Raw genomic sequence first — 57,671 nt, 5'->3', positions numbered from 1 at the left:
AATTTCGTAGCCGCTGTAGATTCGGCCATTGACTAATGCGTACATCTTCTTCTCCCGGCTTACCTGCCGCTCGTGCATCTGACAGCAGGTGACGTAATAACGGTATTAAACGCCCTGCATATTTTCCGCTTCCATTTCACGGAAGTACTTCACCGTTTTAACTTTCAACTCCATGGTCGCGGGCTCGTCGCAGACCACCACGGATTTAGGATGGAGTTGCAGGCAACTGATTGTCCACATGTGGTTCACGTTTCCTTCCACGGCAGCCTGCAACGCCTGTGCTTTAACGTGACCAGTAACCAGAATCATCACTTCTTCAGCGTCCAGCAGCGTGCCCACGCCAACGGTCAGGGCATATTTCGGCACCTGATCAACATCACCGTTAAAAAAGCGTGAATTTGCCACACGTGTGTCGTGAGTCAGCGTTTTGATACGAGTGCGTGAAGATAATGACGACGCGGGTTCGTTAAAGGCGATATGGCCATCATTACCGACGCCGCCCATGAACAGGTGGATTTTGCCCAGAGACCGAATTTTATCTTCATAACGGCGACATTCTGCGTCAATATCGGGCGCATTACCATTCAGCAAATTGATGTTTTCAGGTTGAATATCAACGTGGTCAAAGAAATTACGATGCATAAAGCTGTAGTAGCTTTCCGGATGCTCTTTCGGCAGCCCGACATATTCATCCATGTTGAAGGTAATGACATGTCTGAAGCTAACCTGGCCCGCTTTATGCATATCGATCAGGTGCTTGTACGCTTCCAGAGGCGTACCGCCCGTAGGCAGTCCCAGAATAAAGGGCTTGTCAGCGCTGGGATTAAACGCATTAATACGGTTCACAATATGGCGCGCTGCCCATTTGCCGACCTGAGTGGGAGTAGATAAAGGAATCAGTCTCATGTTGCACCTCAAATGTGAGTGAAGGATTCGACGCGCAGCAAAGCCATGTTGCCGGTGAGGACAGGCGAACAGGAAGGAAACGCGCGTCTTGATATTTCGCATCATAAAATAAGTGGGCGTTCATAGCCAGTCATGTCGACGTTAAAAATCAATTTTTGGTGATTTTTGTCACAAATGGCTGCTATTAATTTGTAGAGCGAATTAATTTGTTATTACACTCCTCAGCACTGAGTGTAATGCCGTCAGAAGCGGGCTGCTGACATAACAACATTAAGCGGCAGCCATGCAATAAGTCAGTTTCAATGGGGGAAAAGGTCAATGTTAAGTTACTTACAACGTGTGGGGCGGGCCCTGATGGTGCCGGTCGCTACGCTGCCCGCAGCAGCAATTTTAATGGGAATAGGGTACTGGATCGATCCTGACAGCTGGGGTGCAGGCAATGCCTTTGCCGCGTTGTTAATTAAATCCGGTGGCGCGATCATCGAAAATATGTCGGTGCTGTTCGCCATTGGCGTTGCATACGGCATGTCAAAAGATAAAGACGGTGCGGCTGCACTGACCGGCTTTGTGGGCTTCCTGGTCGTCACTACGCTGTGTTCACCGGCTGCTGTAGCCATGATCCAGAAAATCCCGGTGGCGGACGTGCCGGCGGCGTTTGGAAAAATCAGCAACCAGTTTGTCGGTATTCTGGTAGGCGTGCTGTCAGCAGAAGTCTATAACCGTTTTAGCCATGTAGAACTGCCCAAAGCGTTCTCATTCTTTAGCGGGCGTCGGCTGGTGCCTATTCTGGTGTCCTTCCTGATGATTCTGGTGGCATTTATCCTGATGTACATTTGGCCTGTCATCTTTAATGGTCTGGTGAGCTTCGGTGAGCATATACAAAAACTGGGATCGGTTGGTGCGGGTGTTTACGCCTTCTTTAACCGTTTGCTTATTCCGGTTGGCTTACATCATGCGCTGAACTCCGTTTTCTGGTTCGACGTAGCAGGCATTAACGATATCCCTAAATTCCTCGGCGGTGCGCAGTCACTGGCAAATGGCACTGCTATCCCGGGCATCACTGGCCGCTATCAGGCGGGTTTCTTCCCAATTATGATGTTCGGTTTGCCGGGCGCGGCGCTGGCAATTTACCATTGCGCTCGCCCTGAAAACCGGGCAAAAGTGGGCGGTATCATGCTGGCGGCCGCTTTCGCAGCATTCTTTACCGGTATCACCGAACCGCTGGAATTCTCCTTTATGTTCGTGGCACCGGTACTGTATGTCATCCATGCTGTACTGACCGGCATCTCGGTCTTTATCGCTGCCAGCATGCACTGGATTGCCGGCTTTGGCTTCAGTGCGGGATTAGTGGATATGGTGCTCTCTACCCGTAATCCCCTGGCGACGCAATGGTACATGCTGATTCCGCAGGGCCTGGTGTTCTTCGTGATTTATTATCTGGTCTTCCGCTTTACCATCAAAAAATTCAACCTGATGACCCCAGGTCGTGAACTGGCGGTAGCGGGGGATGAAGCGGACGGTTATGACGTGAACGTTGATACCACTGATAATGGTGAAAGCGCCACGGAATCACTGGCACGCCGCTACATCGGCGCGGTGGGCGGTTCAGACAACCTTACCGCCATTGATGCCTGTATTACCCGTTTACGTCTGAACGTGAAAGATGCGGGCCAGGTTAACGAAGGTGTGGCAAAACGGCTGGGTGCGTCGGGTGTGATTCGCCTCAACAAGCAAAGTGTCCAGATTATCGTGGGTACCCAGGCGGAAAGTATCGCCACGGCCATGAAAAAAGTGCTGGTGAAAGGCCCGGTTGCTGGCGCAGCCAGCAGTGGCAGTGCGCCAGCCCCCGCTAACGAGGCCAAACCCCAGGCCGTCCTGAACAGTGAAAAACGCGTTATCGCAACGCTGGTGGCCCCGGTGAGCGGTGAGGTTATCGCACTGGATGCGGTGCCGGATGAGGCTTTCGCCAGTAAAGCCGTGGGTGATGGCGTGGCGATTAAGCCGAGCGACAAGCGCGTCGTTGCGCCTGTTGCCGGTACGGTGGTGAAAATTTTCAACACGAACCATGCTTTCTGTCTGGAAAGTGAAAACGGGGTAGAGATCGTCGTGCACATGGGGCTGGATACCGTGGCGCTGGACGGTCAGGGCTTTACCCGTTTAGTGGAAGAGGGTGCACAGGTCACAGCAGGCCAGCCGGTGCTGGAGATGGATCTGGACTATCTTAACGCCCATGCCCGCTCAATGATCAGTCCGGTGGTGGTGAGCAATATTGAAGACTTCGCCGGTTTAACGCTGCTGACGCAGGGCCAGGTCATCGCCGGTGAAACCCCGCTGTATGAAGTAAAAGGCTAATTCCCTGTATCCTCAACAAAAGGCAGGAAGCGATTCCTGCCTTTTTTATTTTAATCGCCCAACAAACGGTTGTTTCTCTGCAACGCTTTGTGGATCATACCCGGATATTACGTGGTATAAACCACCCATTCTATGCGTTGAGGATTTTGAGATGAGTGAGGCTGAAGCCCGCCCAACGAACTTTATTCGTCAGATTATTGACGAGGATTTGGCGAGCGGTAAGCACAGCAGTGTGCATACCCGTTTTCCGCCAGAGCCAAATGGTTATCTGCATATCGGCCATGCTAAATCAATCTGCCTGAATTTCGGTATTGCACAAGATTATCAGGGCGAGTGCAATCTGCGTTTTGACGATACCAATCCGGTCAAAGAAGATATGGAGTTCGTCGAATCCATTAAGCGTGACGTGCAGTGGCTGGGTTTTACCTGGAGCGGCGAGGTTCGTTATTCATCTGACTATTTCGACCAGCTTTATCACTATGCCGTTGAACTGATCAACAAAGGCCTGGCCTACGTTGATGAACTGACGCCAGACGAAATTCGTGAATACCGCGGTACCTTAACGGCACCGGGTAAAAACAGCCCTTACCGCGACCGCAGTGTGGAAGAGAACCTCGCGCTGTTTGAAAAAATGCGCAATGGCGAGTTCGCAGAGGGCAAAGCCTGTCTGCGCGCGAAAATCGACATGGCTTCCAGCTTTATCGTCATGCGCGATCCGGTGCTGTACCGCATCAAGTTTGCCGAGCATCATCAAACCGGCAATAAGTGGTGCATCTACCCGATGTACGATTTCACCCACTGCATTTCGGATGCGCTGGAAGGCATTACGCACTCCCTTTGCACGCTGGAATTCCAGGACAACCGCCGCCTGTATGACTGGGTGCTGGATAACATTACTATTCCTGTTCATCCGCGTCAGTATGAGTTTTCGCGCCTGAATCTGGAGTATGCGGTGATGTCAAAACGCAAACTGACGCAGCTGGTCAGCGAGAAGCATGTTGAAGGCTGGGACGATCCGCGCATGTTAACCGTGTCGGGTTTGCGTCGTCGTGGTTACACCGCGGCCTCCATTCGTGAGTTCTGCCGCCGCATTGGTATCACGAAGCAGGACAACATCGTTGAAATGGCTTCGCTGGAATCCTGTATCCGCGACGATCTCAACGAAAATGCGCCGCGGGCGATGGCGGTGCTGGATCCGGTGAAAATTGTGCTGGAAAACCTGCCTGCCGGGCACAATGAAGTGCTCAGCATGCCAAATCATCCTAACAAACCGGAAATGGGCACACGCGATGTTCCCTTTAGCCGCGAGATCTGGATCGATCGTGCCGACTTCCGCGAAGAGGCGAATAAGCACTATAAGCGCCTGGTGCTGGGTAAAGAAGTGCGTCTGCGTAATGCCTATGTCATCCGTGCGGAACGGACCGCGAAAGATGAAGAAGGCAATATCACCTGCATCTACTGCACCTGTGACGTCGATACGCTGAGCAAAGATCCTGCTGATGGCCGTAAAGTCAAAGGGGTTATCCACTGGGTCTCAGCTGAACATGCACTACCGGCAGAATTCCGTCTGTATGACCGTCTGTTCAGCGTTCCGAATCCGGGTGCGGCGGATGATTTTCTGACGACAATCAATCCGGATTCGCTGGCGATTAAACACGGCTTCGTTGAACCCGGTCTGCGTGACGCAGAAGCCAGTGCGCCTTATCAGTTCGAACGTGAAGGCTATTTCTGCGCTGACAGTGTGTATTCAACACCGTCGCAGTTAGTGTTTAACCGTACTGTTGGTCTGCGCGATACCTGGGCGAAAAACGGCGAATAATTTACGCCGCATGGTCATCAGATGATCGGTAAAGGGCGAGCAATCGCCCTTTTTTATTGGGTGGATTTTTTTTAGCGCCGACATTTGTCCTGAACCCGTTTAATTCGATTAATTTTACTTCTGTGGAATCGCTCTCAGTTTAATTTTTTTAATAACTTTCCCGGTGTGAATTATTTTTTTTCAGGTACGCTAACTCTCTGTAGTCTTTGTTTGCGGGTTAAAAAGGAAAAAAATGACAGTTTTCGCACAGGAAGCCAAACACAGCGTTGTCGTCTTACATCAACTCATTGAACATATTTTTAACCACAGCCGTGACAGTGGTGACAGCTTTCATCTGCTGCTTTCTCATTTTCATCCTGACTTCCAGATGGTCACGCCACAGGGCAAGATGCTGAACCTCAATGAGGTTGAAGAACTCTTTCGCCGCTTACAGGGCGCACGGGAAGGGATGCGCATCGCGACCAGCGAACATGTGATCCTGTCAGAGCACGCTAACGAGGTCACCATTCAGTATCGGGAAGTGCAGATGATGAATGGGGAAAATAAAAGCCGCATTTCCGTTGCGATTCTGGACTGCTCCACCTCGGTGCCCCGCTGGCGCTACCTGCAGGAAACGCTGGTGGCGTGACTGACAGGCACAAAAAAGCCGATGCAGGCATCGGCTTTTTCTTTACCGTCTGACAAACGTTACTTGTCGTGCAGTGTTTCGTCTTCGCGGCAATCGCCCAGGGCACAGTGACCATACAGGTACAGGCTGTGGTTGGTGAGCTTAATACCGTGACGGGTCGCGATATCACGCTGACGCGTTTCAATAGACTCATCACTAAATTCAATGACTTTACCGCAATCCAGACAGATCAGGTGATCGTGATGGTGCTGCTGCGTCAGCTCAAACACCGATTTACCGCCTTCAAAGTTGTGGCGGGTCACAATGCCGGCATCGTCGAACTGGTTCAGTACACGGTAAACCGTGGCCAGTCCAATCTCTTCGCCCATATCAATCAGGCGTTTATACAGATCTTCCGCGCTGACGTGATGGCATGCAGGTTCCTGAAGCACTTCCAGAATTTTGAGTCTGGGCAGGGTGACTTTCAGGCCAGCCTTCTTTAATGCGGTGTTGTTGTCAGTCATGCGGATATTGTCCTGTTACTTTGGTCACTCTTGTGGCATGTAGCCTGTATGTCGATCGACCGCCATTCTCATTTGCGTCTCATTATAGAACTGATGCGCTGAAATGAAAACCGATGCTGCCTGCGATGAAACCGTGGCGATGTTCGCGGTACAAAGCATGGAGGGCGGGCTGGCTACCATTTCGCGTTGTGTCATCTCAATTCCAGGGAAATAAGCAGATGATCGATGCGGGTATTCTACAGACTAAATGCGGAAAGTTACAAAAATGTAGCTATTATTTTTATAGGAAAAGCCATTGATGCAGTGCGGACCAGCGCCCACACTGCGCTCATGGCTATCAGGCTTCGATAATTTCTTTGAGTTGCAGTTCATCGAAGATCTGCTTAACCCACTTGTCGACGCGTTCGTTCGTCAGTTCTGGCTGGCGATCTTCATCAATCGCCAGGCCCAGGAAGTGGTTATCGTCTGCCAGACCTTTTGAGGCCTCGAAGTGGTAGCCCTCGGTTGGCCAGTGGCCCACGATAATGGCACCGTTAGGTTCGATGATGTCACGAATGGTGCCCATCGCGTCACAGAAGTACTCGGCGTAGTCTTCCTGATCGCCACAACCGAACAGCGCCACCAGCTTACCGTTGAAGTCGATCTCTTCCAGCGTCGGGAAAAAGTCATCCCAGTCGCACTGTGCTTCACCATAGTACCAGGTCGGAATACCCAGCAGCAGGATGTCAAAGGCTTCCAGATCTTCTTTAGTGCTTTTCGCGATGTCGTGAACCTCTGCAACGTCTTTGCCCAGTTGTTTCTGGATCATTTTTGCAATGTTTTCGGTGTTACCGGTATCGCTGCCAAAGAAGATGCCTACGATTGCCATGGGTAAAATAACCTCTTAAATCCTGATGATAGAATGAATGCCTGAGCATATTCAGCAAATGATAGCAGACCACGCAAAAGGGCGGAACTTGTAAAGCCGCGACATTTGTTTCTGTGTGCGGTTTACGTGCGTTAGTCCAGTTTGAGTTGCGCCAGCAGCATTTGTTCAATTAATTCACTGCGGCTGAGATTACGCTGTTCAGCCAGCGTATTAAGCGCTTCTACCGCCTGGCTGTTCATTTTGAGTTCGACACGGCGAAGCCCGCGCCCTTTGTCACGTTTCAGTTGATTGCGTTTATTGATACGCAGCTGTTCATCACGCGTAAGCGGACTGGTTTTAGGGCGACCAGGGCGACGCTCGTTAGCGAACAGATCGAGCGTCGTGCGGTCAGTGTTTTCTTTTGCCATGGCTTAGTACAACTGAATGGGCGCACACGGATCGTTCCGCTGCGCAGATTAAATTACTGGCTTTACCGTGGATACGCGCCCACGGCAAAAATTTAGCGCGCCATCATACTCCAGGCTAACCATGGACGCCAATCCTAAACTTTTACAGCCAGTTAAGCGGATTTATCGTGCAAAAAACCGGCGAATGCTGCGTAAAACAGCATCAGGTTTTTCGGCGTGGACCCAGTGACCTGCACCGCCAATCACGTGCGCCTGCGCGGCGGGAAACTGTTGCAGTATCGCATCACGGTACTGATTGTCCAGATAAGGGGAGTCACCACCGCGAATGAACAACGCCGGGTGCGGCCACGCGGGCACCGTTTCCCAACCCGTGATATACGCATAGTTGTCCCAGAGCGCTGGAACGTTAAAGCGCCATTCACCGCTACTGAACGATTTCAGGATGAACTGAATCACACCTTCTTCATTAAGATGCTGACGCATAATTTCGGCCGCCTCACTGCGCAGCGTCACGCCCGCGTCGGTGACGGCTCGGATCGCGGCAAAAATTTCGTCGTGGCGGCGCGTCTGATAGTCGACGGGCGCAATGTCGATCATCACCATCTGTTCTATCCGCTCAGGGGCCAGGGCGCTCATCGTCATGGCAATTTTACCGCCCATGGAGTGACCAATGACGGAAAGGCGCTCAATGCCCTGCGCATCAAGCGTGTCCAGCATATCCTGGGCCATAACCTGATAGGTCATCTCGTCAGCGCGCGGAGATAAGCCATGATTACGCACATCAACCTGGATAAGCGGATGGTCATCTTTCAGACCGCGCGCCAGAACGCCGAGGTTATCAAGACTGCCAAACAAACCGTGAATGAGCAGAACGGGTGTGGAATCAGCAGAAGATTGTTCAGTTTGCAGACGGGCATTCAAAATCATAGCAAAGTTCTTAAGTGTGAGACCTGCGCTTAGGTTATCATGGTTTCACCTTTTCAGGTGCGCTGCTTCCGGTGGCATTAGGACATATTCTGACTTTTGCCCCTAAACCGTTTGAATGCTATCAGCCTGTCTGAATTTAACTTTATAATCTTCATGTTAGAACCTGCACACGGCCTGAAACCCCGGTGTTTACCTCTGGATTTTCAGAAAATCGCGGGTTCTGTCGTGAGTCAAAACCGTACGGAATAAGATGAAAACGATCGAAGTTGACGAAGAGCTCTACCGTTATATTGCCAGCCACACGCAACATATTGGCGAAAGCGCATCCGATATTCTGCGCCGTATGCTGAAGTTTACTGCGGGTCAGACAGCCACCGCGACCGAAACACAGCCTGTTGCCGCCTCGCAGCCGTCTAAAACGGCACAGTCGGCAGGGAATGAGTCACGCCCTCAGGATCGTGTTCGTGCGGTGCGCGAGTTGCTGCTTTCTGATGAATATGCAGAGCAGAAGCGGGCGGTAAATCGCTTTATGCTAATCTTGTCAACGCTCTATCGTCTGGATACGGCCGCGTTTGCTGAGGCGACCACCTCCATGCAGGGCCGTACGCGCATCTATTTTGCAGGCGATGAGCACACGCTGCTGCAAAGCGGCACCCATACCAAGCCGAAGCATGTGCCCGGCACGCCGTACTGGGTCATTACGAATACCAATACCGGTCGTAAACGCAGCATGATCGAACACATTATGCTGTCGATGCAGTTCCCATCGGAACTGGCTGAGAAAGTTTGCGGCACCATTTAAACTGAAGCGTCAGGGAGAAGCGCCAATGGCCAATCACCCCCGTGCCGGGCAGCCTGCCCAGCAGAGCGATTTGATTAACGTTGCACAATTAACTTCACAATATTATGTCCTGCAGCCCGATGTGGCGAATCCAGAACATGCGGTGAAATTTGGCACATCAGGCCATCGCGGTAGCGCAGGACGTCACAGCTTTAACGAAAAGCACATTCTGGCGATTGCGCAGGCGATTGCGGAAGAGCGTAAAAAGAACGGTATTACCGGCCCGTGCTATGTGGGTAAAGATACGCACGCGCTGTCTGAGCCCGCGCTGCTGTCCGTGCTGTCCGTGCTGACCGCAAACGGGGTTGATGTGATCGTTCAGCAGGATAACGGTTATACGCCAACGCCTGCGATTTCGAACGCTATCCTTGTACACAACAAATCCGGCGGCCCACTGGCAGATGGCATTGTGATTACGCCGTCGCACAATCCCCCGGAAGATGGCGGCATTAAATACAATCCGCCAAACGGTGGTCCGGCAGATACCAACGTCACCAAAGTGGTGGAAGACCGCGCGAATCAGCTGTTGAAAGACGGCCTTAAAGACGTTAAACGTCTGTCACTGGATCAGGCCTGGGCCAGCGGCCACATCCATGAAAAAGATCTGATTCAGCCTTACGTGGAAGGTCTGTCACAGATCATCGACATTCCTGCGATTCAGAAAGCGGGTCTGAAGATTGGTGTCGATCCGCTTGGCGGTTCCGGGATCGCTTACTGGCAGCGTATCGCTGAGCACTACAAGCTGGATCTGACGCTGGTGAATGACGCTGTCGACCAGACTTTCCGCTTTATGCACCTGGATAAAGATGGTGTGGTGCGCATGGACTGTTCGTCCGAATGCGCCATGGCGGGGCTGCTGGCCTACAAAGACAAATTCGATCTGGCCTTCGGAAACGATCCGGATTATGACCGTCACGGCATTGTTACCCCTGCCGGGCTCATGAATCCAAACCATTATCTGGCCGTTGCGATCAACTATTTGTTCCAGCACCGTCCGCAGTGGGGTCAGGACGTTGCCGTGGGTAAAACCCTCGTGTCCAGTGCGATGATTGACCGGGTCGTGGACGATATTGGCCGCAAACTGGTAGAAGTCCCGGTGGGCTTTAAATGGTTCGTGGATGGCCTGTTTGATGGCAGCTTTGGTTTTGGCGGCGAAGAAAGTGCGGGCGCGTCATTCCTGCGCTTCGACGGCACACCCTGGTCAACCGATAAAGACGGGATCATCCTGTGTCTGCTGGCGGCAGAAATTACGGCCGTAACGGGCAAGAACCCGCAGCAGCACTATGACGAACTGGCTGCACGCTTCGGTGCGCCAAGCTACAACCGTCTGCAGGCACCGGCAACATCGGCGCAGAAAGCCGCATTGTCGAAGCTGTCACCTGAAATGGTCAGTGCAGATACGCTGGCGGGCGATCCGATTACCGCGCGCTTAACGGCCGCTCCCGGTAACGGCGCGTCTATCGGTGGACTGAAAGTCATGACGGAAAACGGCTGGTTCGCCGCGCGTCCATCGGGCACCGAAGACGCGTATAAGATCTACTGTGAAAGCTTCCTGGGCGCAGAGCACCGTGCGCAGATCGAGAAAGAAGCCGTCGAGATTGTCAGCGAAGTGCTGAAAAACGCCTGATAAATCTGTTAAATAAAAAAAGCGCCGCTGGCGCTTTTTTTATGGCATGAACCGGTAGCCGATACCGGTTTCCGTCAGCAGGTGAACGGGTTGTGTCGGATTGGCTTCAAGCTTTTGACGCAGATGGCCCATATAAATGCGCAGATAATGGCTGTGTTCGACAGCATTGGGTCCCCAGACCTGATTCAGCAGCTGACGCTGCGTCAGAACTTTCCCCGCGTTATTCAGTAATGTGGTCAGCAAACGAAACTCGATGGGCGTAAGGTGAACCTCTTCGCCCGCGCGCAGCACGCGGCGTGCGGCAATATCGACGACCACGTCGGCGAAGCTGACCTTCGGATCCGGGTGCTTCCCGGCATGACGCCGCAGGGCGACCCGAACACGCGCCAGCAGTTCACCAATCCCAAAAGGTTTAGTCAGGTAATCATCGGCACCAGCATCCAGTGCGTCAATTTTGTCCTGCTCGTCAGTACGGGCAGAGAGAACAATAACCGGCAGCGTGCTCCACTGGCGGAGTTCACCAATAAACGTCTTGCCGTCGCCATCAGGTAAACCCAGATCAAGGATGACTAAATCGGGCTTTCGCGTGGCGGCTTCGATCAGCCCACGTTGCAGCGTCTCAGCATCGAAAACCTTCAGGCCTTCACTTTCCAGCGCGAGGCGCACGAAGCGGCGAATTTCTTTCTCATCTTCAATGATTAAAACCGTGGTCACACCAATCCTGCCATTGCCTGAAAAGGGAAAACACACTGTATCAACTTTTCTGGCGTTCGTCCGTGTTGCCATGAAATCCGTTGAAGGATCACCTCTGTAACTCATAATTAACCTGGGTATAACGGCCAGGTAAACTTACCCGTGCAGAACAAAAAAGACGCAAATTTAGTGGTCAGATGAGTAGTAAAATCATCCAACCCGGCGTAATATTAGACACAGATCACATTTATGACGTTTTTTTACTCAGGAGGCTGCTATGTACCGCACCTATCCACTTCACAAAATTATTTTGCGCCGTACGCTGGTCATCCTGTCCGGTCTGCTCGCTCTGCCGGTTATGCTGTTTCGTCAGGATCGGGCGCGCTTTTACAGCTACCTGCATCGGATGTGGTGCAAAACCAGCGCCAAACCGGTCTGGCTGGCGCAGTCTGAAGCAGCGGCGGGTATTTTCTGGTAAGTCCCTGCTGTGCGCTTGATTTTACGCCGCACAGGTCTGGGGACACATCCCTACAGAGGGGATTGCCAGCGTTTTCAGACGTGCTTATCTGTTTTCACCTGCAGTGTGCTGTGGCCCGGTGTTAAGGTCGACACAGCGCCTCTTTTTTCCCTGTTCGTTCCGTCACGCAGCTTAGTTGCGCCTTAGCTTTGCGCCAGTGACGCAGGAAACCTTCCCAGTGTCCCGGCAAGCCGCCCCGTTCGTCAGTGCCCGTTCACGGGCAACCCTTCCTTATTATCTGACCGGCGGCCCCGACGGGCACCGCACTTTACGCGCTTCAGAACCCGCTGCAATATCGCCCACAGGCAGAAGCACTGACGACAGACCGCTAGCGTTTAGGCACCGGCGGGGCAAACTGCAGCGCGCCTGCGATACGGTTCCAGGCATTGATCGCGGCAACAGCCGAGGTAAGAAACGCGATTTCCTGTTTATCGAAGACGCGGCTGACCTCAGCGTACACCGCATCAGAAACCGGCTGCTGAGCCATCAAGGTCAGGGCCTCTGTCCAGGCCAGCGCCGCACATTCCCGCTCCGAATAGATACCGGCTTCGCGCCATACGGCGACCAGATCCATTTTTACCGGGCTCAAATCGGTCTTACGCGCCAGATTGAGATGGTACTGGAGGCAAAAAGCGCACGCATTCAGCTGTGAAGCGCGCAGTTTGATCAGCTCAGTGAGCGATTTTTCCAGCCCGGAATCGTCAACGGCTTTGCCCAGCATCGCTAAGGCTGCCACCACATCGGGTGCGGTATGTTCGAACGAAGACCAGTCGCTGCGAAGGTGATTAAGCGATGTCACGATATACCTCATCTGCTAATATAAGAGTTCGAATAACAATATACGAACTCTTATATTATGCGCAAGTCAGATCTGCAGAGCACCACCATCCCCGAACCCGGAGAAGGGAAACGCGGTGAGTCAGGCCATATTGGTTATCTGCTGCGGCAGGCCCATGCGGCTCATAAAATCAGAATGGAAAATGCGCTGAAGGATAAAGGCGTCACGTTGCCGCAATTTTCGGTGCTGACCATGCTTGCGGCCTATCCCGGCGCATCGGGTGCCGACCTTGCGCGTCTGTCGCTGCTGACGCCACAGACGATGAGCGTCATTGTGGCGAATCTGGAGCGGGCCGGAATGATTCGTCGTCGTCCGCACGCGGTGCACGGCAGAATTCAGGTGATTGAGATTGCTGACGCCGGGCGTGAGGTTCTCGCGCAGTGCAAAGTAGCGGTTCAGTCGGTTGAGGCCAGCCTGCTTTCGGGTGTCACGCCTGAGGATGAAAAGGTGATTCGGCGCTGGCTGGTCAGCGTGGCAGTGGGAGAATAAACCGTTAAAAAAGACCACGGGCTGGTCATCTGAAAGGCTTCGCGGCGTTCACTTTTGCTACACAGAATCTGTACCATCCCGGTCGTTTTACGCTACACTTAAACCTCTACAAGTTTTCGGAGGTTGTACAAGTATGAGCGAAAAAATTCCCGTTGGGATCAGCGCTTGCCTGCTTGGTGAGAGCGTCAGATTTGATGGCGGCCACAAGCGGCTCGCGTTCGCCACTGAGCAACTGACGCCTTTTGTTCGTTTCGAACCCGTTTGCCCTGAAATGGCGATTGGGCTGCCCACGCCGCGCCCGGCGCTGCGCTTAGTTAAGCAGAGCGACGACGATGAACTGCACCTTTGCTTCAGCAAAGAGGGCGGCGATGACATCACCGATAAGATGCGCGACTGGTCCGAAAAACGCGTGAAATCGCTGCATCACCTGTGCGGCTACATACTGTGTGCAAAATCACCCAGTTGCGGGATGGAGCGCGTGCGTATCTACGAGCCCGCTACCAATAATAACCGTAAAGCGGGAACCGGTATATTTACCCGTTTTCTGCAACGTGAAATGCCCTGGTTACCGCTCGAAGAAGATGGGCGTCTGAACGATCCGACATTACGTGAAAACTTTATCGGCCGGATTTGCGCGCTGCACGAGTTTCATGAAATGTGGAAAAAGGGGCTGACCCGTCATGGCCTGATTGCCTTCCACAGCCAGTATAAATTGTTACTGCTGGCGCATTCGCAAAAAAAATACCGTGAACTGGGCCCCTTTGTTGCCTCGATGAACCAGTGGGAGTCACTGGAGGCGTTTGCCTTCGAGTACCGCAACCGCCTTATGGATCTGATGTCACAACCGGCCTCGCGCACTAACCACACCAATGTGTTGATGCATGTTCAGGGTTATTTCCGCAGTCAACTGAGTTCGCCGCAACGTAGAGAACTGACGTCACTGATTGATTGTTACCGTCAGGGCACGCAACCGTTACTGGCGCCGATTACGATTCTTAAGCACTACATGGCTGAATATCCTCATCCGTGGCTGACGCAGCAGCGCTACTTCGATCCTTACCCGGAAGCGCTGCGCCTGCGCTACGGACAATGAGTCGGGAGCATGATGACGACCCATCTTGTCTGGTTCCGTAATGACCTGCGCATCAATGATAACCTTGCGCTGCATGCCGCCTGCAGCAAGTCAGATGCCCGTGTCATAGCACTGTTTATTGCCACGCCGGGACAGTGGCAGCAACACGATATGGCCCCCCGCCAGGCCGCGTTTATTCACCAGAATCTCTGCAGCCTGCAGGCATCACTGGCCGGAAAAGGCATCCCGCTGCATGTTCATCAGTGTGATGATTTCGCTGCCAGCGTGGATTTTCTCGTCACGTTTTGTGAACAGCAAGACGTTGATCAACTGTTTTATAACTACCAGTACGAATTTAACGAACGTCAGCGCGATGCGCAGGCGGAAAAGCGGTTAGATGAAGCGGACGTGATCTGTCAGGGGTTTGATGACAGCGTACTTTTGTCGCCCGGCAGTATCCAGACCGGCGATGGTGAGATGTACAAAGTGTTTACTCCGTTCAGCAAAGCCTTTATTCGTCGCATGCAGCAGGGGTTGCCTGAGTGTGTCCCGGCGCCTAAAGCCCGGGATGGCGCGCCCCTGAACACACCAGAAGCGATTTCGCCGTTTGATTACGACCATGCTGAGGTTGATGATGCGCTGTTTCCGGCCGGTGAACAGGCGGCGATTAAGCGGCTACGTGCGTTTGCGCAACATGCCGTGCTGGATTACCCAAAGCAGCGTGACCTGCCTGCGCGCGACAGCACCAGCCGGTTATCGGCTTACCTGACCATCGGCGTGCTTTCACCGCGCCAGTGTCTGCATCGGGTGTTGCATGAACATCCCGGGGCGCTGGAAGGCAGCCCGTCGGCTGTCTGGATCAATGAACTCATCTGGCGTGAGTTCTATCGCCATCTCATCGTTGCGTTTCCCCGACTGTGTAAGCATCAGCCTTTTGTCCACTGGACGCGGCATGTCGCGTGGCAACGAAACGAGGCGCATTTTGACGCCTGGAAAGCCGGGAAAACCGGTTATCCCATCGTCGATGCCGCCATGCGACAGATGCTGCAGACCGGCTGGATGCATAACCGGCTTCGCATGATCACGGCCAGTTTTCTGGTAAAGGATCTGTTAATCGACTGGCGTGAAGGCGAGCGCTATTTCATGCAGCAGCTTATCGATGGCGACCTGGCCGCCAATAACGGGGGCTGGCAGTGGGCGGCGTCCACGGGGACCGATGCCGCGCCGTATTTCCGCATTTTTAACCCTACGACGCAAAGTAAGCGTTTCGATGAACAGGGTGATTTTATTCGTCACTACCTGCCCGAACTGAAAGACGTGCCGGACAGTGCGATTCATCAGCCGCACGAATGGGCGCGGAAAAACAACAAGACACTCGATTATCCAACACCGATCGTGGAACATAAGGATGCACGTAAAAAGACACTCGACGCCTTCGAGCGCGCAAAAAATGCGGCCTGAGGTGGCAAGGAGCAGAAATGAATCACTATGCGTTAGAAAAAATCGTTAACGATCAGCTGGCAACCCATACCTTCAGCGATTATGCGCCAAACGGGCTACAGGTCGAAGGCCGACCTGAAGTGAAAACGATCGTTACCGGCGTGACCGCCTGCCAGGCGCTGCTGGATGAAGCGGTGGCGCGCAAAGCCGATGCGGTGCTGGTACATCACGGTTATTTCTGGAAAAGTGAACCGGCGGTGATTAAAGGCATGAAACGCCAGCGTCTGCGCACGCTACTGGCAAACGATATTAACCTTTACGGCTGGCACCTGCCGCTGGATGCGCACCCTCAGCTGGGCAATAACGCGCAGTTGGCTAAGCTGCTGGGTATTAACGTGATGGGCGAGATTATGCCGCTGGTGCCCTGGGGTGAACTGACTCAACCTGTGAGCGGCCATGCGTTGGCACAGCGTATTACTGAGGTGCTGGGACGGGAGCCGCTTCACTGTGGTGATAATGCGCCAGCAGCGATCCGTCGTGTTGCCTGGTGCAGTGGCGGCGGTCAGGGATTTATTGATAATGCGGCCGCCTTTGGCGTAGATGCCTTTATTACGGGCGAGGTCTCTGAGCAAACCATTCACAGCGCCCGTGAACAAGGCCTGCACTTTTTCGCCGCAGGCCACCATGCCACCGAACGCGCGGGTATTCGGGCGTTGGGTGAATGGCTGGCGGAGCATCATGGCCTGGATGTCACGTTTATTGATATTCCCAATCCCGCCTGATCCCCCTGGGTTCTGCCATCTGCGCAGAACCCAAACCTGTTGACACATTACCGTCACTTTCGCATAACTACCTTCCTGGGTTGTAAAACACATTTGGCTTTTGCGCGCCAGAATCCTGTCTGAGTGCCGCAAAGCTGTTTACCAGGAGGTACGTGTTGCAAAAAACACGATGCTATATGCTGGGCGAGCGCGCGGTGGTACTGGAGTTGTCTCCGCCCGTTTCGCTGGCCAGTCAGCAGCGAATCTGGCATCTGTGCCAGCGTTTGCAGTCACACGACGCGACCCGGGAAGTGATTCCCGGCATGAACAACCTGACGCTGCTGTTACGGGAGCCGCCCAGAGATGCCCGACAGGCGACAGCGCAACTTGAACAGTGGTGGCAGGAAAGTGAGGCGCAGGACACAGAGTCGCGCCTTGTGACCTTACCGGTCATCTATGGCGGCGAGGCGGGGCCGGATTTGCGTCAGGTGGCCGACCACGCCGGCATGACGGAAAAGCAGGTCGTCGCGTTACACAGCAGCACGGATTACGCGGTTTTCTTTATTGGTTTTCAGCCCGGCTTTCCTTACCTGGCCGGCCTGGATGCGCGCCTGCATATGCCGCGCCGCGCCGAACCGCGCGTTGCGGTTCCGGCTGGATCGGTGGGCATCGGCGGCAGCCAGACCGGTGTTTATCCGCTGGTCTCACCAGGCGGCTGGCAGTTGATTGGAAGGACGCAGGTCGCGCTTTTCACACCCAGCCAGCAGCCGCCAACCTTACTTCGTCCGGGTGACAATGTCCGGTTTGTGCCGCAAAAGGAAGGGATATGTTAAACATTCTTCGCGCGGGTCTGGCAACTAGCATTCAGGATTTCGGACGCTATCACTGGCGACAGTATGGCATCGGCGTCAGTGGTGTTCTGGATCAACCCGCCATGATCACAGCCAATCTGCTGGCAGGCAATCCGCCGGGCAGCGCCGTGCTGGAGATTGTCCTCGGACAGTTTAAAGCGGAATTCCGTCGGGATGGGTGGTTTGCACTAACGGGAGCGGGTTGTCAGGCCGAACTGGATGGCAAGCCTGTCTGGACAGGCTGGCGTTTACCGGTAAAAAAAGGGCAGGTCCTGGTGTTGAAGAAACCGATTCACGGCATGCGCAGCTACCTGGCTGTGCACGGTGGTTTCGCTATTCCGCCGGTGCTGGGCTCATGCAGCACCGACATCAAGGCCGGTTTTGGCGGCTTTGAGGGGCGAACGCTGCAGGACGGCGACGTCATTCCGCTAGGCAAACCGCAACAGCACTTCACGAGCAAAAAAGGCGTGCGCCAGTTGCTCTGGGGTAACCGTATTCGGGCGTTACCCGGACCGGAATACCACGAATTCAGCGAAGCGTCACAACAGGCGTTCTGGCGAGCAGCCTGGAAGCTGAACCCTCAAAGTAATCGCATGGGCTACCGTTTGCAGGGGCCTGCTTTGCAACGCGACGTGCCGCGCGAGTTGTTATCGCATGGTCTGGTGCCCGGCGTCATTCAGGTGCCTGGAAACGGTCAGCCTATCGTCCTGCTGGCGGATGCACAGACTACCGGCGGCTATCCACGTATCGCCTGCGTCATTGAATGCGATCTTTATCATCTGGCGCAGATTCGTCTGGGCGAGCCGATTCATTTTATGCCCTGTACGCCCGAAGAGGCGCTGGCGGCAACGCGACAGCAGCAGCATGTATTGGGGCAAATGGCCTGGGGACTGGCAAATGAAAATTGATTTAAACGCCGATCTGGGCGAGGGGAGCAGCAGCGATCGTGCGCTGTTGCAGCTGGTGAGTTCCGCCAACATCGCCTGCGGCTTTCACGCAGGCGACGCGCAGATGATGTTGCAGGCCATTCGCTGGGCCAGCGAATTTGGCGTGGCGATTGGCGCGCATCCCAGCTTTCCCGATCGTGAAAACTTTGGCCGCAGTGCGATGCAACTGCCGCCGGAAACCGTCTATGCGCAAATCATCTATCAGGTTGGTGCGCTCAAAAGTCTGGCGGAGAGCGAAGGGCAGTCGCTTGTTCACGTTAAACCTCACGGTATGTTGTATAACCAGGCGGCGGCGGATGCCACGCTGGCCGAGGCGATTGCGCGAGCCGTCAAAGCCGTCGATGCCCGGCTGATCATGGTGGGGCTGGCTAACAGTGAGTTGATTCGCGCGGCGGCCCATCACGGCCTGAAAACCCGGGAGGAGGTGTTTGCCGATCGCGGCTATCTCAGCAGCGGCGCGCTGGTGCCCCGTGGCCAGCCCGGCGCATTGATTGAAGAGGAAGACCAGGCGATTCAGCAAACCCTGATGATGGTGCGACAGGGGCAGGTCATCAGTGTGACCGGTGAGGCGGTTCAGGTGAACGCAGAAACCGTCTGCCTGCATGGTGACGGGGCGCATGCACTGACGTTTGCGCAACGTCTGCGTGCCAGCTTTGCCAGCCATGCTATCACCGTCACCAGTCAATAAAAAAACGGCATAACCAGCCTGAACGTCTCGGGCTTACTATTTCACGAGGGGAAAAGTATGGACAGCGTAGTAAATCTCTGGCCGCTGCTGGGCATTGCTGCCATCGTCGTTGGCTTCGTTTTGCGTTTTAATCCGGTGCTGGTGGTCATTGTTTCAGGCTTCGTCACCGGGATCGCTGCCCTGATGCCGCTGGGCGATATTTTACAAAAGCTGGGTGAGGGATTTCTGAATACCCGCAACCTGCCGTTGATCCTGCTGCTGCCGCTGGCGGTTATTGGCTTACTGGAACGCCATGGTCTGAAACAGCGCGCGCAGGCGTGGATTGCCCAGATCAAAACGGCGACGGCGGGACGGTTGCTCATTGTCTATCTGTTTGTGCGTGAGGTGACTGCGGCCCTCGGGCTGACCAGTCTCGGCGGTCATCCGCAAATGGTGCGACCGCTACTTGCGCCGATGGCCGAGGGGGCCAGCGAAAACCGCTACGGGGCCCTACCGCCCGAGGTCCGTCATCGCCTGCGTGCCATGTCCGCTGCCACCGACAACGTCGGGCTGTTCTTTGGCGAGGATATCTTTGTCGCCTTTGGCGCCATTATTTTTATGCATAATTTTATGCAGGAGTCCGCCGGTATCCAGACTGAGCCACTGCATATTGCCCTGTGGGGCATTCCCACGGCGCTCTCAGCCTTTCTGATTCATTCCGCCCGCCTGATCAGGCTGGACCGCCAGCTGGCACGAGAACTGCGCGTCATCAACAGCGAGGCCATGAAAGCCAAAGGAGAGCCGTCATGATTCAGCAACAGTATCTGATGTGGCTGGCTGGCCTGATTCTGCTGGTTGTCGCGGTTTTATCCTGGCGCGACAGCGCAAATCCGCGCCGTTTCACCACTGGCTTATTTTGGGGACTCTATGGCCTGATTTTTCTGGTGGGTGACTGGACAACCGCTCTGATGACCCAAATGATGGGCTCTGCCGAAAGCGGCACACGTACGTTGCAAATTAGCGTGGGCGTAGCGGTGGTTATCATGGGGATCCTTGCCGGTTGTGGTGGGGTAAAAATGGGCCGCTATCACCAGCGCAGTGAGGCGGAAAAACAGGCCAGTGCCCAGCGTCTGGGCAACAAACTTTTCCTGCCAGCCCTGGCGATCCCCGTCGTGACAGTGATCGGTGTGTTAGCGTTTAATAACCTTCCCGGTCTGCAAACGTGGGTGTTCGGCGCGGGCAACCATTCCACCCTGATTACGCTGTTCTCCATGGCCACAGGCTGTCTGCTGGGCTGGCTGATCGCCATGAAAATGACGCGTGAAACCCCAGTGCAGTCGATGCAGGAAACCCGACGTTTGCTGGACTGCATCGGCTGGGCGTTTCTCCTGCCGCAAATCCTGGCAACCCTGGGGCTACTGTTTACGGCCGCGGGCGTCGGTGGCGCGATCTCCCATCTCACCGAACATTATCTTGCCGTGGATAACCGCTTCATTGCGGTCACGGTTTACGCGGCAGGGATGGCACTGCTCACCATGGTGATGGGGAATGCGTTCGCGGCGTTCCCGATTATTACCGCGGGCATCGGCATTCCCATTCTGGTGTTACAGCATGGCGGTAACCCGGCGGTCATGGCGGCAATCGGGATGTTTTCCGGCTACTGCGGTACGTTAATGACGCCGATGGCAGCAAACTTCAACATTGTGCCTGCTGCCTTGCTGGAGTTACCGGATCGCAACGCGGTCATCAAAGCTCAGGTGCCAACCGGTGTGCTACTGTTAATTGTTAACATTTTCTTACTCTACTTCCTGATGTTTTTGTGAGGCAGCATGAAAACGGTATTAATGACGGCATTTGAGCCCTTTGGCGGCGAATCCATTAATCCCTCCTGGCAGGCGGTCAGTGCCCTTGAAGGCCAGACTATTGCCGGCGCACGCATCGTGACGCGCCAGTTGCCCGTCGTATTCAGCGAGGTGCTGGATGTGCTGTATCAGGCGCTGGAAACGATCAGGCCCGATGCCGTTATCGCTGTCGGGCAGGCAGGCGGTCGCAGCGATATCACGGTAGAGCGAATTGGTATTAATGTGGATGATGCGCGCATCCCGGATAATGCGGGCAGGCAACCCGTGGACGAACCCATCGTTCAGGATGGCCCGGCCGGATATTTTTCACGCCTGCCGATCAAAGCCATTGTGGCCGCGGTGCGGGAAGCGGGCATTCCGGCATCGGTGTCGCAAACCGCAGGAACCTTTACCTGTAACCGGGTGATGTATGGTCTGTTGCACTGGCTTGAAAGCAACGGCAGCCCGGCACGGGGCGGTTTCATTCATATTCCCTACCTGCCTGAACAGGCGGTGCATCACCCGGGTGCACCCAGTATGCCCGCCGCAACCGTTATTGAGGCGCTGAAAATTGCCGTACAAACGACCCTGACCACCGCTCAGGATGTGAAGGAAGTGGGTGGCGCAACGCATTAAGAGGACGAGTGATGCCTGAAGGACCGGAGATTCGCCGCGTGGCGGATCAGCTTGAAGTGGCCATCGTCGGCCAGCCCCTGACCGACGTCTGGTTTGCGTTTCCCGAATTAAAAACCTATGAGCCCGCATTGCTGGGAGAACAGGTGGCGTCGATAGAGACGCGCGGTAAAGCGTTGCTGACCCATTTCAGTAACGGCCTGACGCTGTATTCGCACAATCAGCTGTACGGCGTCTGGCGCATCGTCCCGCCAGACATGCAGCCCGAGACAAAACGGCAGTTACGTGTGCGTCTCGCGACGGCTAATCAGGCGATATTGCTTTACAGCGCGTCGGATATTGAACTCCTGAATGCGGAAACGCTTGCCCGTCATCCGTTTCTCAACCGCATCGGGCCGGATGTACTGAATGCGGAGTTGACCGTAGAGGCGGTCAGGGAACGGCTGTGCTCGCCGCGTTTCTGTCGCCGCCGGTTCAGCGGACTGTTACTGGATCAGGCTTTTCTGGCCGGACTGGGCAACTATTTACGTGCTGAGATCCTCTGGCTGGCCCAGTTGCTTCCCCGGCATAACGCACAGTCGCTGAGTGAGGCGCAACTGACGGCTTTCTGCGAAGCGCTGTTGTCCGTGCCGCGTCATGCCTATCGCATGCGCGGCACCATGAAAAAATACCACAGCGAAGCGGCATTTCGGTTTGAAGTGTTCCACCGCCAGGGCAAGACATGTCGCCGCTGCGGCGAAGTGATCGAAAAGGGCGTCCTGTCCGCCCGACCGTTTTACTGGTGCCCTGGCTGTCAGAGATAAAAACGCTGGCCTGTCCCGCCGTTGCACGCGGGCAATGTCACTCGTCAGCGAAGGATATCGTCACCCGGTTTTCTTCACAGCATAAGGAATCATCATGACACCTGAGATTGTGACGGAAAGGTTGCGCTTAAAACCCCTGTCGCTGGAGGATGCCGATGCCATGCAGATCGCGTTTCCGCGCTGGGAAATTGTACGCTACCTGATCGATTCGGTGCCCTGGCCTTATCCCGAGGGCGGGGCACGAGACTATATTGCCAATGTCGCCTTACCGGCGGTCGCGGCCGGGACGGGCTGGTACTGGACATTGCGGCCTAAAGCGGCGGAACAGCAACTGATTGGCGTTATTTGCCTGATGGAGACGCCGGATAATAACCGGGGCTTCTGGTTGGTACCGGAGTGGCAGGGGCAGGGCTATATGACAGAAGCCTGCCTGGCCGTGACGGATTACTGGTTTACCGATCTAAAAAAAACGCTGCTGAGAACGCCAAAAGCGGCACTGAATCAGCGCTCTGTGAATATTTCTGTCAACAGTGGGATGCGCTGTATCCGCACAGAGAAAAAACAGTACGTTTCAGGCACACATGACTCGCAATTATGGGAAGTGACGCGAGAAGAATGGCAGGCCTTTCGGGCATCTCAAACGTCCGCCGTTCATCCTTTCACTAAGATTCGCTCACGCTGACCAGCGGCGTCAGTAAAAAAAAGCGGCGGTGCCCGTAAGGACACCACCGCTTTTCGCCTTACCGCCCGTTGCCGGACAGCTTATTTATCCAGCTTCGAGCTGAACTCGCGTTCGGTGTAACCGGTATACAGCTGACGCGGACGGGCAATTTTCATGCCTTCGTCGTGCATTTCTTTCCAGTGCGCGATCCAGCCAACGGTACGCGCCATGGCGAAAATCACGGTAAACATGGACGAAGGGATGCCCATGGCTTTCAGGATGATACCGGAGTAGAAATCCACGTTTGGATAGAGTTTGCGCTCGATGAAGTACGGGTCGTTCAGCGCAATGTGTTCCAGTTCCAGCGCTACTTCCAGCAGATCGTCTTTCATGCCCAGTTCGTTCAGCACTTCATGGCAGGTTTCACGCATAACGGTCGCGCGCGGGTCATAGTTTTTATAAACACGGTGACCAAAGCCCATCAGGCGGAAAGAGTCATTTTTGTCTTTGGCACGGCGCACAAACTCAGGAATGTGCTCGACGGTGCTGATCTCTTCCAGCATACGCAGACAGGCTTCGTTCGCGCCGCCGTGTGCGGGTCCCCACAGGGAGGCAATACCGGCCGCGATACAGGCAAACGGGTTAGCGCCTGACGAGCCAGCGGTACGTACGGTAGAGGTCGAGGCGTTCTGTTCATGATCGGCGTGCAGAATCAGAATGCGATCCATGGCGCGTTCAAGCACAGGGTTAACCTTGTATTCTTCACACGGTGTTGCAAACATCATGTGCAGGAAGTTACCGGCATAGGAGAGGTCGTTACGGGGATAGACGAACGGCTGACCGATTGAATACTTGTAACACATCGCTGCCATGGTAGGCATTTTCGACAGCAGACGGAAAGCGGCGATTTCACGGTGGCGCTCGATGTTTACATCCAGCGAATCGTGATAAAACGCAGCCAGTGCGCCGGTCACGCCGCACATCACCGCCATCGGGTGTGAATCACGACGGAAACCGTGGAACAGACGGGTAATCTGCTCATGAATCATCGTGTGGCGCGTAACCGTTTGTTTAAACTCTTCAAACTGGGCTTTCGTGGGGGCTTCACCATTTAACAGGATGTAGCACACTTCCAGGTAGTTAGAGTGGGTAGCCAGTTGGTCAATAGGGAAGCCGCGGTGAAGCAGAATGCCTTCATCACCATCGATAAAGGTGATTTTTGATTCGCAGGACGCTGTAGACGTGAAACCAGGATCGAAGGTAAACAGGCCGTTGGAACCCAGTTGACGGACATCGACGACATCCTGGCCCAGCGTGCCTTGCAGTACACCCAGTTCAATGGACGTTTCATCTGATAGGGTTAGCGTCACTTTTTTATCTGTCATTTTCGTCTCCATAGCGCCTTAGGCAGGTAAGGATCTTTCGACACCTGAAACGCGTGCATGTTGCAATTTGGCAGTACTTCACGGTGTCACTCTGCATTATAAGCAGTGAAGGGTACAGAGTGAGAGGCGCGTTCCACTGGAAATGTAAAGCCGTGACATGTGCATATCGCGGTTGTTAAAGATCCGGTCAGGACATAACTTCTTTGTAACCAATAACCTGATGGTATTTAAAGCGGTTACCGACAATGTTACATAACTTCAGCTTAGGAGAAAGTGTATCCCCATAACTTTTGTGCATCATAGGATTTTATCGGACTAGTTTGTAACTGAATTGTTGAACTATTGTCAAATCAGATAATTAAATTTGTATGAATTGTGAAAAGCGTGAGTGGGATCACTGTTTCATCGAAAATTCTCCAAAGAGTTTGTAGGGGAATTGTAATCAGAATGTGATCGTCCTATACTTCCGGCCAGGTCTCCGGAACACCCTGACACCAGGAGCCACCCAGCGTTTGTACCACGTCATTTAACACTGGATGTTGCTATTTTGGTGACGGATTAAGACTGAACCTTTTTTTCGGGTTTGGGCCTGTCTTCCGGAGGAAGCAAAATAAAAAAGAGCTGTGTGGGCAAAACCGTGAAAAAACAAAGACCTGTCAACTTGGATCTCTCGACGATCCGGTTTCCCGTTACTGCAATATCGTCCATTCTCCACCGTGTCTCCGGCGTCATCACTCTGGTTGCTCTCGGCATCCTGTTGTGGCTTCTCGGTCTTTCTCTCTCCTCTCCTGAAGGTTTTCAGCACGCGGCATCTATCATGAGCGGCTTCTTTGTGAAGTTTATCATGTGGGGCATTCTGACCGCGTTGGCCTATCATACGGTGGGCGGGATACGTCATATGTTAATGGATTTTGGTTATCTGGCGGAAACGCTCGAAGCAGGTAAGCGTTCTGCGCAGGTGACATTTGGTATTACTGTCGTGCTTTCAATCTTAGCAGGAGTCCTCGTATGGTAAGCAATGCATCCGCGTTGGGTCGCAATGGCATTCAGGACTGGCTGTTGCTGCGCGCGTCGGCAATCCTTATTACGCTTTACATCATCTACATGCTCGGTTTCGTGGTGATGACAGACACGCTGACGTATGACATCTGGCGTGGCTTCTTTGCCTCAGCATTTACAAAAGTGTTCACGCTCCTGACGCTGTTTTCGATCCTGATCCACGGCTGGATTGGTATGTGGCAGGTCTTAACGGACTACGTGAAATCGCTGGCGGCGCGTTTGCTGTTACAGCTGGTTATCGTGGTGGCACTGTTGTCATATGCAATTTATGGGTTTGTTGTGGTGTGGGGTGTGTAAATGAAGTTACCAGTCAGAGAATTTGATGCCGTGGTGATCGGCGCAGGTGGCGCGGGTATGCGCGCGGCACTGCAAATCTCCCAGTCGGGCCAGACGTGCGCCCTGCTGTCCAAAGTGTTCCCAACCCGTTCTCATACGGTATCCGCGCAGGGCGGTATTACCGTTGCGCTGGGCAATACCCATGACGATAACTGGGAATGGCATATGTATGACACCGTCAAAGGCTCCGACTATATCGGCGACCAGGACGCGATTGAATACATGTGCCACGTCGGTCCGGAAGCGATTCTGGAACTGGAACACATGGGCTTACCTTTCTCCCGTCTTGATGACGGCCGCGTTTATCAGCGTCCGTTTGGTGGTCAGTCAAAAAACTTCGGTGGTGAGCAGGCGGCGCGTACTGCCGCGGCAGCTGACCGTACTGGCCACGCCCTGCTGCATACGCTGTATCAGCAGAACCTGAAAAACAAAACCACCATCTTCTCCGAATGGTATGCACTGGATCTGGTCAAGAATGACGACGATGCGATTGTGGGTTGTACTGCTATCTGCATGGAAACCGGTGAAACCGTCTACTTCAAAGCCAAGGCGACCATTCTGGCGACCGGTGGTGCAGGACGTATCTATCAGTCGACGACCAATGCCCACATTAACACTGGCGACGGTGTTGGCATGGCGCTGCGCGCAGGTGTACCGGTGCAGGACATGGAAATGTGGCAGTTCCACCCAACCGGTATCGCAGGTGCGGGTGTGCTGGTCACCGAGGGCTGCCGCGGTGAAGGCGGCTATCTGCTGAACAAACACGGTGAGCGCTTCATGGAGCGCTATGCGCCAAACGCCAAAGACCTGGCAGGTCGTGACGTGGTGGCCCGTTCTATGATGGTGGAAATTCGTGAAGGCCGGGGCTGTGATGGTCCATGGGGCCCGCACATCAAGCTGAAACTTGACCATCTGGGTGCCGAAGTGCTGGAGTCACGTCTGCCAGGAATCCTGGAACTGTCCCGTACCTTTGCGCACGTTGACCCGATTAAAGAGCCGATTCCTGTTATCCCAACCTGTCACTACATGATGGGCGGCGTACCGACCAAAGTGACCGGCCAGGCGCTGCGCGTCAATGCGCAGGGCGAAGATGAAGTGATTCCGGGCCTGTTCGCTGTGGGTGAAATCGCCTGCGTATCTGTTCACGGCGCGAACCGTCTGGGCGGAAACTCACTGCTGGACCTGGTGGTCTTTGGTCGCGCGGCGGGTGTTCATCTGCTTGAATGTCTGGAAGAGCAGGGCGAACTGCGCGAAGCCAGTCAGGAAAACATCGATGCTGCCATGGCGCGCTTCAATCGCTGGGAGAACAACACCACGGGTGAAGATCCGGTTGAAATCCGTAAAGCGTTGCAACGCTGCATGCAGAACAACTTCTCGGTCTTCCGCGAAGGTGATGCCATGCGTGAAGGTCTTGAAGAGCTGAAAGTGATTCGTGAGCGCCTGAAGTCTGCGCGTCTGGATGACCGTTCACCCGACTTCAATACACAGCGTATCGAGTGCCTTGAGCTGGATAACCTGATGGAAACCGCCTATGCCACAGCGGTTGCGGCTAACTTCCGTACAGAAAGCCGTGGTGCACACAGCCGCTTCGACTATCCGGAACGTGATGATGCGAACTGGCTGTGCCATAGCCTCTATGTTCCGCAAACGGAAAGCATGACGCGCCGTGAGGTGAACATGCAACCGAAACTGCGTGCGGCCTTCCCGCCAAAAGCGCGTACCTACTAATTGCGGAGATCATCATGAGACTAGAATTTTCGATCTATCGTTATAACCCGGACGTCGATGATAAACCGCGCATGCAGGATTACAGCCTGGAAGCGGAAGATGGCCGTGACATGATGCTGCTGGACGCGTTGATCCGTTTAAAAGAAAAGGATCCTACGCTGGCTTTCCGTCGCTCGTGCCGTGAAGGCGTGTGCGGATCAGATGGCCTGAACATGAACGGTAAAAACGGCCTGGCCTGCATTACGCCGGTTTCCGCCTTAGGCAACGGTAAGCAGAAGATTGTGATTCGTCCTCTGCCTGGCCTGCCTGTGGTGCGCGACCTCGTGGTAGACATGAGTCAGTTTTATACTCAGTATGAGAAAATTAAGCCTTACTTGTTAAACAACGGTGAAAACCCACCTGCGCGTGAGCATCTGCAGACGCCAGGCGAGCGTGAGCATCTGGACGGCCTGTATGAGTGTATTCTCTGCGCCTGTTGCTCAACCTCATGCCCGTCGTTCTGGTGGAATCCCGATAAGTTCATCGGGCCTGCGGGTCTGCTGGCGGCATACCGCTTCATTATTGACAGTCGCGACACCGAAACCGATGCGCGTCTGGATAATCTGAGCGATGCATTCAGCGTGTTCCGCTGCCACAGCATCATGAACTGTGTCAGCGTGTGTCCTAAAGGTCTTAACCCCACGCGCGCCATCGGCCATATCAAGTCGATGCTGCTGCAACGCGGGGCATAGTGATACAGCCGGGAACCTCAGGTTCCCGGTGTTTTACGGAAGCCTCTTTAAACGCGGTTCCGACCACGTTTACAAAGGTTCCCTTACGGGCCGGGCGCGCGCTGCGCACAGTGCTCGTATCGCTGAACTCACTACGGCAAACCGCGAAAGCGGCAACAAATGAAACCTCAATAAAGCATAACATTGCTTAAGGGATCACAATGCAGAACAGCGCGATGAAGCCCTGGCTGGACTCCTCCTGGCTGGCCGGCGCGAATCAGTCTTACATAGAGCAACTCTATGAGGATTTCCTGACCGATCCTGACTCTGTGGATGCAGTGTGGCGCTCGATGTTCCAACAGTTACCAGGCACGGGAGTGAAACCCGAGCAGTTCCACTCCGCGACCCGCGAATATTTCCGTCGCCTGGCGAAAGACGCATCTCGTTACACCTCCTCAGTCACCGATCCGGCAACCAACTCCAAGCAAGTGAAAGTGCTGCAACTGATCAACGCGTTTCGTTTTCGCGGCCATCAGGAAGCAAACCTGGATCCGCTTGGCCTGTGGAAACAGGACCGTGTTGCCGATCTCGACCCTGCTTTTCACGATCTGACCGACGCCGATTTTCAGGAAAGCTTTAACGTAGGTTCTTTTGCTATTGGCAAAGAAACCATGAAGCTGGCCGATCTGTTCGAGGCGCTGAAGCAGACTTACTGTGGTTCGATTGGTGCAGAGTACATGCACATCAACAACACCGAAGAGAAACGCTGGATTCAGCAGCGTCTCGAATCCGGTGCTGGCCACTGTTCGTTCAGCGGTGAAGAGAAAAAAGGTTTCCTGAAAGAGCTGACTGCGGCAGAAGGCCTTGAAAAATATCTGGGCGCAAAATTCCCGGGTGCCAAACGCTTCTCGCTGGAAGGCGGTGATGCACTGGTGCCTATGCTGCGTGAGATGATTCGTCATGCAGGTAAAAGCGGCACCCGCGAAGTGGTGCTGGGGATGGCGCACCGTGGCCGTCTCAACGTCCTGATTAACGTGCTGGGTAAAAAGCCACAGGATCTGTTCGACGAGTTCTCAGGCAAACATAAAGAACACCTGGGCACTGGTGATGTGAAATATCACATGGGCTTCTCATCGGATATCGAAACCGAAGGCGGTCTGGTACACCTGGCGCTGGCCTTTAACCCGTCTCACCTGGAAATTGTCAGCCCGGTGGTCATGGGGTCGGTGCGTGCCCGTCTGGATCGTCTGGCTGAGCCGGTCAGCAACAAAGTGCTGCCCATCACTATTCACGGTGATGCGGCGGTCATTGGTCAGGGCGTGGTGCAGGAAACCCTGAACATGTCTCAGGCCCGCGGCTATGAAGTCGGTGGCACCGTGCGTATCGTGATCAACAACCAGGTGGGTTTCACCACCTCGAATCCGAAAGACGCGCGTTCTACACCGTACTGTACTGACATTGGTAAAATGGTGCTGGCACCGATTTTCCACGTCAATGCGGACGATCCGGAAGCGGTGGCCTTTGTGACCCGACTGGCGCTGGACTATCGCAATACCTTTAAACGCGATGTGTTTATCGATTTGGTGTGCTATCGCCGCCATGGTCACAACGAAGCGGATGAGCCAAGCGCCACGCAGCCGTTGATGTACCAGAAAATCAAAAAGCATCCCACCCCGCGTAAAATCTACGCCGATCGTCTGGAAAGCGAAGGTGTCGCGTCGCAGGAAGATGCCACCGAAATGGTCAATCTGTACCGTGATGCGCTGGATGCCGGCGAATGCGTGGTGCCAGAATGGCGTCCGATGAGCCTGCACTCCTTCACGTGGTCACCGTATCTGAATCACGAGTGGGATGAACCCTATCCGGCTCAGGTGGACATGAAGCGTCTGAAGGAGCTGGCGCTGCGTATCAGCCAGATCCCTGAAGAGATTGAAGTCCAGTCTCGCGTCGCCAAGATCTATAACGATCGTAAGCTGATGGCCGAAGGCGAGAAAGCGTTTGACTGGGGCGGGGCTGAAAATCTGGCGTACGCCACGCTGGTCGATGAAGGCATTCCGGTACGTTTGTCGGGTGAAGACTCCGGCCGTGGCACCTTCTTCCACCGTCATGCCGTGATCCACAATCAGACCAACGGTTCAACCTACACGCCACTACACCATATTCATAACAGTCAGGGTGAATTCAAAGTCTGGGACTCCGTCCTGTCTGAAGAAGCCGTGCTGGCCTTTGAATACGGTTATGCCACCGCAGAGCCGCGCGTGCTGACCATTTGGGAAGCGCAGTTCGGCGATTTTGCTAACGGTGCGCAGGTGGTGATTGACCAGTTCATCAGCTCCGGCGAGCAAAAATGGGGCCGTATGTGTGGCCTGGTGATGCTGCTGCCACACGGCTATGAAGGTCAGGGCCCTGAGCACTCCTCCGCCCGTCTGGAACGTTATCTGCAGCTCTGCGCTGAGCAGAACATGCAGGTCTGCGTACCCTCAACACCGGCTCAGGTTTACCACATGCTGCGTCGTCAGGCGCTGCGCGGTATGCGCCGTCCGCTGGTGGTGATGTCACCGAAGTCGCTGTTGCGTCATCCTCTGGCGATTTCCTCGCTGGATGAACTGGCAAACGGCAGCTTCCAGCCAGCGATTGGCGAAATTGACGATCTGGATCCGCAAGGCATCAAGCGCGTCGTGCTGTGCTCCGGTAAGGTCTACTACGATCTGCTGGAACAGCGTCGTAAAGACGAAAAAACCGATGTCGCTATCGTGCGTATCGAACAACTTTACCCGTTCCCGCATCAGGCGGTACAGGAAGCGTTAAAAGCGTATTCCCACGTACAGGATTTTGTCTGGTGTCAGGAAGAGCCACTGAACCAGGGTGCCTGGTACTGTAGCCAGCACCATTTCCGTGATGTGGTACCGTTTGGTGCAACGCTGCGTTATGCAGGTCGCCCGGCATCGGCTTCACCGGCCGTGGGTTATATGTCCGTACATCAACAACAGCAGCAAGACCTGGTTAATGACGCACTGAACGTCAATTAATTAAAAGGAAAGATAATGAGTAGCGTAGATATTCTCGTTCCCGACCTGCCTGAATCGGTTGCAGATGCCACAGTAGCAACCTGGCACAAGAAACCAGGCGATGCAGTCAGTCGCGATGAAGTCATCGTCGAAATTGAAACCGACAAAGTGGTTCTGGAAGTGCCGGCGTCTGCGGACGGCGTGCTGGAAGCCGTACTGGAAGAGGAAGGGGCAACCGTTACCTCTCGTCAGATTCTCGGCCGCCTGAAAGAAGGCAACAGCGCTGGCAAAGAAAGCAGTGCGAAAGTCGACAGCAACGAATCCACACCAGCCCAGCGTCAGACCGCTTCTCTGGAAGAAGAGAGCAACGATGCGCTGAGCCCGGCGATTCGTCGTCTGATTGCCGAACACAACCTTGATGCCTCACAGATCAAAGGCACCGGCGTGGGTGGACGTTTAACGCGCGAAGATGTTGAAAAACATCTGGCGAACAAACCGCAGGCAGACAAAGCCGCGGCACCGGCATCTGACGCGCAGCCTGCCCAGCAGCCTGTGGCTAACCGCAGCGAAAAACGTGTGCCAATGACGCGCCTGCGTAAGCGCGTGGCGGAACGTCTGCTGGAAGCCAAGAACAGCACCGCCATGTTGACAACCTTCAACGAAATCAACATGAAGCCGATTATGGATCTGCGTAAGCAGTACGGCGAAGCGTTCGAGAAGCGTCACGGTGTGCGTCTGGGCTTTATGTCGTTCTACATTAAAGCCGTGGTGGAAGCGCTGAAGCGTTACCCTGAAGTCAACGCCTCAATTGATGGCGAAGACGTGGTTTACCACAACTACTTTGATGTCAGCATCGCCGTTTCTACCCCACGCGGCCTGGTGACCCCTGTTCTGCGTGATGTGGATGCGCTGAGCATGGCTGACATCGAGAAGAAAATTAAAGAACTGGCAGTAAAAGGCCGTGACGGCAAGCTGACGGTTGACGACCTGACGGGCGGTAACTTCACCATCACCAACGGTGGTGTGTTTGGTTCACTGATGTCAACGCCAATCATCAACCCGCCACAGAGCGCAATCCTGGGCATGCACGCCATTAAAGATCGTCCTATGGCGGTGAATGGCCAGGTTGTGATCCTGCCAATGATGTACCTGGCGCTCTCTTATGATCACCGTTTGATCGATGGTCGTGAATCTGTCGGCTATCTGGTCGCAGTGAAAGAGATGCTGGAAGATCCGGCGCGTCTGCTGCTGGATGTCTGATTCATCACTGGGCACGCGCTGCGTGCCCAACCTCAATACTCTTTTCAGATCTGAATGGATAGAACATCATGAACTTACACGAATACCAGGCTAAACAGCTGTTTGCACGGTATGGCATGCCAGCACCGACCGGCTACGCCTGTACTACACCACGTGAAGCAGAAGAAGCGGCATCGAAAATCGGTGCAGGCCCGTGGGTAGTTAAATGTCAGGTTCATGCCGGTGGCCGCGGTAAAGCGGGCGGTGTGAAGGTAGTTAATAGTAAAGAAGACATCCGTGCTTTCGCTGAAAACTGGCTGGGTAAACGTCTGGTGACCTACCAAACTGACGCCAATGGCCAGCCGGTAAACCAGATTCTGGTTGAAGCGGCGACCGACATCGATCAGGAGCTGTATCTGGGTGCCGTAGTTGACCGTGCAACGCGTCGCGTGATCTTCATGGCGTCAACCGAAGGCGGCGTGGAAATCGAGAAAGTGGCGGAAGAAACCCCGCACCTGATCCACAAAATGGCGCTCGATCCGCTGACCGGTCCTCAGCCTTATCAGGGCCGTGAGCTGGCGTTCAAACTGGGCCTGACCGGCAAGCAAGTCAGCCAGTTCACCAAAATTTTCATGGGTCTGGCGACCATGTTCCTGGAACGTGACCTGGCGATGGTTGAGATCAACCCGCTGGTCATCACCAAACAGGGCGATCTGATCTGTCTGGATGGCAAACTGGGTGCTGATGGCAATGCCCTGTTCCGTCAGCCAGAGCTGCGTGAAATGCGCGATCCAAGCCAGGAAGACCCACGTGAAGCACACGCAACGCAGTGGGAACTGAACTATGTTGCGCTGGAAGGCAACATCGGTTGTATGGTTAACGGCGCAGGCCTGGCGATGGGCACCATGGACATCGTTAAGCACCACGGCGGTCAGCCAGCAAACTTCCTGGATGTCGGCGGCGGCGCGACCAAAGAGCGCGTAACGGAAGCCTTCAAAATCATCCTGTCTGACGATGCCGTGAAAGCGGTTTTCGTTAACATCTTCGGCGGCATCGTGCGTTGCGACCTGATCGCAGACGGCATCATCGGTGCAGTAGCAGAAGTGGGTGTGAACGTACCGGTTGTGGTACGTCTGGAAGGTAACAACGCTGAGCTGGGCGCTAAGAAACTGGCGGACAGTGGTCTGAACATCATTGCAGCAACCAGTCTGACAGACGCGGCACAGCGTGTTGTTGCTGCTGCGGAGGGTAAATAATGTCCATTTTGATCGACAAAAACACCAAAGTCATTTGCCAGGGTTTCACCGGCGGACAAGGGACGTTCCACTCTGAGCAGGCGCTGGCTTACGGCACGCAGCTGGTCGGCGGTGTGACGCCAGGCAAAGGCGGCACCACTCATCTGGGCCTGCCGGTGTTTAACACCGTGCGTGAAGCGGTTGAAGCCACTGGCGCAACGGCAACCGTCATCTACGTTCCGGCTCCGTTCTGTAAAGACGGTATCCTGGAAGCGATCGATGCCGGCATCAAGCTGATCATCACCATCACCGAAGGCATCCCGACGCTGGATATGCTGACCGTGAAAATGAAGCTGGATGAAGCGGGCGTTCGCATGATCGGGCCAAACTGCCCGGGTGTGATCACCCCAGGCGAATGTAAGATCGGTATCATGCCGGGCCACATTCATCAGCCAGGCCGCGTCGGTATCGTATCGCGTTCAGGTACGCTGACGTATGAAGCCGTTAAGCAGACTACCGATATCGGTTACGGCCAGTCTACCTGTGTTGGTATTGGTGGTGACCCGATCCCGGGTTCTAACTTCATCGACATCCTGAAAATGTTCCAGGACGATCCACAGACTGAAGCGATCGTCATGATCGGTGAAATCGGGGGCAGCGCGGAAGAAGAAGCGGCTGCCTTTATCAAAGATCACGTGACCAAGCCGATTGTGGGCTACATCGCAGGCGTGACCGCGCCGAAAGGCAAACGTATGGGCCATGCAGGCGCCATCATTGCCGGCGGTAAAGGTACGGCAGACGAGAAGTTTGCTGCACTGGAAGCGGCGGGCGTGAAAACCGTACGCAGCCTGGCTGACATCGGTGATGCTGTTAAAGCCGTTCTGCCAGCGAAGTAATCGCATCCACTGAAAAAGCCACCTTCGGGTGGCTTTTTTTATGGCTGGCAAAACATCGCCGCACAGCCACAAGGCCGGTCACGAACGTGGGTAGTGAAAAAAGAGCGCTGGCCGGACGGGCAGGGCGGATTGCAGGCAGGATGATTGCCTGTCACTTACTTAAAAAATACGCTGCCCTCAGGCCCGTTTTTTAGATATTGAATAAGAACGTGAAATAACCATTAAATTAATTTAAGTATTACCCCGTTTATTTGCTATGATGAATTCAGCTTGCCGCATCGTCGTCGCGGATCGTTAAGTTATTAAACAGGGATCAAAGTTAAATTTCTTTATAATTAAAAATTAATAAGAGACAATTTTTTAACAAAGAACGCTTAAGAACATATTTTTATCTTTGCTTCATTATTCCAGATCAACTTCCCCTTATATATAACAAACTTTACCGCTAGCAAAGCCTACCGTTAAGCGCTTAAATTGCGCTGCATCAATCCAGCCTTTTAAAAAAATAAACAAACGTTTGTTCAAATACGGGAAAGCATCAATTTTTATTTATCCCCCGTTAAGCGTTTGAACCACGCCGCTGCGTTGATGTTTAACCAGGTTAGATTAACCGCTACTCCCTCATCTCAGGCCGCACAGCGTTATGACCTGCCGATGATAAAACTGGAATCAATAATCAGTCGTTCCTGACGCTTATTCGGCCCACACGGCTCAGGCGTTCATGCGAGGAGCAAGGAGTTTTTATGCTAGATATCGTCGAACTGTCGCGTTTACAGTTTGCCTTGACGGCGATGTACCATTTTCTGTTTGTGCCATTAACGCTCGGTATGGCGTTTTTACTGGCCATCATGGAAACGGTATACGTCCTGAGTGGTAAACAAATCTATAAAGATATGACCAAGTTCTGGGGCAAGTTGTTTGGTATTAACTTTGCCCTGGGCGTGGCCACCGGACTGACAATGGAATTTCAGTTCGGCACCAACTGGTCTTATTATTCTCATTATGTTGGCGATATTTTTGGTGCGCCGCTCGCGATTGAAGGCTTAATGGCTTTCTTCCTGGAATCCACCTTTGTGGGCCTGTTCTTTTTCGGCTGGGATCGCCTGGGTAAAGTGCAGCATCTGGCGGTGACCTGGCTGGTCGCAATCGGTTCGAATATGTCGGCACTGTGGATTCTGGTAGCGAATGGCTGGATGCAAAACCCCATCGCCTCTGAGTTTAACTTTGAAACCATGCGCATGGAGATGGTGAGCTTCTCTGAGCTGGTATTAAACCCGGTTGCGCAGGTGAAATTCGTGCATACCGTGGCGGCAGGCTATACCACAGGAGCCATGTTTATTTTAGGCATCAGCGCCTGGTATTTACTGAAAGGCCGTGACATGGCGTTTGCAAAACGCTCTTTTGCCATCGCGGCCAGTTTCGGCATGGCGGCGGTGCTGTCGGTGATTGTGCTGGGTGACGAATCCGGTTACGAGATGGGCGACGTACAGAAAACCAAGCTGGCCGCTATTGAAGCGGAATGGGAAACCCAACCGGCACCGGCCGCCTTTACGCTCTTTGGCGTGCCCGATCAGTCAGCACAGCACAACAAGTATGCGATCCAGATCCCTTATCTCCTAGGGCTCATTGCCACGCGGTCGACCGATACGCCGGTGACCGGACTAAAAGAACTGCTGGCGCAACACGAAGTGCGAATTCGTAACGGTATGAAGGCTTACGCGCTGCTGGATGAACTGCGACAGGGCAATACCGATCCGGCCGTCCGCGATGCCTTTAACCACAGCAAAAAAGACCTGGGTTATGGCCTGCTGTTAAAACGCTATACCGCGAACGTGTCGGATGCCAGTGAAGCGCAGATTAAACAGGCCACGCAGGATTCGATTCCTCGCGTCGCACCGCTCTACTTTGCGTTCCGTATCATGGTGCTTTGCGGCGTGCTGCTGCTCGGCGTCATTGCACTGTCATTCTGGAGTGTGATTCGAAATCGCATTGGTCAACAGCGCTGGTTACTCAAAGCCGCACTGTACGGCATTCCGCTGCCGTGGATTGCGGTAGAAGCGGGCTGGTTTGTGGCGGAGTACGGTCGTCAGCCCTGGGCGATTGGGGAAGTCCTGCCCACCGCGATTGCGAACTCCACGCTGACCGTGGGCGATGTCCTGTTCTCAATGATACTGATCTGCGGACTGTATACCCTGTTTCTGGTGGCCGAGATGTACCTGATGTTTAAGTTCGCGCGTCTGGGGCCTAGCAGCCTGAAAACAGGGCGCTATCACCATGAACAGATCGTTAAAAACGCTCAGCCGGTGCGTGGATAAGGAGAAGCCCCATGTTTGATTATGAAGTTCTGCGCTTTGTCTGGTGGCTGCTAATCGGCATTCTGCTGGTGGGCTTTGCCGTCACCGATGGTTTCGATATGGGCGTCGGGATGCTGACGCGCGTATTAGGCCGGACCGATACCGAGCGTCGTGTGATGATCAATTCTATCGCGCCGCACTGGGACGGCAATCAGGTCTGGTTGATCACCGCCGGTGGCGCACTGTTTGCCGCCTGGCCGATGGTGTACGCCGCCGCGTTTTCCGGCTTCTACGTGGCGATGATTCTGGTGCTGGCCTCGTTGTACTTCCGTCCGGTAGGCTTTGACTATCGCTCAAAAATCGAAGATACACGCTGGCGCGGTGCCTGGGACTGGGGCATTTTTATCGGCAGCTTTGTCCCGCCACTGGTGATCGGCGTCGCCTTTGGCAATCTGCTGCAGGGCGTGCCTTTTCATGCCGACGAGTACATGCGGCTGTATTACACCGGAAACTTTTTCCAGCTGCTGAACCCCTTTGCACTGCTGGCCGGTGTGGTGAGCGTTGCCATGATACTGACGCAGGGTGCGACCTATCTGCAAATGCGCACCACGGGCGAACTGCACCTGCGTTCACGCATCACGGCGCAGATTGCCGCGCTGGTGATGATGGCGTGTTTCGCGCTGGCTGGCGTCTGGGTAAGGTACGGTATTGACGGCTATGTGGTGACCAGCACGCTTGATCACTTCGCTGCTTCTAATCCCCTGGGGAAAACCGTGGTGCGCGAAGCGGGGGCCTGGATGGTGAATTTCCAGCAGCATCCTGTGTTGTGGTTATTCCCGCTTCTGGGCGTGGTGTTGCCCTTACTGACCGTAATGTGTTCGCGCGGAGAGAAGGGCGGCTGGGCGTTTCTCTGCTCATCGCTGACGCTGGCCTGCGTCATCATGACCGCCGGCATCGCGATGTTTCCGTTCATTATGCCGTCCAGTACCGTTCCCGGCACCAGCCTGACCATGTGGGACGCCACCTCCAGTTTGCTGACGCTGGAAATAATGACCTTCGCGGCGATAATTTTTGTGCCGGTTATTCTGCTCTATACCAGTTGGTGTTACTGGAAGATGTTTGGTCGTATCACTAAAGAACATGTTGAGCGCAACAGTAACGCACTCTATTGATAAAGGAGACGACATATGTGGTATTTTGCCTGGATTCTCGGCACCCTGCTGGCCTGTGCCTTTGGCATCATCACCGCGCTGGCGATAGAACATATCGAAGACAGCGCCGACGCGGAACGCCAGTCGTAATGCGCACAGGCATTCAGACAGGTTATCGCCTGATGGATAAGGGCCCGCTCCGGGCCCTTTCTCTGATACTCGCCTTATGGCTGGCCGGCTGCCTGTTATGGGACCCCGCGCGCTATGCAACCCGCCCGGAAGGCATCCTGCTATGGCAGGGCATCGTACTGATTTGGGCGGTCTGCACGGGGTTATTCACGGCAGCGGATTCCGTCCGCGCCGTTTACGCTGGCGTGCGTTCTTTGCGCCATTGCCCGCCTTACTGGTACTCTTCTGGGCGCTGAGTCATTTTTATCGCTGACGACCTGTCACCCTTCACCCCAGGCGCGTGAGTTTACTTCAGCGTCTGGTCAAGAAACCTCCATTAATGACGTCCGGTTGTAACCAACTGATAATTATTTTCTCCTGGCTCTGACAGCCCATTCCCAACCCTAATTGTCTTGCGTATAGTAGCAACGTTTAAAACGAGGCCGGGATGTAGAGTGAGTACAACGCTGTTTCGCTGGCCGGTTCGGGTCTACTATGAAGATACCGATGCCGGTGGTGTGGTTTATCACGCCAGCTATATCGCTTTTTATGAACGAGCACGTACCGAAATGCTGCGTCAGCACCATTTCAATCAGCAGGCGCTGTTAGAACAGCAGGTTGCTTTTGTGGTACGGCGCATGACGGTGGACTATCTTTCGGCGGCACGTCTTGATGACCTTCTGGAGATCCAGAGCGAAGTGACATCAATGACGCGGGCGACGATGACATTCTCCCAGCGTATCGTGAACGCAGAAGGCAAAGTGCTCAATGAGGCAGAGGTCCTGATTGCCTGCATCAACCCACACCTAATGAAGCCGATTGCGCTTCCCAAGTCTATTGTCGCGGAGTTCAAGCAGTGACTGACATGAACGTTCTTGATTTGTTCCTGAAGGCGAGCCTTCTGGTCAAACTTATCATGTTGATTTTGATCGGCTTTTCGATTGCCTCCTGGGCAATCATCATCCAGCGCACGCGAATTCTGAATGCGGCGGGAAGGGAAGCTGAAGCCTTTGAAGACAAATTCTGGTCCGGCGTTGAACTGTCTCGCCTCTATCAGGAAAGTCAGGGACGTCGTGAAGAGCTGGCGGGTGCCGAGCAAATCTTCTACGCCGGCTTCAAAGAGTTTGCCCGTTTACATCGCGCGAATAATCATGCGCCTGAAGCGGCTGTTGAAGGCGCGAGCAGGGCCATGCGCATTTCCATGAATCGCGAACTCGAAGCGCTGGAAACCCACATTCCTTTCCTGGGCACGGTTGGCTCAATCAGTCCTTATATCGGTCTGTTTGGTACGGTCTGGGGGATTATGCATGCGTTTATTGCCCTGGGGGCGGTCAAACAGGCCACCCTGCAGATGGTGGCACCGGGGATTGCAGAAGCATTGATCGCGACCGCGATCGGTCTGTTTGCTGCGATTCCTGCCGTAATGGCGTACAACCGACTGAACCAGCGCGTCAATAAACTGGAGCAGGGCTACGACAACTTTATGGAAGAGTTTACGGCTATCCTGCATCGTCAGGCTTTCTCCAGCGACAGCGCTAAGTAAACAGAGGTAAATGATGGCCCGAGTGCGTGGTCGCGGTCGCCGCGAGCTAAAGTCGGAAATTAACATCGTTCCACTGCTGGACGTTTTGCTGGTGCTGCTGCTGATCTTTATGGCAACGGCCCCCATCATCACGCAAAGCGTGGAAGTGGATTTGCCCGATGCAACAGATTCTAAGACGGTTTCCAGTGATGATAACCCACCCGTGATTGTTGAAGTGTCCGGCGTGGGACAATACAGCATGGTCGTCGATCACGATCGTTTGCCGCAGTTGCCGCCAGAACAGGTGATTAGCGAAGCGCAACGTCGTCTGGAAGCCAATCCGAAAACCGTCTTTTTGATCGGTGGTGCCAAAGAGGTACCTTATGATGAAATCATCAAGGCGCTGAACCTGCTGCATCAGGCAGGGGTTAAATCTGTCGGTTTGATGACGCAGCCGATTTAAAGTCGAACCGTTTTTGGGAACCGAGTGTGTCGAAGGCAACCGAGCAAAACGAAAAGTTAAAGCGCGCGATAATCATTTCGGTGATTCTGCATATCGTGCTGATCGCCCTGCTGATATGGAGCTCGTTTAATGAGCACATTGAGGCCAGCGGCGGCGGTGGCGGTAGCGATATAGAAGCGGTCATGGTCGATCCTGGTGCGGTGGTTGAACAGTATAACCGTCAGCAGAATCAGCAAAGCGACAGTCAGCGTGCGGAGCAGCAGCGCCAGAAACAGGCCCAGCAGCAGGCCGAAGAGCTTCAGCAGAAACAAGCGGCTGAACAGCAGCGGCTGAAAGAGCTGGAAAAAGAGCGACTGCAGGCACAGGAAGACGCGAAACAGCAGGCGAAAGCGCAGGCTGAACAGCAGAAGGCCGCCGAAGCCGCAGCGAAACAGGCCGAGGCGCAACAGAAAGCCGCCGAAGCGGCCGCGGCGAAAGCCAAAGCCGATGCAAAAGCGGAAGCGGATGCACAGGCGAAAGCCGCGGCAGACGCAAAGATGAAGGCGCAGGAAGAGGCGAAGAAGGCCGCAGCAGAGGCGAAGAAGCAGGCTGAGCAAGAGGCGAAAGCCGCAGCCGCAGAAGCGAAGAAGCAGGCCGAGCAGCAGGCGAAAGCTGAGGCTGCCGAAGCCGCAAAACAAGCTAAGGCCGAAGCGGCGAAACAGGCTAAAGCGGAAGCCGCGAAAGAAGCGAAAGCGGCTGAAGCCAAAGCCGCAGCGGAAGCGAAAGCCGCAGCCGCCCAGGAAGCGAAAGAGAAAGCAGCAGCCGCAGCGAAAGAAAAGGCCGCCAAAGAAAAAGCGGACGCCGCCGCCAAAGCGAAAGCGGAGGCTGCTGCCAAAGCAAAAGCGGATGCGAAGGCAAAAGCCGAGGCGAAAGCGAAAGCGGCCGCTGATGCCGCCAATGACAGCGACGTCGATGACCTGCTGGGCGGCTTAGCGTCCGGTAAGAATGCACCGAAAAGCGGCGCGTCGGGTGGAGCAGCAGGGCAGGGTAATCAGAAGAAGGCGGGTGCTTCTGGCGCAGATGTGAATGCGTATCTTGGGCAGATCACCAGCGCAATTCAGAGCCGTTTCTACGATGCGGACCTGTATAGCGGCAAAAGCTGTGACTTACGTATTAAACTTGCTCCTGATGGCATGCTGATTGATGTTAAATCAGAAGGCGGCGATCCGGCGCTGTGCCAGGCCGCTATCGCGGCGGCGAAGCAGGCACATATTCCGAAACCGCCTTCACAAGCGGTGTACGAAGTGTTTAAAAACGCCCCGATGCGTTTCAGACCGCAATAATGCAGTAACCTGCGGCAGGTTGATCTATGGTTAGCTTGCCGTACTCTAGTTGTACTCGTGGTTTTCAGGAACAGTGCCAATTATCGCGGACTCAGGTTCAGATAAGGGAGATAAAATGAAGCAAGCTCTTCGCGTAACGTTAGGCTTTTTTATCCTGCTGTGGGCAGCGGTGCTGCATGCAGAGGTTCGCATTGAAATCACCCAGGGCGTCAACAGCGCGCGCCCTATCGGTGTGGTTCCGTTTAAATGGTCTGGCCCAGGCGCGGCACCGGAAGATATCGGTGGTATCGTCGCAGCTGACCTGCGTAACAGCGGTAAATTTAACCCGCTTGATCGTTCACGTCTGCCGCAGCAGCCGACCAGTGCTCAGGAAGTGCAGCCTGCTGCATGGAGCGCACTGGGTATTGATGCCGTGGTTGTTGGACAGATTCAGCCGAATGCTGATGGCAGCTATCAGGTGTCCTACCAGCTGGTAGATACCGCAGGTGCGCCAGGTACCGTGCTGGCGCAAAACTCCTATAAAATTACGAAACAGTGGCTGCGCTATGCGGCGCACACCGTCAGTGATGAGGCGTTCCAGAAACTGACCGGCATTAAAGGGGCGTTCCGCACCCGTATCGCCTATGTGGTACAGACCAACGGCGGTCAGTTCCCGTATGAACTGCGCGTTGCCGATTACGACGGTTACAACCAGTTTGTCGTGCACCGTTCACCGCAACCGCTGATGTCGCCTGCCTGGTCGCCCGATGGCAGCAAACTGGCATATGTAACCTTTGAAAGCGGCAAGTCAGCGCTGGTGATTCAGACCTTGTCTAACGGCTCTGTCCGTCAGGTCGCTTCATTCCCGCGTCACAATGGTGCGCCAGCCTTCTCACCGGACGGCACCAAGCTGGCCTTCGCCCTGTCTAAAACCGGTAGTCTGAATCTCTATGTTATGGACCTGGCCTCCGGGCAGATTCGTCAGATTACAGATGGTCGCTATAACAGCACTGAACCAACCTGGTTCCCGGACAGCCAGACGCTGGCGTATACCTCTGACCAGGCCGGTGCGCCGCAGATCTACAAAATCAGCATCAATGGTGGTGCATCACAGCGCATTACCTGGGAAGGCGCTCAGAACCAGGATGCGGATGTAGCCAGTGATGGAAAATCAATGGTGATGATTAGCACCAGTGGCGGTGCTCAACACGTCGCCAAACAGGATCTGGTAACGGGAGCCGTTCAAACGTTAACGGACACGTTCCTGGATGAAACGCCGAGCCTGGCTCCAAACGGCACCATGGTAATCTACAGCTCGACTCAGGGCATGGGTTCTGTGTTGCAGTTGGTTTCAACCGACGGTCGTTTCAAAGCGCGTCTTCCGGCAACTGATGGACAGGTCAAATTTCCTGCCTGGTCGCCGTACCTGTAATGTCTGAGCTTTCTGACATTACAAAAAAATAAACAATAATGGGAATTTTCAAATGCAACTGAACAAAGTACTGAAGGGTTTAATGCTGGCTCTGCCAATCATGGCAGTTGCGGCGTGTAGCTCACACAAAAATAACAACAACGACCAGTCTGGCGCAGGTGCTGACGGCGCTTACGGTGCTAACTCTGGTATGAACAACGGCAACATGTCTTCTGATGAGCAGGCGCGTCTGCAGATGCAACAGCTGCAACAGAACAACATCGTTTACTTCGGTCTGGACAAATACGATGTTCAGCCTGACTACGCTCAGATGCTGGATCAGCACGCTAACTTCCTGCGTAGCAACCCGTCTTACAAAGTGACCATTGAAGGTCATGCGGATGAGCGCGGTACGCCAGAGTACAACATCGCCCTGGGCGAGCGTCGTGCTAACGCCGTTAAGATGTACCTGCAAGGTAAAGGTGTGTCTGCGGATCAGATGTCTATCGTATCTTACGGTAAAGAGAAACCAGCTGTTCTGGGCCACGACGAAGCGGCTTACGCTAAAAACCGTCGTGCCGTACTGGTCTACTAAGAGAATCACATGGTTAGTAACTTCAGACATCACCTGTTGAGTCTGTCGTTACTGATTGGCGTAGCGGCCCCCTGGGCCGCTCATGCCCAAGCGTCAATCAGTAGCGTTGGCTCCGGCTCGGTCGAAGACCGTGTCACCAGTCTCGAAAGAATCTCCAATGCCCAGGCACAGCTGATGCAGCAACTGCAGCAGCAGATGAGTGATAACCAGCGGGATATCGACTCATTGCGTGGGGAAATCCAGCAAAATACCTATCAGCTGAATCAGGTTATTGAGCGCCAGAAGCAGATCTATCAACAGATCGACAGTCTGAGCAGCAATAACAGCAGCAATGCCAGTCAGCCTGCCGCGGGTGCCGGTGACAATACGGCTGCGGGCGCTGCGACAGCGGGCAACGATGCAGGTGCGGCCGCGGCCGGCAGCAGTGCGCCTGTTCAGAGTGGCGATGCTAACAGCGATTACAATGCTGCTGTTGCGCTCATTCTGGAGAAAAAACAGTACGATCAGGCCATCACTGCGCTGCAGGCGTGGGTGAAGCGTTACCCGGACTCGACGTATCAGCCGAATGCCAATTACTGGCTGGGGCAGCTGTTTTATAACAAAGGTAAAAAAGACGACGCAGCGTATTATTACGCCACGGTGGTGAAGCAGTATCCAAAATCCCCCAAGGCGGCTGAAGCGTTGTTTAAGGTTGGCGTGATCATGCAAGAGAAAAACGACACGGCAAAAGCCAAAGCCGTTTATCAGCAGGTGATCAAACTTTACCCGAACACCGAATCAGCTAAGCAGGCACAAAAACGCTTGTCTGGTATGTAATTTGTGCAGGTTTGACCGGATATCGATGGATTTCTGGTCTTGCCGCATGAAAGGTAGGCAATTGAACCCCTTAACAGAAAATAAGGGTTGCGCTACCTCGGTAAATCAGTAATATATGCCGCCGTTGCCGGGACACATTGCAAATGTGTCTGGCAAGCCTGAAGATGGGTCGTTAGCTCAGTTGGTAGAGCAGTTGACTTTTAATCAATTGGTCGCAGGTTCGAATCCTGCACGACCCACCATCTCCCGCAGGACGCTGTTCCCCAAGAGAACCTTCAGTATTGCTTCACAACCATTAAGATGGGTCGTTAGCTCAGTTGGTAGAGCAGTTGACTTTTAATCAATTGGTCGCAGGTTCGAATCCTGCACGACCCACCATCTTATTCTCAGGCAGCATGCATACATGTGTTTGAGCGGTTGTAAGCCCCGAGCGGGTCGTTAGCTCAGTTGGTAGAGCAGTTGACTTTTAATCAATTGGTCGCAGGTTCGAATCCTGCACGACCCACCAATACAGAAAAGCGCGCCCAACGGGCGCGCTTTTCGTTTATGGAGCAGTACAGTCAAGCGTGCATGATGAGAGCCTGCAGCAGGTTCGACTGAATCGCGGTGCGATTCAGGCTGATGCGTCAGCATCACCCGCAGGGCGAGGCCCACGGGGCCGAAGGCCATCCTGCACGACCCACCAATACAGAAAAGCGCGCCCACGGGCGCGTTTTTCGTTTATGGGGCATTACAGTCAAGCGTGCATGATGAGAACCTGCAGCAGGTTCGACTGAATCGCGGTGCGATTCAGGCTGATGCGTCAGCATCCACCCGCAGGGCGAGGCCCACGGGCCCGCAAAATCTGTCGTACTCCCGTCAGGGCCCAACACCCTGCGTCCGCACTGTTCCTGTCCGGCAGCGTGCCGTTGAACGGGCGTCACGCAGGCGGATCTTAATCATCTGCCATAAAAAAAGCGCCCGACAGGCGCTTATAGGGCGTAATACGTCAGCCGGATTAGCGTGCGGCTGTCTGACCGGGTTCCAGGCTAAACTGTTTGACCAGCGTTTCAAGTCGGCGCGCCTGATCTTCCAGCGCGGTAGCTGAAAGGGCAGAGGCAGAGACCAGCGAGGCGTTTTGCTGGGTGGTGCTGTCCAGTTCTGAGACCGCACGCGCAATCTGCTCAATGCCACGGCTTTGCTCATCCGAGGCAGAAGAGATCTCACCCACGATATCATTCACACGGGAAATCGCCTGAACCACCTGTCCCATTCTCTCGCCCGCGCGCGCAACGCGGTTATTGCCTTCCGCGATTTGACTGACCGATGCGCTGATCAGCTGATCGATATCCTTCGCCGCCTGCGCACTGCGCTGCGAAAGGTTACGTACTTCGCTGGCGACGACCGCAAACCCCCGGCCATGCTCGCCAGCGCGTGCCGCTTCCACGGCGGCATTCAGAGCCAGGATATTGGTCTGGAAAGCAATACTGTCGATAACGGCCGTGATCTCGGCGATTTTCTTCGAGCTGGCAGAAATATCGCCCATGGTTTGCACGACTTCCGTGACGGCGGCACCGCCTTGCTCCGCCGTTTTAGACGCTTCAGCAGCAATCTGGCTGGCGTGGCGCGCGTTATCTGCGTTGTGCTTCACCGTAACGGTTAACTGTTCCATGCTGGCAGCCGTCTGCACCACGGCGGCGGACTGCTGTTCTGTGCGGGACGAGAGCGTGTGGTTGTCGCTGTTAATACTGCTCGCCGCCTGCGACAGCGTGAGCACGCTGTCGCGGACCTCCAGAATCATTGTCCGCAGACGCTGATTCATCGCGCCCATCGCGCCAGCCAGTTTGCCCAGCTCATCACGGCCCGCCGGTTTGATATCGGCGCTTAAATCGCCCTTAGCAATGCGCTCCGCCAGCCATAAATTCTTTCTGACGGGATGAGTAATCTGTCGGCCAATCAGCCAGGCAATCAACATGCCCAGCAGCACAGCAAGGCCAACCGTCGACAGCGTCAGGTTAACAGAACTCCTGGTCAGGTCGCTGTTTTCTACCTTCATCTGCTGCAGAAGCGTTTTGAGGATAGCACTGCTCTTATCGCCATCGACCTTCACCGCGTTCTCCGCCTGACTGAGGGCCAGAAAGCCTGCTGCGTAACGTTCACTGAGTTGCTTAACCTCAAGGGTTGCATTCCACAGCGCGTTGAGCTGCGCCTGAGCATCGGGAGGTAATTGCGGTAGCAGGGTGGTGAGGGCGGTCTGGATGGCGTTGACCTGCGGTGTGAGCTGAGACTGAATCGCGCTGGCATGAGCGGGATCATAACGGAGTAACTGAAGCTGATCGCGCAACTGGCTGATTGCAAGCAGTTGCTGAAACAGTGCACTGGCATCGGTCATCTGGGTTTTAATCAACGCTTCGTACAGCGTTGACTGGCTCTGCATGTTGCGCTGATCGAGCTGCTTACCCGTTTCTGCCAGAGACTGCATGGCCTGGGTCATTGCGCTGATGCTGGCCTGAAAGTGGCTGAGCTGGCTGGCGATATCCTGGAGCTGTGTTTCCTCCTCGGGCAGCCATCGGTACTGTTGGGCATCATGCGTCAGCTGAGCGGCATGGGCGATATAATCCGCCATCACTTTCCCCGCTTTCTCATCGCCATACAGCAGTTTCAGCCGGTTAACCTTAGCCTGAAACACGTCAATATTTATGTCGTAAATCAGGTTGCTCTGTTCATAAACGTCATGGATAGTTTTAAAACGCGCGATGCTTACCGCGCCCGATCCCACCACCAACAGCAAAACGAGTCCAAATCCTAAACTGAGTTTGTGCGAAATTTTTGTATTTTCTAACCGCAACCCCATGACCTCTGCCTCCTGCCCATGTCAACGATGTTAAGCCAAATTGGTTATCGGTTGAGCAGGCCAGGAGTTTAGAGGCGAGGCGTGATATTTCTTTTCAGGACAACGGGCTGCTTACTTCGCACTGGCCGGTGACAGGCTTTTCCAGATATGCATCACGGCGTAGCTGCGCCAGGGACGCCATACCTGTGAGCGCGCGTCTGCCGCTTTGGGTGTTAATCCCCCCAGATTATTGCGCACGGCGATATCCTCTTTCGGGAAGGCGTCTGGCCAGCGCAGCGCCCGCATGGCAATGTAGTGGGCGGTCCAGGGGCCAATGCCCGGTAAGGCCACCAGGCGCGCCATGATGTCGTCAGGCGAAAGCGTCGCATTGAAACGCAGGCTGCCCTCGTTACAGGCGGCCGCAAAGGCCAGAATCGCTCTGGCGCGCGCACTGACAATGCCCAGGCGGGCAATCTCATCGACTGTGGCCCGAGCAATGCGCTGGGGTTGCGCAGAATAGCGCGACAGATCAGGGAACGGCGTGGTGCAGGGTTCACCAAATGCCTGAGCAAAGCGGCTGCTGAGCGTCGTGGCGGCTTTAACGGTGACCTGCTGGCCCAGGATAGCGCGTACGCCCATTTCGACACTGTCAAATGCTCCGGGGACACGCAGGCCGGGGTAATCCTGAATACTTTGCGCCAGCAGGGGATCCTGTTGCAGGTGTTCGGCAATGCGCTGCGGCTGAGCATTCAGGTCAAACAGGTCGCGCAGCCGACGCAGCAGGGCAGGCAGCACAGGCGTGAGAGAGCGGGTGAATTCAACCTGAAGCGCCTGCTTTGCCGGGAGATGCGAAATGCTGACCCAACCCCGGTATTCGCCCAGCGCCACCGTCCGGCGGTAGGTTTCACCATCAACGGCTTCAATGTCGTTCATTAACCGCAGGCGTAAAAAGTCCAGCATCGCCTGCCAGTCGTAAGGCGGACGATAGCTGAGGCGTAACCGCATTGTGTCCGTTGCAGGTTGCGGCGACAGGTTGCCGCTTTTGCGCAGTGCGCCCGGCGTCATGCGATAGCGCGCCTGAAACACGTCATTGAAGCGCCGTAAGCTGCCAAATCCACTGGCGTAAGCGATCTCGGTTACCGGCAGCGTGGTTTCGGTCAGAAGCTGCTTAGCCAGCAGCATACGACGTGTCTGTTTAAGCTCCAGTGGCGTGACGCCCAGCTCCTGCTGCACAATGCGCCGCAGCTGACGGGCGCTGATGCCAAACTCTGCAGCAATCGCATCCAGGCCGCTGTGGGCTTCCAGCAAGCCCTCTTCAATGCGCTGCACCAGTCGGTCGGCCACGCGGTGGGCGTTGTCCACGGGGGCGTTGCCGGGTGCCAGCTCCGGACGACAACGCAGACAAGGGCGAAAATGCGCTTTCTCTGCCGCCTCAGCGCTGTTGAAGAACAGACAGTTTTTCTGCATTGGCGCTTTCACCGGGCAAATCGGGCGACAGTAAATGCCGGTTGAGGTCACGCCGACAAAAAACACGCCATCGAAGCGCGTATCACGCGAGGTCAGTGCCTGGTAAGCGGTATCTGAATCAAACATGGTTTTTCTCCGGCAAAGAGCGACAGCGTAGCGCGGGCATTGGATATTGACTGGCTGTTTTCGGACAGCACAACAGTTTATTGTAATGACCGAAAACAGCCAGTTTCGCGTGGCGAAAATGCGATAATGCCAGACAGCAATGTGATGGAGGGAACAGCATGTATTACTGCAAACCTGTGATAACGCCGGTGGGCGAACTGACCCTGATCGCCAGCGATCGCGGTCTGGCGGCCATTTTATGGCAGGACGAAGTGCGCAGACATCCCCGGTTGTCGCCGCGTGAGCGCGACGATAATCATCCTGTTTTACGCGAAACCGAAACGCAGTTACGTGAGTACTTTGCCGGCACTCGGCGCGTTTTTGACTTACCGCTGGATATGGACGGCACAGCATTTCAGAAAAAAGTCTGGCAGGCGCTACTTTCTATTCCGTTTGGCGAAACCCGCAGTTACCGCCAGATCGCCGAGCAGATTGGGCATCCGGCAGCGGTACGTGCCGTCGGTGCTGCTAACGGCAAAAATCCGTTGTCCATTGTGGCACCGTGTCATCGGGTCATTGGGGCCAATGGAAAACTGACGGGATTTGCCGGTGGCCTGACGGTCAAAGCCTTTTTGCTTCAACTGGAAGCCCCTCAGCCCGGTCTGGTGGGGCTTTCTGCATCGTCATGACCAAATAAAACGCGACAGGCTGCTGCTTTTTCGCTATCGTGTTTAGCATATAAAACACGATGGCGGTATTTACGTCCTGTTAAGCCAGAAACGGCTATTTTCGTTAATTTTACAGAACGAGAGCGGTGTCATGAGCGCAATCTTTGATCCTGAACATGCGGTGTATCCTTTTCCTCCTAAGCCCGCCCGGCTGAGTGACGAGCAAAAAACGCTTTACCGGGAAAAAATTAAAGCCCTGCTGAAAGCCCGTAACGCCGTGATGGTGGCGCATTATTACACGGATCCTGACATCCAGGCCTTAGCCGAAGAAACCGGCGGTTGCGTCTCTGACTCGCTCGAAATGGCGCGTTTTGGCAGCCAGCATCCCGCCACTACGCTGCTGGTGGCCGGCGTGCGCTTTATGGGCGAAACCGCCAAAATTCTCAGCCCGGAAAAAACCGTGTTGATGCCGACGCTGGAGGCCGAATGCTCGCTGGATCTGGGCTGCCCGATTGAGGCGTTTACGGCCTTCTGTGATGCGCATCCTGACCGGACGGTGGTGGTATACGCCAATACTTCTGCGGCGGTAAAAGCGCGCGCCGACTGGGTTGTCACCTCCAGCATTGCCGTCGAACTGATTGAACATCTGGACAGCCTGGGGGAAAAAATCATCTGGGCACCGGATCGGCATCTCGGGCGCTATGTTACGCAAAAAAGCGGGGCCGACGTGTTATGCTGGCAGGGCGCCTGCATCGTCCACGACGAATTCAAAACTCAAGCGCTGCAGCGGATGAAAGCGCTGTATCCGGATGCGGCAGTGCTGGTTCATCCCGAATCGCCGCAGGCGATTGTGGATCTGGCCGATGCGGTAGGCTCAACCAGCCAGCTGATTCAGGCGGCAAAAACCTTGCCACATCCGCAGATGATCGTCGCCACCGATCGCGGCATCTTTTACAAGATGCAGCAGGCGGTTCCTGACAAAATATTGCTGGAAGCGCCCACCGCCGGTGAGGGCGCAACCTGCCGAAGCTGTGCGCACTGTCCCTGGATGGCGATGAACGGACTGCAGGCCATTGCCGAGGCGCTGACGTCGGGTGGGCGGGCTCATGAGATCCACGTAGACGCGGCGCTGCGCGAGGCCGCGCTGGTGCCGCTAAACCGTATGCTATCCTTTGCAGCAGACCTCAAACATAACGTGAAAGGAAACGCGTAATCCGCGTCGTTGACAGGTGCCTGATATGGATTTTTTTAGCACGCAAAACATTTTAGTTCACATCCCGTTGGGCGCGACCGGGTACGATCTGTCCTGGATTGAAGCCGTTGGCACCCTGGCGGGCCTGTTATGTATCTGGCTGGCCAGCCTGGAGAAAATCGCTAACTACGCGTTCGGCCTGATAAACGTGACGCTGTTTGCGGTGATATTTTTTCAGATTCAGCTCTATGCCAGCCTGCTGTTACAGCTGTTCTTTTTTGCGGCTAACGTTTATGGCTGGTACGCCTGGAGCCGACAAACCATTGATAACCAGGCGGCGTTAACGATTCGCTGGCTCCCGCTGCCCAAGGCGATTGGCTGGGCGGCGGTTTGCGTTATAGCGGTGGGGCTGATGACGATCTACATCGATCCGGTGTTTGCCTTTCTCACCCGTACCGCGGTGGCCCTGATGAATGCACTGGGTTTTACGGTGGCGATGCCGGCGTTGCAGCCGGACGCCTTCCCTTTCTGGGATGCCTGCCTGATGGTGCTGTCGATTGTGGCAATGGTGCTGATGACGCGGAAGTATGTTGAAAACTGGCTTTTGTGGGTGGTCATCAATGTGATCAGTGTGATGGTGTTTGCCCGTCAGGGGGTGTATGCGATGTCGCTGGAGTACGCCATTCTGACCTTAATTGCGCTGAACGGCTCACGCATGTGGATCATCAGCGCACGCAAACAGGGTTCGCGTGCGCTCTCGGCTCAGTGATGATGGCTGTGATGATGAACGTGGTCACTGTGGTGAGGTGAATGATCACTGTGCTGATGGGACGTTTCAGCAGCATGATCCGAATGCCCGCCATGATGATGGCCCTCTTCAATGACCTGTCCGTTCAGCTCACAGTCAGGGCCCACGCAGGGCTGAAACTCCATCTGTACCGTAGCATGCTCAATCTGATAATGGTCATGCAGGTACGTGTGGATGCGGCGCAGCAGGCCATCATGATCGCGCGGTGGAATGACCTGGACGTGCAGCGTTAAGATCGGTTGCTCGCCCACCTGCCAGACATGTACATGATGGACATCGCGCACCTCGGGAATATTTCGCTTCAGATCGCGCCGCAGTTTCTTCACATCCAGCGACGCAGGCGCGCCTTCCAGCAACTCATGTAAACTTTCCCGCAGCAGCGACCAGGCGCTACGCAGCACCAGCATCGACACGACGATGGATAAGATGGGGTCAATGGGCGTCCAGTTGGTAAACAGAATAATCACCGCGGCGACAATCGCGCCCACCGAGCCAAGCAAATCCCCCATGACGTGCAACGCAGCCGCCCGCACATTCAGGTTCTTTTCTTCACTGCCGTGATGCACCAACCAGAAAGACAGAATATTCGCCAGCAAGCCGGCAATCGCAATGCCGAGCATCAGGCCGCCTGTGACGGGTTGCGGATGGGTAAACCGTTCCACCGCTTCCCAGACAATCAAAATGGTGATGCCGATTAAGGCGAGGGCGTTTACAAACGCGGCCAGCGTGGTCAGACGTAGCAGGCCAAAGGTATGACGTTCATTGGGTTTGCGTTTGGCAAACTGAACCGCCAGTAAGGCCATTAACAGGGCGGCGGTATCGGTCAGCATGTGACCGGCATCGGCCAGCAGCGCCAGCGAGCCCGACAGCCAGCCGCCAATCACTTCTGCCACCATAAAGAGTGCCGTCACGGCAAACGCGGCCATCAGCCGCGTACGGTTAGTGTCCTGACCGCTATGAGAGTGGGTGTGTGCCATACGTGTCCAGTTTATGTAGTAATCTTTCGGTCAATGATATCAGCAATTGCCACTCTGCTGAGATGTTGTGATGCTGTCTGGCGCGATCGGACAACTGCTGACAAAGCGCTACGCCCTCATCAATGCCAATCAGCAGCCAGCTTCCTTTCAGGCGATGCGCGGACTCGGCTAACTGTCTTTCGTCACCGCTGGCAATGGCCGCGTGCAGTTGTGCCATGTCTTTCTCCACGGTAGCACGTAACGTTTTGCCCAGTCGGCTAAGATAGTTCTCGTTTTGCTGCGCCAGTGTCCACAGGTTGTTATCCAGCGCGGCCAGCGGATCGTCATGGAAGGCGGTCAGCAGGTCGCTGATATCCTGTAGCTGTACCGGTTTGATCAGCACACGTTCATGCGGCTCAGTCTGTACATTCAGTAACTGCGCATCAGCAGAGCACAGCACCCGCAACGGCCTTCCGCCTCGCTGGCGCTGGCGACGACGCAGCACGCGCAGCAGGAGCATACCGTCCGGGCGCGGCATCATCTGATCGATAAACAGCAGGTCGTAAGGGCGCCGGGCATCGGCCAGCAACAGGTCGCGGCCCTGCTCAAAACAGTCCGCCTGAATCGCAAAGCGCGCCAGCTGCTGCTGCATCACGATCAGGTTTGTCGGATGATCATCCACTACGGCCACGCGCAGTTGCGGAAAACCTGGCAGCGTGGCCGGATCGCCCTCAGTGACGCTATCGCAGGGAATCAGCGGCAGGATAAGTGTGACCTCGGTGCCTTTGCCGGGCTGAGAATGCAGGTGAATCTCACCGCCCATGCGCTGCACCATTTCCCGACAAATAAACAGCCCCAGGCCACTGCCCTGAACGGAAAGCGCTTTGCCCGACGGGGCCTGGTACCAGGGATCGAACAGTCTGGGCTGTTCTTCAGGGGGAATCCCGCTGCCGTTGTCGCTGACGGTTAACTGCAATTTGTCTGTAGCCGACAGCGTCAGGCGGATCAGGCCGTGCCGGGTGAATTTAAAGGCATTGGTCACTAAGTTGTTGACGATCTGCTGCAGGCGGTCCGCATCCAGCATCACCGCGTCAGGCAGCGGCGTCAGGGCCTCTACCTGTAAATGCGGGCCATCCGGCCGCATCAGCGGATGATAGAAATGGCGCTGCTGCGCCAGCCAGGGTGCCAGGGCCAGCGGGCGGGGCGACAGGGTGAAACTGTTGTTTTCAATGCGCGCGTGATCCTGCAAATCATTCAGCAACGTCATCAGGGACTGCGCGCTCTGGTACAGAAGCTGCAGGTTTTCACGGCTGCTTTGCTGTTTTTCCAGCTCCAGTAGCCCCAGGATCGCCTGCATCGGCGTTCGCAGCTCATGGCTGACCGTCGCTAAAAACTGGCTCTTCATGGCATTCGCGTGTTCCGCCTGTTCACGCTGTTGGCGATCCCGCCGTTGCTGCCAGTAACGCCGGGCCAGTAACAGCAGTAACACGACAATGGCAACGCCTGCCGCCGCCAACACCGCGACGGGCAGCACGCGCATCGCGCCCACGCTGCCTGGCTGGGGCGGCATTGACCAGCGATCGCGCATCTGGTTTTGCGTATCGACGGGAATCTGCTGTAACGCGCGATCCAGCAGCCCACGCAGAACAGGCTCATCAGGTGCCACTCCGATGGCCACAGGCCAGGCGATATCGCTGGCCGCGAAAGCCAGATGAATTTGGGGATCGTTACGGCTGGCAATGCGCCAGCGCGCAGACAGGACGTTATCGACCAGCGCGTCAATCTGACCGGTAGCCAGCGCGTCGTACAGGCTGTTGCGATCCGCAAAGCGTTGAACCGGGATGGTGTCAGGGACGAGGCGCTGGGCCAGATCATCCTGCAGAATACCAATACGTTTGCCTGCCAGATCGCTCCAGTGAGAGCCGGCTGCGGGCTGGCGGCTGTAAATACCCCAGAGTGCCCGCCAGACGGGCAGGCTGGTGCTTTGGGTTTCACCGTTGAGCGGTTGCATCAGCTGTAACATCACCTGATGCTGTGCCAGCAGCGTGGCCGCCTGTTGCGGATTACTGACCCAGTGCGGCGTAAAACGTAAACCGGTGCTCTGTGAGACCGCATTGAGCAGATCGATACCGTAACCGCGGGGCGTGCCGTTGCTGTCGCGATAGCTCCAGGGATAGTTATCGGCTTCAGCGGCGTAGGTAACCTGGGGATGGGCTGCTATCCATTGCCGCTCGCTGGCGCTCAGCATCAGCGTTTGTGTGTCCTGATACCGCGGCAGGCTGCTGCTCCAGCGCGCCTGTAACGTGCTCATCAACTCTGCGGGTAACTGGCGCAGGCTCTGATTCAGCCACGCAATCAGCGCGGGATCGCGGGAAACCGCGCGCAAAGTCAGTTGCCCGGCATCAATCCCCGACGCGATTTGGTAAATTTGTCCCTGCTGTAGCTGACTCAGCAAAAATCCCGCGCTGGTTTCATCGGCGACCACATAGTCGTTTTGCTGATTGAGCAGCGTGTAGAGCGCCTGAAGATCGCTGCCGTAGGTGCGCCAGTGGTGGCGGGCAGCCAGCGCAGGCGGAAGCTGTGCCAGGGTTTGCTCGCTGATCGCCAGTTGTGCATTATCACTGTTAAACATGACGGCACGCTGGTTCTGCTGATTACGGTAAATTCGTAACGGGCTGCTAAACCAGCTGTCGCTGGCAACGGCGCCCGCAGGAAAGGGCGGGGCCAGCATGCCTAACGCAAAATCAATCTGCCCCGCCTGCAGGGCGCTCAGCAGAGCCGGCTGGGTGGCATAGAGGTGAAGGGAGAACTGCGCCCCGGTTAACTGGTGCAGCGCCGCCAGATAATCGGCGTCAATCCCGTACAGATCGTTGCCCACATGCATGGCCCAGGGCGCCGTATTCTCATCCAGCAGGCCCACACGCACCACTTTGCCCTGCATCAGCTCTGCGCCTTTTACCGGCATCATCATAGGCAGATTGATACTGCTGACCGGACGCACGTCGGCCTGGGCCAGCGGCGCCAGCAGGAGCAGGAGAAGTAACCAGCGTATCACTGCTGTGCTTTCCACAGATCGGCCAGCTCGACAACAGAACGCGCGCCGGTTTTTTCCAGAATATTCTTTTTATGCGTACTGACGGTTTTATTACTGATATGCAACTGTTCGGCAATTTGCAGGTTGGACAGGCCGCTGGCCAGCAACGCCAGCACCTGGCGCTCTTTACTGGTTAACGGTAACTCGGGTTCGCTGCTGTGGCCTTCAGGAAAGGCTGACTGGCCGCCCAGTACGGCAAGAATGGCACTGAGTAAATGCGCCATCCGCTGGCTTTTCACCACATAACCCGCCGCCCCCAGCGCCTGCGCACGCCGGATGTAGTGGCTGCTTTGCTGGGCAGAATAGATCAGTACAGGACAATCGGGTAAGTGCACTTTCAGGCGGCGCAGAATCTCCAGTCCGTCGCCATCGGGCAGGCCGATATCCAGCACAATGATATCCGGAGGAAGCTGGAGATAAGGGCGAGCGGCGTGCTCGCTGCTGGCCGAAATAAGCTGAATGGGGACAGGCGATTGCGAGAGTGCCGCGTCCAGCGCCACTTCAACCAGTGGATGATCGTCAATCAGAAGCAGTGAGGCCATGAACATTTCCCTGTAAATTTCACAGGCTCAGCATAGCGGAAGTCGCAGCGGGATAAAATAAAGGAGAGCCGCGGCTCTCCTCATAATGCACACAGTATACTTTACTGCGTCGTGCCGTCAGTTTTGGTATTGACGTGGCCGCCACCTTTTTTGGTGTGCACTTTTTTGTTGATATCAGGACATTTGCCATCTTTACACTGGCTGTTCTGATCAATTTCGTTCGCGGTCATATGCTTGCTGCTGGAGGTGCTGTCTCGGGTTGGAGACGACATCTCAGTACCGGTATTGTTAATTTTGCTGTTATCGACTTTATTCGGTGGCAGGTTCTCATTCGCCCCGCCCGCAACGGCACCTGCTGCTGCAGCCTGGTTAGAGTTTCCGTTGGCAGCCATTGCTGCGCCGCTGCCCAGAGTCATCGCTGCCGTCAGAAAAATTAGTGCAAACTTATTCATCATTATGCTCCCGTTAATCAATGATATTTGCTGTCTCTAACCCGCTGTCAGGTTTCAGACAAAAAGCGACCTGAGCGAAATAAAATTTCGCTGGTTAGCTTAAAGACAGGTATTAATAAACGTAAGCCACCGATCCTCAGTAGTTACCCTTAAAAGTCTAGACGCATAACCCATTTATGCAAATTTTACACATGCATTTTACATGGATTCAGAATTTACACCCTGTGCGCTTCCGGCTACATTGGCTGGGTTGAGCCCGGCGCGCGCCGGGCCAGAAATTATATGGAATCAGTATGAATTACCAGAATGATGATTTACGCATTAAAGAGATAAAAGAGCTGTTGCCCCCCGTTGCCCTGCTGGAAAAATTTCCTGCAACCGAACGTGCCGCGCAAACCGTTTCTCAGGCGCGTCAGGCCATTCACCAGATCCTGAACGGGGCCGATGATCGGCTGCTGGTGGTAATTGGACCCTGCTCTATCCACGATACCGAGGCCGCAAAAGAGTATGCCGCACGTCTGTTAAACCTGCGTGAGCAGCTGAAGGGCGAGCTGGAAGTGGTAATGCGCGTTTACTTTGAAAAACCGCGTACCACCGTTGGCTGGAAAGGGCTGATCAACGATCCCTATATGGATGGCACCTTCCAGTTAAATGATGGCCTGCGCCTGGCGCGTAAGCTGCTGCTGGAGATTAACGATTCTGGCCTGCCTGCGGCGGGTGAGTTCCTGGACATGATTACGCCGCAGTATGTCGCTGACCTGATGAGCTGGGGCGCTATTGGTGCCAGGACGACAGAGTCGCAGGTGCACCGTGAACTGGCTTCCGGTCTTTCCTGCCCGGTCGGTTTTAAAAACGGGACCGATGGCACCATTAAAGTGGCGATTGATGCGATCAACGCAGCCGGTTCACCGCACTGTTTCTTGTCCGTGACCAAATATGGCCACTCTGCAATTGTGGAAACGCGCGGCAACAGCGACTGTCACATCATCCTGCGCGGCGGAAAAGAACCTAACTACAGCGCCAGCCACGTCAGTGCCGTGAAGGCCGGACTGGAGAAGGCTGGCTTACCGCAGCAGGTGATGATCGATTTCAGTCACGCAAACAGCAGCAAGCAGTTCCAGAAGCAGATGCAGGTGGCTGATGATGTGGCACAGCAGATGATTAATG

55 protein-coding genes, 3 tRNA genes, 1 other RNA gene and 1 pseudogene (2 of these 60 cut by a window edge) are annotated in these 57,671 nt (G+C 54.8%); 45 read left to right on the top strand and 15 right to left on the bottom strand.

What is annotated here, in order from left to right; all coding sequences use genetic code 11:
* Window positions 1-45 carry the 5' portion of an N-acetylglucosamine-6-phosphate deacetylase gene (gene nagA, locus RAC65_RS07570; protein WP_033739310.1) on the bottom strand. It extends 1,104 nt beyond the left edge of the window, so only the first 45 of its 1,149 coding nucleotides appear in the window; the start codon lies at window positions 43-45; its stop codon lies off the left edge, out of view.
* A gap of 60 nt (window positions 46-105) precedes the next feature.
* Complete coding sequence (nagB, locus tag RAC65_RS07565) at window positions 106-906, bottom strand: glucosamine-6-phosphate deaminase (protein WP_039337946.1); 801 nt, start codon at window positions 904-906, stop codon at window positions 106-108.
* 318 nt (window positions 907-1,224) lie between these two features.
* On the opposite strand from nagB, the gene nagE reads away from it, so the two are divergent.
* The 3 genes from nagE to RAC65_RS07550 all read left to right on the top strand — a co-directional run bounded on the left by nagE (window position 1,225) and on the right by RAC65_RS07550 (window position 5,705).
* The gene (gene nagE / locus RAC65_RS07560; RefSeq protein ID WP_058701104.1) at window positions 1,225-3,258 is read left to right on the top strand and encodes an N-acetylglucosamine-specific PTS transporter subunit IIBC; all 2,034 of its coding nucleotides are present in this window, start codon (window positions 1,225-1,227) and stop codon (window positions 3,256-3,258) included.
* A 151-nt stretch (window positions 3,259-3,409) separates the two neighbouring features.
* Entirely contained in the window at window positions 3,410-5,077 is a 1,668-nt protein-coding gene (gene glnS, locus RAC65_RS07555) for a glutamine--tRNA ligase (protein ID WP_324028724.1), read from the top strand.
* Window positions 5,078-5,309: 232 nt separating this feature from the next.
* Window positions 5,310-5,705, top strand: coding sequence for a hypothetical protein (locus tag RAC65_RS07550; protein WP_033739315.1), 396 nt, complete (start codon window positions 5,310-5,312; stop codon window positions 5,703-5,705).
* 59 nt (window positions 5,706-5,764) lie between these two features.
* Here RAC65_RS07550 and fur read toward each other — a convergent pair whose 3' ends face one another.
* The 4 genes from fur to ybfF form a co-directional block, all read right to left on the bottom strand.
* Window positions 5,765-6,208, bottom strand: a complete 444-nt coding sequence (gene fur / locus RAC65_RS07545; protein WP_033739317.1) for a ferric iron uptake transcriptional regulator — start codon at window positions 6,206-6,208, stop codon at window positions 5,765-5,767.
* A gap of 337 nt (window positions 6,209-6,545) precedes the next feature.
* Window positions 6,546-7,076: a flavodoxin FldA gene (gene fldA, locus RAC65_RS07540; protein WP_006118431.1), complete on the bottom strand. Its 531-nt coding sequence runs from the start codon at window positions 7,074-7,076 to the stop codon at window positions 6,546-6,548.
* Window positions 7,077-7,207: 131 nt separating this feature from the next.
* Window positions 7,208-7,483, bottom strand: a complete 276-nt coding sequence (ybfE, locus tag RAC65_RS07535; protein WP_006118432.1) for a LexA regulated protein — start codon at window positions 7,481-7,483, stop codon at window positions 7,208-7,210.
* A gap of 162 nt (window positions 7,484-7,645) precedes the next feature.
* A complete protein-coding gene (gene ybfF, locus RAC65_RS07530; protein WP_162286297.1) occupies window positions 7,646-8,410 on the bottom strand; it encodes an esterase in 765 nt (254 codons plus the stop codon).
* Window positions 8,411-8,660: 250 nt separating this feature from the next.
* On the opposite strand from ybfF, the gene seqA reads away from it, so the two are divergent.
* Window positions 8,661-9,212 (top strand): replication initiation negative regulator SeqA, encoded by a 552-nt coding sequence (seqA, locus tag RAC65_RS07525; RefSeq protein ID WP_006118434.1) that lies wholly within the window; start codon window positions 8,661-8,663, stop codon window positions 9,210-9,212.
* A 25-nt stretch (window positions 9,213-9,237) separates the two neighbouring features.
* Entirely contained in the window at window positions 9,238-10,878 is a 1,641-nt protein-coding gene (gene pgm / locus RAC65_RS07520; protein WP_375096548.1) for a phosphoglucomutase (alpha-D-glucose-1,6-bisphosphate-dependent), read from the top strand.
* A 39-nt stretch (window positions 10,879-10,917) separates the two neighbouring features.
* Here the strand turns inward: pgm and kdpE are convergent, their stop codons facing one another.
* Window positions 10,918-11,592, bottom strand: coding sequence for a two-component system response regulator KdpE (gene kdpE / locus RAC65_RS07515; protein ID WP_006118436.1), 675 nt, complete (start codon window positions 11,590-11,592; stop codon window positions 10,918-10,920).
* A 256-nt stretch (window positions 11,593-11,848) separates the two neighbouring features.
* On the opposite strand from kdpE, the gene RAC65_RS07510 reads away from it, so the two are divergent.
* Window positions 11,849-12,049 (top strand): YbfA family protein, encoded by a 201-nt coding sequence (locus RAC65_RS07510; RefSeq protein WP_054634317.1) that lies wholly within the window; start codon window positions 11,849-11,851, stop codon window positions 12,047-12,049.
* 367 nt (window positions 12,050-12,416) lie between these two features.
* Here the strand turns inward: RAC65_RS07510 and RAC65_RS07505 are convergent, their stop codons facing one another.
* Window positions 12,417-12,887, bottom strand: a complete 471-nt coding sequence (locus tag RAC65_RS07505) for a carboxymuconolactone decarboxylase family protein (RefSeq protein WP_375096547.1) — start codon at window positions 12,885-12,887, stop codon at window positions 12,417-12,419.
* Window positions 12,888-12,944: 57 nt separating this feature from the next.
* Between RAC65_RS07505 and RAC65_RS07500 the strand changes: the two genes are divergently transcribed.
* From RAC65_RS07500 to RAC65_RS07445, 12 genes are all read left to right on the top strand, one after another.
* Window positions 12,945-13,415, top strand: coding sequence for a MarR family winged helix-turn-helix transcriptional regulator (locus RAC65_RS07500; RefSeq protein WP_205957365.1), 471 nt, complete (start codon window positions 12,945-12,947; stop codon window positions 13,413-13,415).
* A 133-nt stretch (window positions 13,416-13,548) separates the two neighbouring features.
* A complete protein-coding gene (locus tag RAC65_RS07495) occupies window positions 13,549-14,508 on the top strand; it encodes a 2-thiouracil desulfurase family protein (protein ID WP_006118440.1) in 960 nt (319 codons plus the stop codon).
* Window positions 14,509-14,520: 12 nt separating this feature from the next.
* Window positions 14,521-15,948 carry a deoxyribodipyrimidine photo-lyase gene (gene phrB, locus RAC65_RS07490; RefSeq protein ID WP_375096603.1) on the top strand — a complete coding sequence of 476 codons (1,428 nt, stop codon included), beginning with the start codon at window positions 14,521-14,523 and terminating at the stop codon, window positions 15,946-15,948.
* 17 nt (window positions 15,949-15,965) lie between these two features.
* Complete coding sequence (locus RAC65_RS07485) at window positions 15,966-16,709, top strand: type 2 GTP cyclohydrolase I (protein ID WP_133745081.1); 744 nt, start codon at window positions 15,966-15,968, stop codon at window positions 16,707-16,709.
* Between the two features lie 155 nt (window positions 16,710-16,864).
* Window positions 16,865-17,521, top strand: coding sequence for a 5-oxoprolinase subunit PxpB (gene pxpB, locus RAC65_RS07480; protein WP_205957366.1), 657 nt, complete (start codon window positions 16,865-16,867; stop codon window positions 17,519-17,521).
* Entirely contained in the window at window positions 17,515-18,447 is a 933-nt protein-coding gene (pxpC, locus tag RAC65_RS07475) for a 5-oxoprolinase subunit PxpC (protein ID WP_039337974.1), read from the top strand. The genes pxpB and pxpC overlap by 7 nt, the downstream gene beginning before the upstream one ends.
* A complete protein-coding gene (gene pxpA / locus RAC65_RS07470) occupies window positions 18,437-19,174 on the top strand; it encodes a 5-oxoprolinase subunit PxpA (RefSeq protein WP_054634312.1) in 738 nt (245 codons plus the stop codon). Before pxpC ends, pxpA begins: the two co-directional genes overlap by 11 nt.
* Before the next feature lie 57 nt (window positions 19,175-19,231).
* Window positions 19,232-19,963 (top strand): DUF969 domain-containing protein, encoded by a 732-nt coding sequence (locus RAC65_RS07465; protein WP_006118446.1) that lies wholly within the window; start codon window positions 19,232-19,234, stop codon window positions 19,961-19,963.
* Window positions 19,960-20,976: a DUF979 domain-containing protein gene (locus RAC65_RS07460; RefSeq protein ID WP_324020211.1), complete on the top strand. Its 1,017-nt coding sequence runs from the start codon at window positions 19,960-19,962 to the stop codon at window positions 20,974-20,976. Before RAC65_RS07465 ends, RAC65_RS07460 begins: the two co-directional genes overlap by 4 nt.
* Window positions 20,977-20,982: 6 nt before the next feature.
* A complete protein-coding gene (pcp, locus tag RAC65_RS07455) occupies window positions 20,983-21,630 on the top strand; it encodes a pyroglutamyl-peptidase I (protein ID WP_033739338.1) in 648 nt (215 codons plus the stop codon).
* An 11-nt stretch (window positions 21,631-21,641) separates the two neighbouring features.
* Window positions 21,642-22,430: an endonuclease VIII gene (gene nei, locus RAC65_RS07450; RefSeq protein WP_039337980.1), complete on the top strand. Its 789-nt coding sequence runs from the start codon at window positions 21,642-21,644 to the stop codon at window positions 22,428-22,430.
* Between the two features lie 94 nt (window positions 22,431-22,524).
* Entirely contained in the window at window positions 22,525-23,112 is a 588-nt protein-coding gene (locus RAC65_RS07445) for a GNAT family N-acetyltransferase (RefSeq protein WP_375096546.1), read from the top strand.
* 80 nt (window positions 23,113-23,192) lie between these two features.
* On the opposite strand, the gene RAC65_RS07440 is transcribed toward RAC65_RS07445, so the two are convergent.
* Window positions 23,193-24,476, bottom strand: coding sequence for a citrate synthase (locus tag RAC65_RS07440; protein WP_006118451.1), 1,284 nt, complete (start codon window positions 24,474-24,476; stop codon window positions 23,193-23,195).
* A 625-nt stretch (window positions 24,477-25,101) separates the two neighbouring features.
* Between RAC65_RS07440 and sdhC the strand changes: the two genes are divergently transcribed.
* The 23 genes and pseudogenes from sdhC to RAC65_RS07325 all read left to right on the top strand — a co-directional run bounded on the left by sdhC (window position 25,102) and on the right by RAC65_RS07325 (window position 45,093).
* Complete coding sequence (gene sdhC, locus RAC65_RS07435; protein ID WP_033739345.1) at window positions 25,102-25,491, top strand: succinate dehydrogenase cytochrome b556 subunit; 390 nt, start codon at window positions 25,102-25,104, stop codon at window positions 25,489-25,491.
* Window positions 25,485-25,832 carry a succinate dehydrogenase membrane anchor subunit gene (sdhD, locus tag RAC65_RS07430; protein WP_006118453.1) on the top strand — a complete coding sequence of 116 codons (348 nt, stop codon included), beginning with the start codon at window positions 25,485-25,487 and terminating at the stop codon, window positions 25,830-25,832. Before sdhC ends, sdhD begins: the two co-directional genes overlap by 7 nt.
* A complete protein-coding gene (gene sdhA / locus RAC65_RS07425) occupies window positions 25,833-27,599 on the top strand; it encodes a succinate dehydrogenase flavoprotein subunit (protein WP_006118454.1) in 1,767 nt (588 codons plus the stop codon). It abuts the gene before it with no gap.
* A gap of 14 nt (window positions 27,600-27,613) precedes the next feature.
* Window positions 27,614-28,330 (top strand): succinate dehydrogenase iron-sulfur subunit, encoded by a 717-nt coding sequence (locus RAC65_RS07420; protein ID WP_058701095.1) that lies wholly within the window; start codon window positions 27,614-27,616, stop codon window positions 28,328-28,330.
* A 200-nt stretch (window positions 28,331-28,530) separates the two neighbouring features.
* Window positions 28,531-31,338 carry a 2-oxoglutarate dehydrogenase E1 component gene (gene sucA / locus RAC65_RS07415; RefSeq protein ID WP_006118456.1) on the top strand — a complete coding sequence of 936 codons (2,808 nt, stop codon included), beginning with the start codon at window positions 28,531-28,533 and terminating at the stop codon, window positions 31,336-31,338.
* Between the two features lie 15 nt (window positions 31,339-31,353).
* Entirely contained in the window at window positions 31,354-32,577 is a 1,224-nt protein-coding gene (odhB, locus tag RAC65_RS07410) for a 2-oxoglutarate dehydrogenase complex dihydrolipoyllysine-residue succinyltransferase (protein WP_006118457.1), read from the top strand.
* Window positions 32,578-32,645: 68 nt separating this feature from the next.
* A complete protein-coding gene (sucC, locus tag RAC65_RS07405; RefSeq protein WP_006118458.1) occupies window positions 32,646-33,812 on the top strand; it encodes an ADP-forming succinate--CoA ligase subunit beta in 1,167 nt (388 codons plus the stop codon).
* Window positions 33,812-34,687 (top strand): succinate--CoA ligase subunit alpha, encoded by an 876-nt coding sequence (gene sucD / locus RAC65_RS07400; protein ID WP_058701094.1) that lies wholly within the window; start codon window positions 33,812-33,814, stop codon window positions 34,685-34,687. The genes sucC and sucD overlap by 1 nt, the downstream gene beginning before the upstream one ends.
* A 743-nt stretch (window positions 34,688-35,430) precedes the next feature.
* Entirely contained in the window at window positions 35,431-37,002 is a 1,572-nt protein-coding gene (cydA, locus tag RAC65_RS07395; protein ID WP_006118460.1) for a cytochrome ubiquinol oxidase subunit I, read from the top strand.
* 11 nt (window positions 37,003-37,013) lie between these two features.
* Window positions 37,014-38,153, top strand: a complete 1,140-nt coding sequence (cydB, locus tag RAC65_RS07390; RefSeq protein WP_058701092.1) for a cytochrome d ubiquinol oxidase subunit II — start codon at window positions 37,014-37,016, stop codon at window positions 38,151-38,153.
* Window positions 38,154-38,168: 15 nt separating this feature from the next.
* Window positions 38,169-38,282 carry a cytochrome bd-I oxidase subunit CydX gene (cydX, locus tag RAC65_RS07385; protein WP_006118462.1) on the top strand — a complete coding sequence of 38 codons (114 nt, stop codon included), beginning with the start codon at window positions 38,169-38,171 and terminating at the stop codon, window positions 38,280-38,282.
* A pseudogene (ybgE, locus tag RAC65_RS07380) lies at window positions 38,282-38,574 on the top strand (cyd operon protein YbgE). The gene cydX and the pseudogene ybgE overlap by 1 nt, the downstream one beginning before the upstream one ends.
* A gap of 181 nt (window positions 38,575-38,755) precedes the next feature.
* Window positions 38,756-39,160, top strand: a complete 405-nt coding sequence (ybgC, locus tag RAC65_RS07375) for a tol-pal system-associated acyl-CoA thioesterase (protein ID WP_006118464.1) — start codon at window positions 38,756-38,758, stop codon at window positions 39,158-39,160.
* A complete protein-coding gene (tolQ, locus tag RAC65_RS07370; protein WP_033739349.1) occupies window positions 39,157-39,843 on the top strand; it encodes a Tol-Pal system protein TolQ in 687 nt (228 codons plus the stop codon). The genes ybgC and tolQ overlap by 4 nt, the downstream gene beginning before the upstream one ends.
* Before the next feature lie 13 nt (window positions 39,844-39,856).
* Complete coding sequence (gene tolR / locus RAC65_RS07365) at window positions 39,857-40,285, top strand: colicin uptake protein TolR (protein ID WP_006118466.1); 429 nt, start codon at window positions 39,857-39,859, stop codon at window positions 40,283-40,285.
* 26 nt (window positions 40,286-40,311) lie between these two features.
* Entirely contained in the window at window positions 40,312-41,607 is a 1,296-nt protein-coding gene (tolA, locus tag RAC65_RS07360; RefSeq protein WP_006118467.1) for a cell envelope integrity protein TolA, read from the top strand.
* Window positions 41,608-41,722: 115 nt separating this feature from the next.
* Complete coding sequence (gene tolB / locus RAC65_RS07355) at window positions 41,723-43,018, top strand: Tol-Pal system beta propeller repeat protein TolB (RefSeq protein ID WP_033739351.1); 1,296 nt, start codon at window positions 41,723-41,725, stop codon at window positions 43,016-43,018.
* Window positions 43,019-43,070: 52 nt separating this feature from the next.
* Window positions 43,071-43,592 (top strand): peptidoglycan-associated lipoprotein Pal, encoded by a 522-nt coding sequence (gene pal / locus RAC65_RS07350; RefSeq protein ID WP_006118469.1) that lies wholly within the window; start codon window positions 43,071-43,073, stop codon window positions 43,590-43,592.
* Window positions 43,593-43,601: 9 nt separating this feature from the next.
* A complete protein-coding gene (cpoB, locus tag RAC65_RS07345; RefSeq protein WP_058701091.1) occupies window positions 43,602-44,408 on the top strand; it encodes a cell division protein CpoB in 807 nt (268 codons plus the stop codon).
* Window positions 44,409-44,574: 166 nt separating this feature from the next.
* A tRNA-Lys gene (locus tag RAC65_RS07340) sits at window positions 44,575-44,650 on the top strand.
* Window positions 44,651-44,710: 60 nt separating this feature from the next.
* Window positions 44,711-44,786 (top strand) — tRNA-Lys (locus RAC65_RS07335).
* A 54-nt stretch (window positions 44,787-44,840) separates the two neighbouring features.
* Window positions 44,841-44,916: transfer RNA gene (locus RAC65_RS07330), tRNA-Lys, on the top strand.
* Window positions 44,917-44,960: 44 nt separating this feature from the next.
* A non-coding RNA gene (locus tag RAC65_RS07325) (RtT sRNA) lies at window positions 44,961-45,093 on the top strand.
* Between the two features lie 312 nt (window positions 45,094-45,405).
* Here the strand turns inward: RAC65_RS07325 and RAC65_RS07320 are convergent.
* Both RAC65_RS07320 and RAC65_RS07315 read right to left on the bottom strand, forming a co-directional pair.
* Window positions 45,406-47,241 carry a methyl-accepting chemotaxis protein gene (locus RAC65_RS07320; protein ID WP_058701090.1) on the bottom strand — a complete coding sequence of 612 codons (1,836 nt, stop codon included), beginning with the start codon at window positions 47,239-47,241 and terminating at the stop codon, window positions 45,406-45,408.
* A 111-nt stretch (window positions 47,242-47,352) separates the two neighbouring features.
* Window positions 47,353-48,813, bottom strand: a complete 1,461-nt coding sequence (locus RAC65_RS07315; RefSeq protein ID WP_058701089.1) for an AlkA N-terminal domain-containing protein — start codon at window positions 48,811-48,813, stop codon at window positions 47,353-47,355.
* A gap of 158 nt (window positions 48,814-48,971) precedes the next feature.
* On the opposite strand from RAC65_RS07315, the gene RAC65_RS07310 reads away from it, so the two are divergent.
* The 3 genes from RAC65_RS07310 (at window position 48,972) to pnuC (ending at window position 51,421) form a co-directional block, all read left to right on the top strand.
* Window positions 48,972-49,481 carry a methylated-DNA--[protein]-cysteine S-methyltransferase gene (locus RAC65_RS07310; protein WP_058701088.1) on the top strand — a complete coding sequence of 170 codons (510 nt, stop codon included), beginning with the start codon at window positions 48,972-48,974 and terminating at the stop codon, window positions 49,479-49,481.
* A gap of 130 nt (window positions 49,482-49,611) precedes the next feature.
* Window positions 49,612-50,673: a quinolinate synthase NadA gene (gene nadA / locus RAC65_RS07305; RefSeq protein ID WP_006118473.1), complete on the top strand. Its 1,062-nt coding sequence runs from the start codon at window positions 49,612-49,614 to the stop codon at window positions 50,671-50,673.
* 25 nt (window positions 50,674-50,698) lie between these two features.
* A complete protein-coding gene (pnuC, locus tag RAC65_RS07300; RefSeq protein ID WP_054634301.1) occupies window positions 50,699-51,421 on the top strand; it encodes a nicotinamide riboside transporter PnuC in 723 nt (240 codons plus the stop codon).
* Here pnuC and zitB read toward each other — a convergent pair.
* The 4 genes from zitB to RAC65_RS07280 all read right to left on the bottom strand — a co-directional run bounded on the left by zitB (window position 51,415) and on the right by RAC65_RS07280 (window position 56,507).
* Window positions 51,415-52,437, bottom strand: coding sequence for a CDF family zinc transporter ZitB (gene zitB, locus RAC65_RS07295; RefSeq protein ID WP_375096545.1), 1,023 nt, complete (start codon window positions 52,435-52,437; stop codon window positions 51,415-51,417). The genes pnuC and zitB overlap by 7 nt on opposite strands.
* Entirely contained in the window at window positions 52,415-55,486 is a 3,072-nt protein-coding gene (locus tag RAC65_RS07290) for an ATP-binding protein (protein ID WP_058701087.1), read from the bottom strand. Before RAC65_RS07290 ends, zitB begins: the two co-directional genes overlap by 23 nt.
* Window positions 55,468-56,052 carry a response regulator transcription factor gene (locus RAC65_RS07285; RefSeq protein WP_006118477.1) on the bottom strand — a complete coding sequence of 195 codons (585 nt, stop codon included), beginning with the start codon at window positions 56,050-56,052 and terminating at the stop codon, window positions 55,468-55,470. Before RAC65_RS07285 ends, RAC65_RS07290 begins: the two co-directional genes overlap by 19 nt.
* A 101-nt stretch (window positions 56,053-56,153) precedes the next feature.
* Window positions 56,154-56,507, bottom strand: coding sequence for a YbgS-like family protein (locus tag RAC65_RS07280; RefSeq protein ID WP_006118479.1), 354 nt, complete (start codon window positions 56,505-56,507; stop codon window positions 56,154-56,156).
* A 290-nt stretch (window positions 56,508-56,797) separates the two neighbouring features.
* On the opposite strand from RAC65_RS07280, the gene aroG reads away from it, so the two are divergent.
* A protein-coding gene (gene aroG, locus RAC65_RS07275) for a 3-deoxy-7-phosphoheptulonate synthase AroG (RefSeq protein WP_006118487.1) crosses the window boundary here: on the top strand, window positions 56,798-57,671 show its 5' portion. It continues 179 nt past the right edge of the window; 874 of the gene's 1,053 nt are visible here — the first part of the coding sequence; the start codon lies at window positions 56,798-56,800; its stop codon lies off the right edge, out of view.

The organism is Pantoea sp. BS_8 (genome assembly GCF_041954965.1).
GTDB lineage: Bacteria > Pseudomonadota > Gammaproteobacteria > Enterobacterales > Enterobacteriaceae > Pantoea > Pantoea stewartii.
Note: the sequence above shows the minus strand (reverse complement) of the source record. Positions and strands in the feature narration are given on the sequence as shown.

Coding starts and splice junctions, on each gene's coding strand:
- nagB (WP_039337946.1), bottom strand. CDS start 906: ATGAGACTGATTCCTTTATCTACTCCCACTCAGGTCGGCAAATGGGCA.
- nagE (WP_058701104.1), top strand. CDS start 1,225: ATGTTAAGTTACTTACAACGTGTGGGGCGGGCCCTGATGGTGCCGGTC.
- glnS (WP_324028724.1), top strand. CDS start 3,410: ATGAGTGAGGCTGAAGCCCGCCCAACGAACTTTATTCGTCAGATTATT.
- RAC65_RS07550 (WP_033739315.1), top strand. CDS start 5,310: ATGACAGTTTTCGCACAGGAAGCCAAACACAGCGTTGTCGTCTTACAT.
- fur (WP_033739317.1), bottom strand. CDS start 6,208: ATGACTGACAACAACACCGCATTAAAGAAGGCTGGCCTGAAAGTCACC.
- fldA (WP_006118431.1), bottom strand. CDS start 7,076: ATGGCAATCGTAGGCATCTTCTTTGGCAGCGATACCGGTAACACCGAA.
- ybfE (WP_006118432.1), bottom strand. CDS start 7,483: ATGGCAAAAGAAAACACTGACCGCACGACGCTCGATCTGTTCGCTAAC.
- ybfF (WP_162286297.1), bottom strand. CDS start 8,410: ATGATTTTGAATGCCCGTCTGCAAACTGAACAATCTTCTGCTGATTCC.
- seqA (WP_006118434.1), top strand. CDS start 8,661: ATGAAAACGATCGAAGTTGACGAAGAGCTCTACCGTTATATTGCCAGC.
- pgm (WP_375096548.1), top strand. CDS start 9,238: ATGGCCAATCACCCCCGTGCCGGGCAGCCTGCCCAGCAGAGCGATTTG.
- RAC65_RS07510 (WP_054634317.1), top strand. CDS start 11,849: ATGTACCGCACCTATCCACTTCACAAAATTATTTTGCGCCGTACGCTG.
- RAC65_RS07500 (WP_205957365.1), top strand. CDS start 12,945: ATGCGCAAGTCAGATCTGCAGAGCACCACCATCCCCGAACCCGGAGAA.
- RAC65_RS07495 (WP_006118440.1), top strand. CDS start 13,549: ATGAGCGAAAAAATTCCCGTTGGGATCAGCGCTTGCCTGCTTGGTGAG.
- phrB (WP_375096603.1), top strand. CDS start 14,521: ATGACGACCCATCTTGTCTGGTTCCGTAATGACCTGCGCATCAATGAT.
- RAC65_RS07485 (WP_133745081.1), top strand. CDS start 15,966: ATGAATCACTATGCGTTAGAAAAAATCGTTAACGATCAGCTGGCAACC.
- pxpC (WP_039337974.1), top strand. CDS start 17,515: ATGTTAAACATTCTTCGCGCGGGTCTGGCAACTAGCATTCAGGATTTC.
- pxpA (WP_054634312.1), top strand. CDS start 18,437: ATGAAAATTGATTTAAACGCCGATCTGGGCGAGGGGAGCAGCAGCGAT.
- RAC65_RS07465 (WP_006118446.1), top strand. CDS start 19,232: ATGGACAGCGTAGTAAATCTCTGGCCGCTGCTGGGCATTGCTGCCATC.
- RAC65_RS07460 (WP_324020211.1), top strand. CDS start 19,960: ATGATTCAGCAACAGTATCTGATGTGGCTGGCTGGCCTGATTCTGCTG.
- pcp (WP_033739338.1), top strand. CDS start 20,983: ATGAAAACGGTATTAATGACGGCATTTGAGCCCTTTGGCGGCGAATCC.
- nei (WP_039337980.1), top strand. CDS start 21,642: ATGCCTGAAGGACCGGAGATTCGCCGCGTGGCGGATCAGCTTGAAGTG.
- RAC65_RS07445 (WP_375096546.1), top strand. CDS start 22,525: ATGACACCTGAGATTGTGACGGAAAGGTTGCGCTTAAAACCCCTGTCG.
- RAC65_RS07440 (WP_006118451.1), bottom strand. CDS start 24,476: ATGACAGATAAAAAAGTGACGCTAACCCTATCAGATGAAACGTCCATT.
- sdhD (WP_006118453.1), top strand. CDS start 25,485: ATGGTAAGCAATGCATCCGCGTTGGGTCGCAATGGCATTCAGGACTGG.
- sdhA (WP_006118454.1), top strand. CDS start 25,833: ATGAAGTTACCAGTCAGAGAATTTGATGCCGTGGTGATCGGCGCAGGT.
- RAC65_RS07420 (WP_058701095.1), top strand. CDS start 27,614: ATGAGACTAGAATTTTCGATCTATCGTTATAACCCGGACGTCGATGAT.
- sucA (WP_006118456.1), top strand. CDS start 28,531: ATGCAGAACAGCGCGATGAAGCCCTGGCTGGACTCCTCCTGGCTGGCC.
- odhB (WP_006118457.1), top strand. CDS start 31,354: ATGAGTAGCGTAGATATTCTCGTTCCCGACCTGCCTGAATCGGTTGCA.
- sucC (WP_006118458.1), top strand. CDS start 32,646: ATGAACTTACACGAATACCAGGCTAAACAGCTGTTTGCACGGTATGGC.
- sucD (WP_058701094.1), top strand. CDS start 33,812: ATGTCCATTTTGATCGACAAAAACACCAAAGTCATTTGCCAGGGTTTC.
- cydA (WP_006118460.1), top strand. CDS start 35,431: ATGCTAGATATCGTCGAACTGTCGCGTTTACAGTTTGCCTTGACGGCG.
- cydB (WP_058701092.1), top strand. CDS start 37,014: ATGTTTGATTATGAAGTTCTGCGCTTTGTCTGGTGGCTGCTAATCGGC.
- cydX (WP_006118462.1), top strand. CDS start 38,169: ATGTGGTATTTTGCCTGGATTCTCGGCACCCTGCTGGCCTGTGCCTTT.
- tolR (WP_006118466.1), top strand. CDS start 39,857: ATGGCCCGAGTGCGTGGTCGCGGTCGCCGCGAGCTAAAGTCGGAAATT.
- tolB (WP_033739351.1), top strand. CDS start 41,723: ATGAAGCAAGCTCTTCGCGTAACGTTAGGCTTTTTTATCCTGCTGTGG.
- pal (WP_006118469.1), top strand. CDS start 43,071: ATGCAACTGAACAAAGTACTGAAGGGTTTAATGCTGGCTCTGCCAATC.
- cpoB (WP_058701091.1), top strand. CDS start 43,602: ATGGTTAGTAACTTCAGACATCACCTGTTGAGTCTGTCGTTACTGATT.
- RAC65_RS07320 (WP_058701090.1), bottom strand. CDS start 47,241: ATGGGGTTGCGGTTAGAAAATACAAAAATTTCGCACAAACTCAGTTTA.
- RAC65_RS07315 (WP_058701089.1), bottom strand. CDS start 48,813: ATGTTTGATTCAGATACCGCTTACCAGGCACTGACCTCGCGTGATACG.
- RAC65_RS07310 (WP_058701088.1), top strand. CDS start 48,972: ATGTATTACTGCAAACCTGTGATAACGCCGGTGGGCGAACTGACCCTG.
- nadA (WP_006118473.1), top strand. CDS start 49,612: ATGAGCGCAATCTTTGATCCTGAACATGCGGTGTATCCTTTTCCTCCT.
- pnuC (WP_054634301.1), top strand. CDS start 50,699: ATGGATTTTTTTAGCACGCAAAACATTTTAGTTCACATCCCGTTGGGC.
- zitB (WP_375096545.1), bottom strand. CDS start 52,437: ATGGCACACACCCACTCTCATAGCGGTCAGGACACTAACCGTACGCGG.
- RAC65_RS07285 (WP_006118477.1), bottom strand. CDS start 56,052: ATGGCCTCACTGCTTCTGATTGACGATCATCCACTGGTTGAAGTGGCG.
- RAC65_RS07280 (WP_006118479.1), bottom strand. CDS start 56,507: ATGATGAATAAGTTTGCACTAATTTTTCTGACGGCAGCGATGACTCTG.